The organism is Salinimicrobium flavum, assembly GCF_042684505.1.
GTDB classification, from domain to species: domain Bacteria; phylum Bacteroidota; class Bacteroidia; order Flavobacteriales; family Flavobacteriaceae; genus Salinimicrobium; species Salinimicrobium flavum.
Window position 1 is genome coordinate 115,344 of record NZ_JBHULT010000008.1, and the last position, 55,435, is coordinate 170,778.

62 protein-coding genes (2 of these 62 only partly in view) are annotated in these 55,435 nt (G+C 43.6%); 30 read left to right on the forward strand and 32 right to left on the reverse strand.

From position 1 onward, the window contains the following. From ACFSTG_RS08655 to ACFSTG_RS08665, 3 genes are all read left to right on the forward strand, one after another. On the forward strand, positions 1 to 501 hold the 3' end of the coding sequence (locus tag ACFSTG_RS08655; protein WP_380751172.1) for an ABC-F family ATP-binding cassette domain-containing protein. It extends 1,362 nt beyond the left edge of the window; the window shows 501 of its 1,863 coding nt (coding positions 1,363–1,863); its start codon lies off the left edge, out of view; it ends in the stop codon at positions 499 to 501. Between the two features lie 179 nt (positions 502 to 680). Further along, positions 681 to 1,283: a transposase gene (locus ACFSTG_RS08660; RefSeq protein WP_380751175.1), complete on the forward strand. Its 603-nt coding sequence runs from the start codon at positions 681 to 683 to the stop codon at positions 1,281 to 1,283. A gap of 15 nt (positions 1,284 to 1,298) precedes the next feature. Continuing rightward, positions 1,299 to 2,240, forward strand: coding sequence for an O-methyltransferase (locus ACFSTG_RS08665; protein ID WP_380751178.1), 942 nt, complete (start codon positions 1,299 to 1,301; stop codon positions 2,238 to 2,240). Positions 2,241 to 2,376: 136 nt separating this feature from the next. On the opposite strand, the gene ACFSTG_RS08670 is transcribed toward ACFSTG_RS08665, so the two are convergent. Next, positions 2,377 to 2,547, reverse strand: coding sequence for a hypothetical protein (locus ACFSTG_RS08670; RefSeq protein ID WP_380751181.1), 171 nt, complete (start codon positions 2,545 to 2,547; stop codon positions 2,377 to 2,379). Between the two features lie 117 nt (positions 2,548 to 2,664). Here ACFSTG_RS08670 and ACFSTG_RS08675 point away from each other — a divergent pair, with 117 nt between their 5' ends. From ACFSTG_RS08675 to ACFSTG_RS08725, 11 genes are all read left to right on the forward strand, one after another. Then, on the forward strand, positions 2,665 to 3,372 hold the full coding sequence (locus ACFSTG_RS08675; protein WP_380751184.1) for an ABC transporter ATP-binding protein: 708 nt from the start codon (positions 2,665 to 2,667) through the stop codon (positions 3,370 to 3,372). Between the two features lie 114 nt (positions 3,373 to 3,486). Next, entirely contained in the window at positions 3,487 to 3,645 is a 159-nt protein-coding gene (locus tag ACFSTG_RS08680; RefSeq protein WP_380751187.1) for a hypothetical protein, read from the forward strand. A gap of 83 nt (positions 3,646 to 3,728) precedes the next feature. After that, entirely contained in the window at positions 3,729 to 3,899 is a 171-nt protein-coding gene (locus ACFSTG_RS08685) for a hypothetical protein (protein WP_380751189.1), read from the forward strand. 118 nt (positions 3,900 to 4,017) lie between these two features. Beyond that, a complete protein-coding gene (locus ACFSTG_RS08690; RefSeq protein ID WP_380751192.1) occupies positions 4,018 to 4,593 on the forward strand; it encodes a cob(I)yrinic acid a,c-diamide adenosyltransferase in 576 nt (191 codons plus the stop codon). 139 nt (positions 4,594 to 4,732) lie between these two features. Beyond that, positions 4,733 to 4,954, forward strand: a complete 222-nt coding sequence (locus ACFSTG_RS08695) for a DUF2795 domain-containing protein (RefSeq protein ID WP_008272287.1) — start codon at positions 4,733 to 4,735, stop codon at positions 4,952 to 4,954. Between the two features lie 86 nt (positions 4,955 to 5,040). Further along, positions 5,041 to 8,397, forward strand: coding sequence for a preprotein translocase subunit SecA (secA, locus tag ACFSTG_RS08700; protein WP_380751195.1), 3,357 nt, complete (start codon positions 5,041 to 5,043; stop codon positions 8,395 to 8,397). A gap of 156 nt (positions 8,398 to 8,553) precedes the next feature. Further along, positions 8,554 to 9,072 (forward strand): DUF4199 domain-containing protein, encoded by a 519-nt coding sequence (locus tag ACFSTG_RS08705; protein WP_380751198.1) that lies wholly within the window; start codon positions 8,554 to 8,556, stop codon positions 9,070 to 9,072. Positions 9,073 to 9,273: 201 nt separating this feature from the next. Then, positions 9,274 to 9,804, forward strand: coding sequence for an iron transporter (locus ACFSTG_RS08710; protein WP_380751201.1), 531 nt, complete (start codon positions 9,274 to 9,276; stop codon positions 9,802 to 9,804). A 22-nt stretch (positions 9,805 to 9,826) separates the two neighbouring features. Next, positions 9,827 to 10,555 (forward strand): VIT1/CCC1 transporter family protein, encoded by a 729-nt coding sequence (locus ACFSTG_RS08715; protein ID WP_380751204.1) that lies wholly within the window; start codon positions 9,827 to 9,829, stop codon positions 10,553 to 10,555. 105 nt (positions 10,556 to 10,660) lie between these two features. Next, positions 10,661 to 11,203 carry a DUF2383 domain-containing protein gene (locus ACFSTG_RS08720; RefSeq protein WP_380751207.1) on the forward strand — a complete coding sequence of 181 codons (543 nt, stop codon included), beginning with the start codon at positions 10,661 to 10,663 and terminating at the stop codon, positions 11,201 to 11,203. 158 nt (positions 11,204 to 11,361) lie between these two features. Then, positions 11,362 to 11,946 carry a DUF2911 domain-containing protein gene (locus tag ACFSTG_RS08725; RefSeq protein ID WP_380751210.1) on the forward strand — a complete coding sequence of 195 codons (585 nt, stop codon included), beginning with the start codon at positions 11,362 to 11,364 and terminating at the stop codon, positions 11,944 to 11,946. On the opposite strand, the gene ACFSTG_RS08730 is transcribed toward ACFSTG_RS08725, so the two are convergent. From ACFSTG_RS08730 to ACFSTG_RS08750, 5 genes are all read right to left on the reverse strand, one after another. Further along, positions 11,939 to 12,643, reverse strand: coding sequence for a peptidoglycan DD-metalloendopeptidase family protein (locus tag ACFSTG_RS08730; protein WP_380751213.1), 705 nt, complete (start codon positions 12,641 to 12,643; stop codon positions 11,939 to 11,941). The two genes, ACFSTG_RS08725 and ACFSTG_RS08730, sit on opposite strands and share 8 nt — an antisense overlap. Before the next feature lie 31 nt (positions 12,644 to 12,674). Beyond that, entirely contained in the window at positions 12,675 to 14,063 is a 1,389-nt protein-coding gene (locus tag ACFSTG_RS08735) for a hypothetical protein (RefSeq protein WP_380751216.1), read from the reverse strand. After that, on the reverse strand, positions 14,044 to 14,652 hold the full coding sequence (locus tag ACFSTG_RS08740; protein ID WP_380751219.1) for a hypothetical protein: 609 nt from the start codon (positions 14,650 to 14,652) through the stop codon (positions 14,044 to 14,046). Before ACFSTG_RS08740 ends, ACFSTG_RS08735 begins: the two co-directional genes overlap by 20 nt. Then, complete coding sequence (locus ACFSTG_RS08745) at positions 14,636 to 15,181, reverse strand: RNA polymerase sigma factor (RefSeq protein WP_380751222.1); 546 nt, start codon at positions 15,179 to 15,181, stop codon at positions 14,636 to 14,638. The genes ACFSTG_RS08740 and ACFSTG_RS08745 overlap by 17 nt, the downstream gene beginning before the upstream one ends. A gap of 235 nt (positions 15,182 to 15,416) precedes the next feature. Beyond that, complete coding sequence (locus ACFSTG_RS08750; protein ID WP_380751225.1) at positions 15,417 to 15,827, reverse strand: Ohr family peroxiredoxin; 411 nt, start codon at positions 15,825 to 15,827, stop codon at positions 15,417 to 15,419. Positions 15,828 to 15,893: 66 nt separating this feature from the next. Here ACFSTG_RS08750 and meaB point away from each other — a divergent pair, with 66 nt between their 5' ends. After that, on the forward strand, positions 15,894 to 16,976 hold the full coding sequence (meaB, locus tag ACFSTG_RS08755) for a methylmalonyl Co-A mutase-associated GTPase MeaB (protein ID WP_380751824.1): 1,083 nt from the start codon (positions 15,894 to 15,896) through the stop codon (positions 16,974 to 16,976). Here the strand turns inward: meaB and ACFSTG_RS08760 are convergent. After that, positions 16,971 to 17,912: an NAD-dependent epimerase/dehydratase family protein gene (locus tag ACFSTG_RS08760; RefSeq protein WP_380751228.1), complete on the reverse strand. Its 942-nt coding sequence runs from the start codon at positions 17,910 to 17,912 to the stop codon at positions 16,971 to 16,973. The two genes, meaB and ACFSTG_RS08760, sit on opposite strands and share 6 nt — an antisense overlap. Before the next feature lie 135 nt (positions 17,913 to 18,047). On the opposite strand from ACFSTG_RS08760, the gene ACFSTG_RS08765 reads away from it, so the two are divergent. The 3 genes from ACFSTG_RS08765 to ACFSTG_RS08775 are packed head-to-tail and all read left to right on the forward strand — an operon-like array spanning position 18,048 to position 20,995. Then, on the forward strand, positions 18,048 to 18,764 hold the full coding sequence (locus tag ACFSTG_RS08765; RefSeq protein ID WP_380751231.1) for a glycosyltransferase family 2 protein: 717 nt from the start codon (positions 18,048 to 18,050) through the stop codon (positions 18,762 to 18,764). Beyond that, the gene (locus ACFSTG_RS08770; protein ID WP_380751234.1) at positions 18,757 to 19,380 is read left to right on the forward strand and encodes a lipid-A-disaccharide synthase N-terminal domain-containing protein; all 624 of its coding nucleotides are present in this window, start codon (positions 18,757 to 18,759) and stop codon (positions 19,378 to 19,380) included. The genes ACFSTG_RS08765 and ACFSTG_RS08770 overlap by 8 nt, the downstream gene beginning before the upstream one ends. After that, on the forward strand, positions 19,373 to 20,995 hold the full coding sequence (locus ACFSTG_RS08775; protein WP_380751237.1) for an ArnT family glycosyltransferase: 1,623 nt from the start codon (positions 19,373 to 19,375) through the stop codon (positions 20,993 to 20,995). The genes ACFSTG_RS08770 and ACFSTG_RS08775 overlap by 8 nt, the downstream gene beginning before the upstream one ends. On the opposite strand, the gene ACFSTG_RS08780 is transcribed toward ACFSTG_RS08775, so the two are convergent. The 4 genes from ACFSTG_RS08780 to ACFSTG_RS08795 form a co-directional block, all read right to left on the reverse strand. After that, positions 20,961 to 21,554 (reverse strand): phosphatase PAP2 family protein, encoded by a 594-nt coding sequence (locus tag ACFSTG_RS08780; protein WP_380751240.1) that lies wholly within the window; start codon positions 21,552 to 21,554, stop codon positions 20,961 to 20,963. The two genes, ACFSTG_RS08775 and ACFSTG_RS08780, sit on opposite strands and share 35 nt — an antisense overlap. Before the next feature lie 6 nt (positions 21,555 to 21,560). Further along, entirely contained in the window at positions 21,561 to 21,788 is a 228-nt protein-coding gene (locus tag ACFSTG_RS08785) for a hypothetical protein (protein WP_380751243.1), read from the reverse strand. Positions 21,789 to 21,813: 25 nt separating this feature from the next. Next, positions 21,814 to 23,184 (reverse strand): MATE family efflux transporter, encoded by a 1,371-nt coding sequence (locus ACFSTG_RS08790; protein ID WP_380751246.1) that lies wholly within the window; start codon positions 23,182 to 23,184, stop codon positions 21,814 to 21,816. Positions 23,185 to 23,253: 69 nt separating this feature from the next. Then, positions 23,254 to 24,672 carry a M20/M25/M40 family metallo-hydrolase gene (locus ACFSTG_RS08795; RefSeq protein WP_380751249.1) on the reverse strand — a complete coding sequence of 473 codons (1,419 nt, stop codon included), beginning with the start codon at positions 24,670 to 24,672 and terminating at the stop codon, positions 23,254 to 23,256. Positions 24,673 to 24,845: 173 nt separating this feature from the next. Here ACFSTG_RS08795 and ACFSTG_RS08800 point away from each other — a divergent pair, with 173 nt between their 5' ends. After that, positions 24,846 to 25,436: a hypothetical protein gene (locus ACFSTG_RS08800; RefSeq protein ID WP_380751252.1), complete on the forward strand. Its 591-nt coding sequence runs from the start codon at positions 24,846 to 24,848 to the stop codon at positions 25,434 to 25,436. 1 nt (position 25,437) lies between these two features. Here the strand turns inward: ACFSTG_RS08800 and ACFSTG_RS08805 are convergent, their stop codons facing one another. From ACFSTG_RS08805 to ACFSTG_RS08835, 7 genes are all read right to left on the reverse strand, one after another. After that, positions 25,438 to 26,601 (reverse strand): sigma-54-dependent transcriptional regulator, encoded by a 1,164-nt coding sequence (locus ACFSTG_RS08805; protein WP_380751255.1) that lies wholly within the window; start codon positions 26,599 to 26,601, stop codon positions 25,438 to 25,440. Between the two features lie 4 nt (positions 26,602 to 26,605). Beyond that, positions 26,606 to 27,508, reverse strand: coding sequence for a DUF6268 family outer membrane beta-barrel protein (locus tag ACFSTG_RS08810; RefSeq protein WP_380751258.1), 903 nt, complete (start codon positions 27,506 to 27,508; stop codon positions 26,606 to 26,608). Then, positions 27,498 to 28,403: a mechanosensitive ion channel family protein gene (locus ACFSTG_RS08815; protein ID WP_380751261.1), complete on the reverse strand. Its 906-nt coding sequence runs from the start codon at positions 28,401 to 28,403 to the stop codon at positions 27,498 to 27,500. Before ACFSTG_RS08815 ends, ACFSTG_RS08810 begins: the two co-directional genes overlap by 11 nt. A gap of 2 nt (positions 28,404 to 28,405) precedes the next feature. Further along, on the reverse strand, positions 28,406 to 29,698 hold the full coding sequence (locus tag ACFSTG_RS08820) for an ABC transporter permease (RefSeq protein WP_380751264.1): 1,293 nt from the start codon (positions 29,696 to 29,698) through the stop codon (positions 28,406 to 28,408). Next, positions 29,691 to 30,620, reverse strand: a complete 930-nt coding sequence (locus tag ACFSTG_RS08825) for an ABC transporter ATP-binding protein (RefSeq protein ID WP_380751268.1) — start codon at positions 30,618 to 30,620, stop codon at positions 29,691 to 29,693. Before ACFSTG_RS08825 ends, ACFSTG_RS08820 begins: the two co-directional genes overlap by 8 nt. 232 nt (positions 30,621 to 30,852) lie before the next feature. Next, positions 30,853 to 31,974, reverse strand: coding sequence for a molecular chaperone DnaJ (gene dnaJ, locus ACFSTG_RS08830; RefSeq protein ID WP_380751271.1), 1,122 nt, complete (start codon positions 31,972 to 31,974; stop codon positions 30,853 to 30,855). Positions 31,975 to 32,008: 34 nt separating this feature from the next. Then, complete coding sequence (locus tag ACFSTG_RS08835; RefSeq protein WP_380751274.1) at positions 32,009 to 32,596, reverse strand: nucleotide exchange factor GrpE; 588 nt, start codon at positions 32,594 to 32,596, stop codon at positions 32,009 to 32,011. A 155-nt stretch (positions 32,597 to 32,751) separates the two neighbouring features. Between ACFSTG_RS08835 and ACFSTG_RS08840 the strand changes: the two genes are divergently transcribed. Further along, positions 32,752 to 33,426 carry a YceI family protein gene (locus ACFSTG_RS08840; protein WP_380751277.1) on the forward strand — a complete coding sequence of 225 codons (675 nt, stop codon included), beginning with the start codon at positions 32,752 to 32,754 and terminating at the stop codon, positions 33,424 to 33,426. A gap of 38 nt (positions 33,427 to 33,464) precedes the next feature. Here the strand turns inward: ACFSTG_RS08840 and ACFSTG_RS08845 are convergent, their stop codons facing one another. The 3 genes from ACFSTG_RS08845 to ACFSTG_RS08855 form a co-directional block, all read right to left on the reverse strand. Beyond that, positions 33,465 to 34,382 (reverse strand): TIGR01777 family oxidoreductase, encoded by a 918-nt coding sequence (locus ACFSTG_RS08845; RefSeq protein ID WP_380751280.1) that lies wholly within the window; start codon positions 34,380 to 34,382, stop codon positions 33,465 to 33,467. 68 nt (positions 34,383 to 34,450) lie between these two features. Next, positions 34,451 to 35,131: a tRNA (5-methylaminomethyl-2-thiouridine)(34)-methyltransferase MnmD gene (gene mnmD, locus ACFSTG_RS08850; protein WP_380751283.1), complete on the reverse strand. Its 681-nt coding sequence runs from the start codon at positions 35,129 to 35,131 to the stop codon at positions 34,451 to 34,453. Positions 35,132 to 35,133: 2 nt separating this feature from the next. Then, positions 35,134 to 35,622, reverse strand: a complete 489-nt coding sequence (locus ACFSTG_RS08855) for a DUF4920 domain-containing protein (RefSeq protein WP_380751286.1) — start codon at positions 35,620 to 35,622, stop codon at positions 35,134 to 35,136. 106 nt (positions 35,623 to 35,728) lie between these two features. On the opposite strand from ACFSTG_RS08855, the gene ACFSTG_RS08860 reads away from it, so the two are divergent. Beyond that, positions 35,729 to 36,805, forward strand: coding sequence for a branched-chain amino acid aminotransferase (locus ACFSTG_RS08860; RefSeq protein WP_380751289.1), 1,077 nt, complete (start codon positions 35,729 to 35,731; stop codon positions 36,803 to 36,805). 17 nt (positions 36,806 to 36,822) lie between these two features. Here ACFSTG_RS08860 and ACFSTG_RS08865 read toward each other — a convergent pair whose 3' ends face one another. Together ACFSTG_RS08865 and ACFSTG_RS08870 are read right to left on the reverse strand one after the other, a co-directional pair. Further along, positions 36,823 to 37,845, reverse strand: coding sequence for a Gmad2 immunoglobulin-like domain-containing protein (locus ACFSTG_RS08865; RefSeq protein WP_380751292.1), 1,023 nt, complete (start codon positions 37,843 to 37,845; stop codon positions 36,823 to 36,825). A gap of 69 nt (positions 37,846 to 37,914) precedes the next feature. Continuing rightward, positions 37,915 to 38,301 carry a pyrophosphohydrolase domain-containing protein gene (locus ACFSTG_RS08870; protein ID WP_380751295.1) on the reverse strand — a complete coding sequence of 129 codons (387 nt, stop codon included), beginning with the start codon at positions 38,299 to 38,301 and terminating at the stop codon, positions 37,915 to 37,917. Between the two features lie 33 nt (positions 38,302 to 38,334). Between ACFSTG_RS08870 and ACFSTG_RS08875 the strand changes: the two genes are divergently transcribed. Beyond that, a complete protein-coding gene (locus ACFSTG_RS08875) occupies positions 38,335 to 38,523 on the forward strand; it encodes a hypothetical protein (protein WP_380751298.1) in 189 nt (62 codons plus the stop codon). Positions 38,524 to 38,596: 73 nt separating this feature from the next. Here ACFSTG_RS08875 and ACFSTG_RS08880 read toward each other — a convergent pair whose 3' ends face one another. Beyond that, the gene (locus ACFSTG_RS08880) at positions 38,597 to 40,633 is read right to left on the reverse strand and encodes a dipeptidyl-peptidase 3 family protein (RefSeq protein ID WP_449329205.1); all 2,037 of its coding nucleotides are present in this window, start codon (positions 40,631 to 40,633) and stop codon (positions 38,597 to 38,599) included. Between the two features lie 166 nt (positions 40,634 to 40,799). Here ACFSTG_RS08880 and ACFSTG_RS08885 point away from each other — a divergent pair, with 166 nt between their 5' ends. After that, positions 40,800 to 41,828 (forward strand): GyrI-like domain-containing protein, encoded by a 1,029-nt coding sequence (locus ACFSTG_RS08885; protein WP_380751301.1) that lies wholly within the window; start codon positions 40,800 to 40,802, stop codon positions 41,826 to 41,828. A gap of 2 nt (positions 41,829 to 41,830) precedes the next feature. After that, complete coding sequence (gene crcB, locus ACFSTG_RS08890; RefSeq protein WP_380751304.1) at positions 41,831 to 42,199, forward strand: fluoride efflux transporter CrcB; 369 nt, start codon at positions 41,831 to 41,833, stop codon at positions 42,197 to 42,199. A gap of 3 nt (positions 42,200 to 42,202) precedes the next feature. Here crcB and ACFSTG_RS08895 read toward each other — a convergent pair whose 3' ends face one another. The 4 genes from ACFSTG_RS08895 to ACFSTG_RS08910 form a co-directional block, all read right to left on the reverse strand. Next, positions 42,203 to 42,808: a DUF1684 domain-containing protein gene (locus ACFSTG_RS08895; protein ID WP_380751307.1), complete on the reverse strand. Its 606-nt coding sequence runs from the start codon at positions 42,806 to 42,808 to the stop codon at positions 42,203 to 42,205. Continuing rightward, positions 42,805 to 44,229, reverse strand: a complete 1,425-nt coding sequence (locus ACFSTG_RS08900) for a hypothetical protein (protein ID WP_380751310.1) — start codon at positions 44,227 to 44,229, stop codon at positions 42,805 to 42,807. Before ACFSTG_RS08900 ends, ACFSTG_RS08895 begins: the two co-directional genes overlap by 4 nt. 126 nt (positions 44,230 to 44,355) lie before the next feature. After that, positions 44,356 to 44,547, reverse strand: a complete 192-nt coding sequence (locus ACFSTG_RS08905) for a cold-shock protein (RefSeq protein WP_380751313.1) — start codon at positions 44,545 to 44,547, stop codon at positions 44,356 to 44,358. Positions 44,548 to 44,636: 89 nt separating this feature from the next. After that, positions 44,637 to 45,251, reverse strand: a complete 615-nt coding sequence (locus tag ACFSTG_RS08910) for a MarC family protein (RefSeq protein WP_380751316.1) — start codon at positions 45,249 to 45,251, stop codon at positions 44,637 to 44,639. Between the two features lie 183 nt (positions 45,252 to 45,434). Here ACFSTG_RS08910 and ACFSTG_RS08915 point away from each other — a divergent pair, with 183 nt between their 5' ends. The 4 genes from ACFSTG_RS08915 to ACFSTG_RS08930 are packed head-to-tail and all read left to right on the forward strand — an operon-like array spanning position 45,435 to position 47,804. Then, positions 45,435 to 46,031, forward strand: coding sequence for a DNA polymerase ligase N-terminal domain-containing protein (locus ACFSTG_RS08915; protein WP_380751319.1), 597 nt, complete (start codon positions 45,435 to 45,437; stop codon positions 46,029 to 46,031). Between the two features lie 13 nt (positions 46,032 to 46,044). Next, positions 46,045 to 46,866, forward strand: a complete 822-nt coding sequence (ligD, locus tag ACFSTG_RS08920) for a non-homologous end-joining DNA ligase (protein ID WP_380751322.1) — start codon at positions 46,045 to 46,047, stop codon at positions 46,864 to 46,866. Positions 46,867 to 46,877: 11 nt separating this feature from the next. Next, positions 46,878 to 47,285, forward strand: coding sequence for a YkvA family protein (locus ACFSTG_RS08925; protein WP_380751325.1), 408 nt, complete (start codon positions 46,878 to 46,880; stop codon positions 47,283 to 47,285). Between the two features lie 39 nt (positions 47,286 to 47,324). Beyond that, positions 47,325 to 47,804 carry a hypothetical protein gene (locus ACFSTG_RS08930; RefSeq protein ID WP_380751329.1) on the forward strand — a complete coding sequence of 160 codons (480 nt, stop codon included), beginning with the start codon at positions 47,325 to 47,327 and terminating at the stop codon, positions 47,802 to 47,804. 295 nt (positions 47,805 to 48,099) lie between these two features. On the opposite strand, the gene ACFSTG_RS08935 is transcribed toward ACFSTG_RS08930, so the two are convergent. Continuing rightward, entirely contained in the window at positions 48,100 to 51,531 is a 3,432-nt protein-coding gene (locus ACFSTG_RS08935) for a methylmalonyl-CoA mutase family protein (protein ID WP_380751331.1), read from the reverse strand. Between the two features lie 184 nt (positions 51,532 to 51,715). On the opposite strand from ACFSTG_RS08935, the gene ACFSTG_RS08940 reads away from it, so the two are divergent. Both ACFSTG_RS08940 and ACFSTG_RS08945 read left to right on the forward strand, forming a co-directional pair. Beyond that, positions 51,716 to 52,420: a DUF4197 domain-containing protein gene (locus tag ACFSTG_RS08940; RefSeq protein ID WP_380751334.1), complete on the forward strand. Its 705-nt coding sequence runs from the start codon at positions 51,716 to 51,718 to the stop codon at positions 52,418 to 52,420. 213 nt (positions 52,421 to 52,633) lie between these two features. Next, positions 52,634 to 52,834 (forward strand): Lacal_2735 family protein, encoded by a 201-nt coding sequence (locus ACFSTG_RS08945; RefSeq protein ID WP_380751337.1) that lies wholly within the window; start codon positions 52,634 to 52,636, stop codon positions 52,832 to 52,834. On the opposite strand, the gene ACFSTG_RS08950 is transcribed toward ACFSTG_RS08945, so the two are convergent. The 3 genes from ACFSTG_RS08950 to prfA form a co-directional block, all read right to left on the reverse strand. Beyond that, a complete protein-coding gene (locus ACFSTG_RS08950; RefSeq protein ID WP_380751340.1) occupies positions 52,801 to 53,601 on the reverse strand; it encodes an ABC transporter substrate-binding protein in 801 nt (266 codons plus the stop codon). The genes ACFSTG_RS08945 and ACFSTG_RS08950 overlap by 34 nt on opposite strands. An 82-nt stretch (positions 53,602 to 53,683) precedes the next feature. Then, positions 53,684 to 54,493, reverse strand: a complete 810-nt coding sequence (gene pyrF / locus ACFSTG_RS08955; RefSeq protein ID WP_380751343.1) for an orotidine-5'-phosphate decarboxylase — start codon at positions 54,491 to 54,493, stop codon at positions 53,684 to 53,686. 54 nt (positions 54,494 to 54,547) lie between these two features. Further along, positions 54,548 to 55,435, reverse strand: the 3' portion of a protein-coding gene (gene prfA / locus ACFSTG_RS08960) for a peptide chain release factor 1 (protein ID WP_380751830.1). Its footprint extends 189 nt past the window's final position; 888 of the gene's 1,077 nt are visible here — the last part of the coding sequence; its start codon lies beyond the right edge, outside the window — the gene reads right to left on this strand; its stop codon occupies positions 54,548 to 54,550.

Genomic DNA, 55,435 nt, shown 5'->3' on the forward strand with positions numbered 1-55,435 from the left:
TTCCTCATCCTGGATGAGCCTACCAACGACCTGGACATCGTGACCCTGAACGTTCTGGAAAACTTCCTTTTAGATTTTCCGGGCTGCCTCATCGTGGTTTCCCATGACCGGTATTTTATGGACAAGATCGTAGATCACCTGTTCGTGTTTAAAGGCAATACTGAAATTGTGGATTTCCCCGGAAATTATACCGATTACCGGGAGTATGAATCCAGCAAGGAACCTGAGCCTGCAGCCAAACCTGAAACGCCAACCGACAAAAAGGAATGGAAGAAAGAAACTCCTTCTGCCGGACTTACCTATAACGAGCAGAAGGAATACCAGAAGCTGGAGCGGGAGATCCATAACCTCGAGAAAAAGAAAGAAGAGATTCAGCAGAAATTCCTGCAGGAGTTAAATCCCGATGAGATCGCCAAAACTTCGATGTCCCTCAAAAAGACCGAAGATGAGATCGAGAAGAAAACGGAGAGGTGGTTTGAGTTGGGAGCGAAGATGGAGTAGTTACAACCCTTTCAGCGGTTTTTAACCCTGAAAGCGGTTGATTACACCTAACCCTCTTTCGGGGCTCCAAGCCGCCGAAAGGGGTGACCGATTACCCAACCCTTTCAGCGGGTTTTTACCCTGAAAGTGGTTGGTTTAATGAAATTTTATATTTAATTTCTTTCCTCAAAATAAAAAAATTGCAGATCGAACCTATAGAACCGGGAAACTTCTACCATATCTACAACCGTGGGAACAACGGTTCAAACATCTTTTTTGAGGAGGATAATTATCAACATTTCCTGCGACTCTATAAGAAATACATGTATGCTGTAGCCGATACCTTTGCCTGGTGCCTAATGCAGAATCATTTTCATGTACTTATTTATCTCAAAACTGACAGTGAAATTAAGAAGGAGGACTATTTATTTTCTCCGGGGAAAGAACCGAAGAAACCTGATGCCTCCAGACAGCTCGGTCATTTATTTAATGCATATGTTCAGGCAATTAATAAGAAATACGGAAGAACAGGAAGTCTTCTGGAAAAACCCTTTGAACGTAAGAGAATAACTTCTGAAGATTATTTGAGAAAATTGATATTCTACATCCATAACAATCCTGTTCATCATTCAGTTGCTGAAAACATTTCTTCTTATCAATGGAGTTCTTATCATGAATTTATAAAAGAAGAAGCTATAGTTAAGAAAAAGGAAGTTTTTGAATTGTTTGGTGATTTGGAAAACTTTAAAATATACCATCAAAAAGAATATACGAACGAACCCTTTCAGGGTTTGGAACCCTGAAAGGGTTGAAGTACGATGCACATTATTTTTGCTTACATAAAGTTCCTCCTTCGCTCCACGAACCAACATGGGGTACACTCGCCGTTTGTATTCAATCTGGTCACGAAATGCTTTTATGACAAAAAGGAATATCCCGCTTACGCGATCCTGAAGCAATACCGAAGAGCGCTGCGGAAGGATAAAAGAATTATTAAAATAAAAGACTTCGGCGCCGGAAGCAGAACATTCAGATCTGATGAACGCAGGGTTTCCGAAATAGCAAAAAACGCCGGAATTTCCACGAAGCGCGCCCGACTCCTAAACAGGCTGGTACGTTACCTCAAGGTGGACCGGGCACTGGAACTCGGCACCTCCCTGGGGCTGGGAACTTCGGCTATGGCAGCAGGAAATGAAGTAAAGATTACCACGATAGAAGGATGTCTTGAAACAGCTGCTATAGCAAAGGAGCAGTTCGATAGGTTTAACTTTTCAGGAATTGAGCCTAAGGTTGGGAAATTTGAAGCTTTTCTGGAGGACAGTGGGCAGAGGGCAGAGGACATAAATTCCAAATCTCAAATCTTTACCCGCCGAAGCCCTGGCGAAGGCGGGCCAAATTCCAATTTTTCCACTACCGACAACCCACAACCGACAACTTACAACCGACGAACAGATGGCGCAGATTTGCAATCCGTGCCGGGTAAACCCAACTCCATACTCAATACTCAATACTCACTACTATATATAGACGGCAATCACCGGAAAGAAGCGACTTTACGTTATTTTGAAAAATTGCTTCCCACTGTACATAACGATACGGTCATGATCTTCGATGATATTCACTGGTCGGCAGGGATGGAAGAAGCATGGGAAGAGATCAAAAAACATCCGTCTGTGACCGTTACCATAGATACCTTTTTCTGGGGTTTGGTTTTCTTCCGGCAGGAACAGGAAAAAGAGCATTTTGTGATCAGGGTGTAATTTAGGTTTTTTCCTCTTTGCAAACCTGTCTGCCGTGGTGGGGCGGGGGTGTGGGATGAGAATCATAAAATAGGTCACCAATGCCACACCTGCCGGCAGGCGGGCTTTAGGGCCGGGGCAAAGAAGCGCGGTGACATCACAACGGGAGATTGCCGCGGTCGGTTGCCCCCCTCGCAAAGACGGTAACAATGAAAAATCTCATCCTCTCCCCACCCTCTTCAGAGGAGAGGGAGTAATTCATGTAGCTCCTCTCCCTCAGGGAGAGCCTGCCCGCCGAGGTGAGGAGGGGGTGTGGGATGAGGATCAAATACCGAATAATTAAATCGATTCTGCTAATTGTTCATTGATAATTGATAACTGATAATTGATCGAATGTAACATTATCCTCTTCCCTGCGTCTAACCTTTTGAATTCAATTTTGCTTATGAGCAGCGTAATAAAGATCAGGAATATTACCCGGGATTTCTCCCTGGGGCAGGAAATTGTAAAAGTTTTAAAAGGCATCGACCTCGACATTGATAAGGGCGAGTATGTGGCCTTTATGGGTCCGTCAGGTTCCGGGAAATCTACTTTAATGAACATCCTGGGATGTCTGGACACGCCCACTTCGGGCCAATACATCCTCAACGGAAACGATGTTAGCCAGATGAGCGACAATGACCTTGCCGAGATAAGGAACAAGGAGATAGGATTCGTTTTCCAAACTTTCAACCTCCTGCCCCGCACCACTGCCCTTGACAACGTGGCGTTACCCATGATCTACGCCGGGGCTACAAGAACCGAACGCAAGGAAAGGGCCGAAAAGGTCCTTACCGATGTAGGCCTGGCCGACAGGATGGACCATAAACCCAACCAGCTTTCGGGAGGACAACGACAGCGGGTGGCCGTGGGAAGAGCTTTAGTGAACAAACCTTCTATTATCCTCGCCGATGAGCCTACCGGAAACCTCGATTCCAAAACTTCCGTAGAGATCATGAACCTGTTTGATGACATACATGCAGCAGGAAATACCGTGATCCTCGTAACCCACGAGGAAGAGATCGCCAGGCATGCACACAGGATCATAAGGCTACGCGACGGTATGGTGGAAAGCGACGAGAGAAAGGAAATGAATCTTGAAGTACGGGGGTAAAAGTAGGAAGTACGAAGTAAAATTTCGGTTTTCTAAAAATATCGTATTTTCGGTATGATCAGCATCAGTGGAAACCGGAACAGGAACAAACCACCTTCTAAATTCTAAGTTTTAATGTCTTTTCTCGATAGCGATACTCTCCTGTACCTTGTCATTATTGTGGTCTTCCTGGCTTTTTTTCTTTGGAACCGAAACCGGGCAAAGAAAAACAGGGAGAATAAGAAGAACCGCAGTTTCCGCAAGAGATACCACGAGCGACGCAGGAACCGATAGCTGAAAAATTCCTAAAAGTCTGGTTAAAATTTTAAGCCTTCCGCAGGGATTTGGTATATTTATGAAGTACCAAACCTATTGCTATGACCGATTTCCTGACCAACGAACTATTCCTTTACCTTGCGCTGGGGTGTGTTGTGGTGGCTTTCGCTTTGTATATAAGAAGCCGCAGAAGAAGAAAAAAGATTCTTGAAAGACGCAGGTTGCTCAACCAGGAAACCCCTAATGCTAAAGAGAGTAATAAGATCGTATAAGAACCCTTCTGGTCACGGTACCCAAATAATGCCGCGTATTTTTTACAACCCCTGCATTTTTCCTTATTTTAGGCGTCCTTCCACACTTACATGTGACAGGCCATAAAACAAAAATCAAATGAAGATCTATACCAAAACGGGAGATAAAGGCACAACCGCCCTTTTCGGAGGTACCCGCGTTCCCAAACATCATATTCGTATTGAAAGTTACGGCACTGTGGATGAACTGAATTCCCATATAGGACTACTAAGGGATCACGAGGTAGATAAGCACAGTCACGAGATCCTGTTGAGGATTCAGGACCGGCTGTTGACCATAGGTTCCATCCTCGCCACAGATCCCGCCAGGGCTACCTTAAAAAGCGGAAAAGCAAGGCTCAACATCCCAAAGATCTCTGCGGAAGATATCCAGCTTCTGGAGAAAGAAATGGATTGCATGAATGAAGAATTACCTGAAATGACACATTTTGTACTTCCCGGCGGACACAAAGCCGTGTCAGTTTGTCACATTACCCGCTGTGTATGCCGCCGCGCTGAACGTTTAGCGACTGCTTTACATGAGTTGGAACCCTTTGAAGAAGAAGTTTTGCAGTATTTGAACCGCCTTAGCGATTACCTGTTTGTGCTGGCACGAAAGTTGACTCAGGATCTAAAGACCAACGAAATTCAATGGATCCCGCAGAAAGACAGCTAATTTCACACTTTTGAACGGCCGTTTTTGCCTGGAAACATTCACGGTCACACGTTCTTAAAATTAATGATAAATAAATGATTTTTTTCTTGACTTTCTCGTCAAAAAAATTATTTTTGCAAAAATTAAAACCGATTAACCAATGTATTGGACATTAGAATTAGCATCCTACCTAAGTGATGCACCATGGCCCGCAACAAAAGATGAGTTAATTGATTACGCCATCAGGACGGGTGCCCCGCTGGAGGTTGTTGAAAACCTGCAGGCGATAGAGGATGAAGGAGATTCTTATGATTCGATCGAGGAGATCTGGCCAGATTATCCTACCGATGAAGATTATCTCTGGAATGAGGATGAGTATTAGAAGCACACAAAATAAATAGAAGAAAAAAGTCTCAAAATTGAGGCTTTTTTTATTCGTACATTTGACATAATAAAACAATAAAAACTATGAGTTTTTTAGATTCAGTATTGAAAGTTTTTGTTGGCGACAAGTCTAAAAAGGACATTAGGGAAATTCAACCCGTTGTTTCGAAGATTAAAGAGCTGGAAAAAGAGTTTGAAGCCCTTTCTTTAGATGAACTTCGCGCCAAAACCGCCACTTTCAAAAATAAGATACAGGAAGCCCTAAAAGAGGTAAACGAACAGATAACAAGCCTTAATGCCGAAGCTGACGCCTCTGAAGATATCACCCGAAAAGAAGAGATCTACGCTGAAATAGACAGTTTAAAGGAGAAATCCTATCAAACTTCTGAGGAGGTATTGAACGAGATACTTCCGGAAGCCTTTGCGACCGTAAAGGAAACTGCAAGAAGGTTTGCCCATAATACACAGCTGCAGGTAACTGCCTCTGCCTATGATCGTGAACTTTCCGCAGAAAAAGATTACGTAAACCTCGACGGCGACCACGCTATTTGGAGCAACTCCTGGGATGCAGCCGGTAAACCCATTACCTGGGATATGGTGCACTATGACGTGCAGCTTATTGGAGGTGTCGCTATGCACCAGGGAAAGATCGCAGAAATGCAGACCGGGGAAGGTAAAACCTTGGTAGCTACCCTGCCAATGTACCTCAACGCCCTTACGGGGAACGGAGTGCACCTGGTGACCGTGAACGATTACCTTGCCAAAAGGGACAGCGCCTGGATGGCACCCCTGTTCCAGTTTCACGGTTTGACTGTTGACTGTATTGACTATCACAGACCAAATTCGGCTGCAAGGCGTAAAGCCTATAATGCCGATATCACCTACGGAACAAATAACGAATTCGGGTTTGACTACCTGCGTGACAACATGTCCCATTCTCCCGATGACCTTGTGCAGCGCGTGCACAACTACGCGATCGTGGATGAGGTGGATTCTGTTCTGGTAGATGACGCCAGGACTCCGCTTATCATTTCAGGTCCAATCCCAAAAGGTGATGTACATGAATTCGATCAACTAAAGCCTGCTATTTCTAATATTGTGGAGGCCCAGCGTAAATATCTTACCGGAGTACTTGCCGAAGCCAAGAAACTTATTGCCTCAGGCAACACCGAAGATGGCGGTTTCCAGCTGCTGCGTGTGTACCGCGGGCTCCCAAAGAACAAAGCTTTGATCAAGTTCCTTAGTGAGGAAGGGATCAAAACTCTGCTCCAAAAGACCGAGAACAAGTATATGGCAGACAATAACCGGGAAATGCCGAAAGTTGATGCCGAGCTATACTTTGTTATTGAAGAGAAGAATAACCAGATCGACCTTACAGATAAAGGGATCGAATTCCTTTCAGGAAAAGATGACCCCGATTTCTTTGTGATGCCCGAAATTGGAATGGAGATCGCAGGCATCGAAAAACTAGGTCTTTCAAAAGAAGAAGAAGCTGAGAAAAAAGAAGAACTCTTCCGCGATTACAGCGTTAAGAGTGAACGTATTCATACCCTTCGACAGCTGTTGAAAGCCTACACCTTGTTCGAAAAGGATACCGAATATGTGGTGATGGACAATAAGGTGAAGATCGTTGATGAGCAAACAGGGCGTATCATGGAAGGGCGTCGTTACAGTGACGGGCTACACCAGGCAATTGAAGCCAAAGAGAACGTGAAGATCGAGGATGCAACCCAAACTTTCGCAACGGTCACGCTGCAGAATTACTTCAGGATGTATAGCAAATTATCGGGTATGACCGGTACTGCTGTTACAGAAGCCGGGGAATTATGGGAGATCTATAAACTTGATGTAGTGGAGATCCCAACTAACCGTCCTATTGCCAGAAAAGATAAAGAAGACCTCGTATTCAAAACGAAACGTGAGAAATATAATGCGGTAATTGAACACGTTACCGAACTTTCAAGGGCAGGAAGACCGGTGTTGATAGGTACCACTTCCGTAGAAATTTCTGAATTATTGAGCCGTATGCTTACCCTTCGGAAAGTTCCCCACAATGTACTGAACGCCAAACTACACAAGAAGGAGGCAGATATCGTTGCCGAAGCAGGTAATGCCGGGGTGGTGACCATTGCCACCAACATGGCCGGCCGGGGTACAGATATCAAACTAAGCCCTGAAGTGAAAGAAGCAGGAGGTCTTGCCATAGTAGGTACAGAACGTCACGATTCCAGACGGGTGGACAGGCAGCTGAGAGGTCGTGCAGGTCGCCAGGGGGACCCGGGAAGTTCCCAGTTCTATGTTTCACTGGAGGATAACCTCATGAGGTTGTTTGGATCTGAAAAGATCGCCAAACTTATGGACCGTATGGGTCTTGAGGAGGGTGAAGTGATTCAGCATTCCATGATCTCCAAATCAATAGAAAGGGCACAAAAGAAAGTGGAAGAGAATAACTTCGGGGTACGTAAGCGACTGCTGGAGTATGACGATGTGATGAACGCGCAACGGGAGGTGGTGTACAAACGCCGTTACCACGCCCTTTTTGGGGATAGATTGCGGGTGGATATTGCCAATATGATCTATGATACTTCTGAAGCGATCGCTGAAAGCAATAAGCTCGCGAACGACTTTAAGAATTTCGAATTTGAACTGATAAGATATTTCTCCATGAGCTCCCCAATTACGGAAGACGAGTTCGAGAAAATGGATTTCCTGAAGATTGCGCGTACGGTTTACAAATCTGCTTACGAGCACTACCAGGAAAAGATGAAGCACAGTGCTGCGGCCGCTTATCCCGTGATCAAACAGGTGTGGGAAGATAAGGGGAATAACTTTGAAAGGATCTCTGTACCCTTCACAGATGGGGTGAAAACACTTTCTGTGGTTACCAATCTGGAGAAAGCATACGAGTCTGAAGGAAAACAACTTATCCATGACTTTGAAAAGAACATAAGTTTAGCCATTATCGATGATGCGTGGAAAACGCACTTGAGAAAGATGGATGAACTAAAACAGAGTGTGCAGCTGGCTGTTCATGAGCAAAAAGATCCATTATTGATCTACAAGTTCGAAGCATTTGAATTGTTCAAGGTGATGCTGGACCAGGTGAACCGGGATGTGATCTCCTTCCTTTTCAAAGGGGAACTGCCTGCACCCAACCCAAGCCAGATCCATGAAGCCAGGCAGGTAAGAAGCCGTGAAAAGGTGGAGACCTCAAAAGAAGAGATCCCCAACATGGATGAACGTGCCTCACAAAGCCGGGCTGCCGGACAAACGCAGCGACGCCCGCAGGTTACCGAAACCATTACCAGGGAACGCCCAAAGATTGGACGTAACGACAAGGTCACCATTAAAAATGTGATGACCGGAGAGAATAAGAGCATGAAATTCAAACAGGCCATTCCTTTACTTGACAAAGGAGACTGGGTACTGGTAGATAAATAATCTTTTGAGCTTTATTTCTCCTCTATTTGTATAGAGAGATGTCCAAAGAACAGAATACTCATATGCCGAAGCACTCGCTTCGGCATTTTTTTTGCCCCAATTTCCAAACAGGTTTCTTTTTTTCCTATTTTTAAGGTACCAACCTTAACTATGGCTATGAGCAAATACCGCATCGAGATCAAATGGTCTGTTATTTTCTCTGTCGCTATGATCCTGTGGATGCTTGGTGAAAAATATTTTGGACTTCACGATGAATATATTGCCGAGCACTCTTTTTACACCAGCTTTTTTGGAATCGTCGCCATAGGGATCTATTTGCTTGCCCTGTACGACAAAAGAAAGAATTATCACAACGGATTTATGAGCTGGACAGATGGCTTTAAGACCGGAGCTATCCTCACGCTCGGCATTGTCATCCTCTCCCCTTTCGTGCAGCTGCTCATTATTGAATTTATTACCCCCAACTATTTCAGGAACATTACTGAATATTCGATTGAAGCAGGAGAAATGACCCGGGAAGAAGCAGAGGAATATTTCAATACAACCAACTATATCCTTCAGAGTGTGTTGTGGGCAGCTGTTTCAGGCTTGATAACCGCAGCCATTGCAGCACTTCTTCTCCGCCGTAAGCTGCGTGATCCCTACCAGGTGAAAGGAACCACTCCATACAGGTAAAATGGTAAAATTCGACATCCCCTTCCGTAGAAAAAATTCAAGCAAAACCCAAAACCGGATTTAATTTTTTGGAACTGCCTGAAGGACCTCCGGAAAACGCATATGAAAATACCATTTCCGATTCTCTTTTTAACAGGTCTTTAGCAGCAAAAGCAGGCCCTGATACTTATCTTAAAGAGACTAACCTTTAAGACCAAAAAAATGAAAATCGAAGACAACGAAAAAAAGATCAAACTGGCAGAAGACCAGGGGAAAGCATATACCGCGGCGCTGGATTACATGAAAGAGATGGACAACCACGCCGAAAAGGAAGTGGATGACTACATCATAAGCCTGGCTTCTGAAGAAGCTGAAGGCACTTACCAACTGCAGGAAGGAAAGCTGAAATGGAACACTCCTAAAGAGGGTTTTAATACGCACCTGGAGATCGTGGTGAGAGACAAAAAAGACAAACGTTTTATTCCGGGTTTAAAAATTCGCGGAAAAGTTCTCGATGAGGACGGAAAGCAGATCATAGAGACCGATTTTCCACTCCTTTGGCATCCATTCCTGCTCCATTATGGCGCATTCTTTAAAATTCCGAAGGAAGGAAAATATAAAGTCCAGCTGGAAATTCCGACACCCGAATTCCACAGGCACGACGAGATCAAGGGGAAAAGATTCGAGAAGGATGTGAAGGTGGAAATAGAGATCGACATGGAGACCGGAAGAGAACCTCATGGACCCGAATAACCTCATTTTCAAATAATGCCACATGCAGGAAAAAAAACTCCATTCCCAGGGAAAGATCCTCTTCTTCAATAAAGAATACATCGCCGAATTCGTTTACGGAGGGATAGACGGGGCTATCACAACATTTGCAGTAGTTGCCGGCGCTGAAGGTGCCAACCTTGGGATCTCTGTAGTGGTGATCCTGGGGCTGGCCAACCTTATTGCTGATGGTTTCTCAATGTCTGTAGGGAACTTCTTTTCCACTAAGGCAGAAAGGGATTCTTTTGAAAAACACCGGCAGGTGGAATACTGGGAAATTGAGAACCTGCGGGATAAAGAGATCGAAGAGATCAGGGAGATCTATGCCGCAAAAGGTTTTAAAGGAGAGCTCCTGGAACAGGTGATAGAAGTGATTATCTCAGACAAAGATGTGTGGGTAGATACCATGATGAAGGAGGAACTTGAAATGACTAAAAGTGATAAGGCCCCTTATAAGACTGCTGCCGTAACCTTCTTTAGCTTTTTAGCGGTGGGTTCTGTACCCTTACTATCATATTTCTTCGCAGGTGCTGATATGTCGATCGAAAAGCCCGAACTTTTTGTTTATTCCTGCATACTTACAGGTGTGGCCCTCGCTATAGTGGGCAGCTTTAAAAGTATAGTGGCTGAAAAGAATATTTTCATAGGCATTATGGAGACTCTTCTTTTGGGAGGACTCGCAGCCTTGCTCGCTTACTTTGTAGGTGACGTATTGGAACAGTTGTTCAGGTAAGAATTACCACACCAATTTTTTCTTAAGATTTTTTTATTTTTCTTAAAATTTACCGAATATTCTATTAAAAATCAGCGTTTTAACAATTGCTTGGCAGAGCAAAATATGATCTCCAAAGTATATTGGTCTTATAATCTAAAAAGGACTAATATGGAAGATCGTTACTCTAAATTTAAGAAGTTAAACTGGCTCCTGTCGGCAAGCTTTGAAGCTGAGCGAGTATACTATAATGCCGGGGAAGATGTTCAGCAGGTAGAACTAAAGCGGTTTTTCAATTTTGAAAGTGTGAACCGCAACAGGTTTAGCTATGAGATCTCAGAACAACTGGTTCAAGCCGGTGTTGAGCCTGAAAAAGAATGGATCCAGAAAGGTAACCTGGATCGTGACTGGAGGGAAGAGAAAAAAGCCCTTACCAGAAGCCGTCCCTTAAAACTGCTTAAAAAATGCAGGGAAAGGGATGAAGAGAACCTGCAGCTTTATGATGAGATCCTGGAGGAGGGGAAACTTCCCAAAGAAGTCCTTAAGATCCTTAAAAAACAAAGATCGTCTATCATCATGAGCCTGGAAAAGGCTGAGAGGTTCAGGACCGGGGAACAGGTACTTGATCCTTCCAGAAGAAGCAAGGTCGTCGCCCTTAAAGCAATGTAATTTATTGCTGCTGTTTTATATTAACTGTCCAGAGAAAGAAATTTTCGTTAATCTGCCAACCATTATATATGGGAACCCAGTCTAACCACCGCGAAAAAATACTTTTTTTGGACAGTCTTTTTATATAACTTCGGCCTAAACTTTGTTCCCTTGCTATTATGAGAAAAATCCTGGAGCGTAGCTTTATTGGAGTCATTGTTCTTATAATGGCCATTATGGTTTCGTATTTTATCTTTAAGATCAATACGAAATCCTATAGTCCCGAAGATACAGTCACCTATCAAAAGGACGGGCTTAGCCTGGAAGTATTTTACAATCGTCCTTATAAAAAGGACAGACAGATCTTCGGGGGACTCGTTCCTTTCGATCAAGTGTGGCGCACAGGAGCCAACGAAGCCACAACTTTTACCACTACCAAAGACATTCTTGTAGACGGCTCCCTTCTTCCCGAAGGAAAATATACCCTCTGGACCATCCCGATGGAAGATACCTGGAAGGTGATCTTTAATTCTGAAATGTATCCCTGGGGAATCACAGCAAATGAAGTCCCCTTCCGGGTAGCAGATTATGACGTATTAACCATTGAGGTTGACGTTACGCCCCTGGACGAGGTCGTCGAACAGTTCACCATTAGTTTTACCGAAGCTTATAATTTTGTAATGCTCAACCTGGCCTGGGATAAGACCATGATCAGTATTCCCATAAAAGATGCTGAAAAAGTACAGCGGGTAAGATCTAGATAGAAAACGGGATCTTTAGCAGGAGATTGGGATCGGGACAGTTTTGAAGATAATGCGACAACTCTTTTCTACACGCAACTCCGGGATAATCTCCTATCCTGTTTCCAGGGTCCTTTATGATCTGGAAATGTAAATGAGGTGCATATTCCCCATTTTCTAAGGGGCTGCCCAGGACAGCTATCTGCTGCCCCCTGTTTACCCTTACCCCAACCTTTAATTCCTGAAGAGATGCTCTGCTTAAATGGCCGTAAAGGGTATAGAATTTACGTTCTTCAAAATTATGTTCCAGGATTATGGTAGGGCCATAGTCTCCAAAATTGTCATTATCCCTGAAGCTATGGATTCTTCCATCAAGCACGGCCAATACGGGAGTTCCCGCAGGTGCCCAGATATCCATTCCCAGGTGAACATCTCTTACCAGGTCTTCATCAATGGCTTCAGAAAACAGACTGCTCCGCCTGTACAATCCGCGTTTTTCATTATACCCGCCCCACGCTATTTTCATACCCGTTCGGGAAAGGAAACCGTCGAGATATTTTGATAATCCTTCCGGAGTGGAAAGTGCGGTAGGGGTGAGTTCCTTATTTTCCGCAGAGAGATCAACAGGAATATATTCCTTAACAGAAAAGCCGGCATCAACAACGGGAGTGAATCCTTCTGTTAAGCCGGCAATGAAATCTAAAAATTCGTTTTCCTGCATTTACTTTTTTGACAAAAGTAATCCATGAAATTTACTTCAGCAATACATCACTAAAACTCGCACTTATAGAAACCGAAGCATTTGCATTCTTATTTTTACTGAACCCCTGCAATTTCTCAGTGTTATAGGATTTACTGGATTTTACCTTTAAACCTTCCGGGTAAGTCAGCTTACTTTTAGTCCCCGTGTAGGTGAAATTATAGGCAACATCTGGCAGGTCAAGTTTAAGGTCGCTGTTCTCGAGGATGATGTCAAGACTGTTGAACCCGGTTCCCAGCTTATCTATCACCAGCTCCCCGAAAGTCCCTTTAAAGATACCGTTGTTTTCCAGCTCCTTCACGGTCACCTCGCTTGAATTGGAGGTAAGTTTTATGCTTACCGCCTTATCAATATTAAGATCCTGCACGTAAGATGCATTCAACATCCCGTAATTCCACTGCTTCACCTTTACCGGGGTATAAGACACCTTAAGGTCGGTCTTTTCTCCCGAGATGGTATTGGCCGAGAACTTACTGTGGGAAATATTCCCTCTGAGGTTCTTTGTTTCCCCGTTAAGTTTCACATCCCCATGGCGAATGTTCATTTTCACCTGTCCGTTTCGGGGCATCCTGATCCTTATGGTTTTTTTAGCAGCATCACTGTCTTTCAGTACCACCACTTTTTTGTCACCATATCGGGATTCCATTTCTTTTCCTACCTGTTCTCCCCATTTTTCCATTTCCTTCCCGAAATTCTCTCCCCAGGCTTCCATACTTTTTCCAAACTCTTCTCCCCAGGCTTCCATTCTCTTTTCGAGTTCGGCGGTCTCTTTGGCGTTTCGTTTCCACATAGCCGAATCTTTTTCAAATCGCTCTGCCCATTCCTCCATGGATCTTTCAAAATCTTTCCCGAAGCCTTTTTCCATCTTCTTCTCCCACTTTTCAAGGTATTTATCTCCATCTTTCCGGTAGGCTTCGTAATCGAATTTCATCTCTGCCATATTATCGTAGAATTCCTGCGGAAGCGGGTTTCCTGAAATTCCTTCAAGCAAGGGCCCTATCATCTCCTGTAGCGGAGAGATAATTTCGGTTAGACTGGCCATTGGCCCTTCCAGGGCGGTCATATCGATATTTCCGTCCCAGGTTCCACCGCCTGCTGAATTTATATATACTTCAGAAGCATTTCCCCTGGTCTCGAGTTTCCATGCGTCCAGGTTCTTTTCAATATCCTTTTTCTCAGCGCCTTTCATTTCAAGGAGCGCCTCGATCTGCACCTCATTCTTATCCCAGTAGTCAATAATGACATTGGTGTACTTTGAGTCGATGTTCACAGTTACCCCGGAATTGGTCTTGTACGACTTGTCCAGTTTTTTGGTTTGCGCCATAAGCCCTGTACAACACAGCAGGCATATGATCATATAATTAAGCCTGAAAATTTTCATAGTCTTTATTTTTTGATTGATTGATTTCTTTGAGTTTCTCCTTTAACTTATACAGCAATTCCAGCCTGAGCTGCAAATTTGCGATCAAAGCCCCGACACTGCTTTCATTAAGCCCGGTCTCATTGATCTCTGCATTTAACCTGCTGTATTCTTTATCAAGTTCGGCCAGTTGTTCCATAAAGGAATCGACCAGGGCTTTGTTCTCATCGTTCACTTCGAGTTTGGCCAGTTCAATATTCAAACTTGCCATATAGTAATTCTCGATCTTCCTGAACTCGGGCGAGACGTCGCTCAACTGGTATTCTTTTGAAACGGGAATTACTTCCTCCTTCTCTTCTGTCACCGGATTTTCTACTACCTGCTGTCCGTTTATAAACTCATCAGGAGCCAAAAAGAAGTATCCAATTCCCAGTAACACGACCAGTACAGCCGCGATCTTGAGGAACATGAACCTATTCCCTGATTTATTTTTCTTCTGCGGAAAGGCTTTTTCAAGCCTGGCCTCAAATCTCTGCTGATGCCCTTTTTCCAATTTGTCGGAAACCAGAGGCTTATCCTCCTGAAGCATTTTTCTAATATCCTGTGCCATGTCGTAGGTCTTTTAATTCTTCCTGTAATTTTTTCTTTCCCCTGTGCACCAGCGTCCGTGATGCAATTTGTGTTATATTCAATATTTCAGATATCTCTTCGTGATCATAACCTTCCAGCAGATACAGCATAAGGGGATATTTATACTTTTCAGGAAGGTCTTCTATTTTCTGTTTCACTTCCCCTATTCCCACACCGTCATCAACACTCCAGTTATCTTCCTCTTCAACGCTTTCCAGGATTTGTTCGTTGATCGCGACGAGTTCCATTTTTTTGGCTTTCAGTTTATCCAGGCACTTGTTGATCACGATCCTCTTCAACCAGGCCCCGAAGGTCACTTCCCCGGTAAACTGATGCAATTTTTCAAAAGCCTTTATAAAGGACTCCTGCAAGGCATCTTCAGCTTCTGCAGAATCTTTCATGAAGCGTTTTGCCACATAGTACATCCCCTCACAGTACTTGTTGTACAGTTTAAGTTGTGCCCGGCGGTTGTTCTGCTTGCAAGCCTCAATTAACTGATGTTGTATCAAAATGACTTTGTTTGGTTGCTGTTCACTTTAAAGACGACAGGTTTATACTAATGTTGCAAAACCCTGAAAAATATTCTGTCTGTAGAGCTAAAAGTAAATATTTTACAGGAAAAGCTTCTATTGAACCCCCAGAGAAGCCTTAAAGTCAGACCTCTGCCCGAAGAATAGAACCAGATCAAAAAAAAAGAAGCACCCTAAAGTGCTTCTTCATGTTCAACAATTATAAAATCAACAACTATTCGTCTTCGTCCAACATCAAATTTAGGGTGATGTCAATGTTATCACGTGTGGCCCAGGAATAGGTACATATTTCATGGGCTTCATTGATCATTTCTTCCCCGGTTTCAATATCTACCCCGGGAATATAAACATCAAGGTTCACAGACATTTCCCGGTCGCCCTCTTCGGTCTCTCCCAGATCAACAGACGCGGTGACACTGGCATCTTCCATAGCTACTTTATGTTCCTTTGCGACCTCTTGAAGGGCATTGAAGAAACTGGCAGAATATCCCGCTGCAAATAGCTGTTCAGCGATTGTTTTTTCCTCTCCTTTATTCAGTTCAAGGTCCAGGACTCCGTCATCTGTTCGCACATTCCTATCGTGACCACCGGTGGTGGTGGCTGTTACCGTATACAATGTCTTCATGGTGATCTTTATTTTATTAATTTAGTACTTCAATATACGAATAAGATATTCACTTATAAACATAAAATCAGTTTGGATAAAAAATCGGCTTTACATGAATCTGAAGGTACCGCGCCTTCTTCGGGGGTAAACGCCGAAGTTGCCAAAAGGATAAAAGAGGCCAGGAAGAAGGAGATCAATGTTGAAGAGCTGTACCGTGAGATCCTAAGCGGGAACAAATCGGCTCTCAGCAAAGGAATAACCCTGATTGAGAATACCAACCCTGTATTTGAAGAAAAAGCTTCCCGGCTAATTGAACTTTGTTTGCCTCATGCCAACAAATCGATAAGGATAGGTATCACCGGAGTTCCCGGGGTTGGAAAAAGTACTTTTATTGAAGCTTTCGGAATCTACCTGGCAGACAACGGAAAGAAAGTAGCTGTCCTGGCTGTAGATCCTTCCAGTACGGTTTCCAAAGGAAGCATTTTGGGAGACAAGACCCGGATGGAAACCCTGGTAAACCATAAAAATGCTTTCATTCGTCCTTCCCCCTCCGGCGATTCTTTGGGCGGGGTTGCAAGGACTACCAGGGAAAGTATCATTTTGTGTGAGGCAGCAGGTTTTGACACCTTACTTATAGAAACAGTGGGCGTGGGACAGAGCGAGACGACCGTGCACAGTATGACCGACTTCTTTCTGTTGCTTAAACTTGCCGGTGCCGGTGATGAACTGCAGGGTATCAAACGCGGGATCATTGAAATGGCCGATGCTATTGTGATCAATAAAGCTGATGGAGAAAACCGGAAGCCTGCTGAAAAGGCCCGTGCAGAATTTCGCAGGGCACTGCACCTTTACCCGCCAAAGGACAGCGGTTGGGAACCTAAGGTGCTGCTGGCCAGTTCACTTAAAAAGGAAGGGATCACCGAGGTTTGGGACCTGATAAATGAATTTCAAACTCTTACTAAAAAGAATGGTGGTTTTGACCACAAGAGGCATGAACAGAACAAATACTGGCTTCTCCAGACCATAAATGACCACTTAAAAAGCCGTTTTTACCACCATCCCGTGATCAAAAAGAGCCTTAAAAAAGAGTTACTTGCCCTGGAAAAGAATGAGACTACCCCTTTTAAGGCCGCGGCTTACTTACTTGAAAAATACCGGAAATTATAAAAAATTCTCCTTGTACCAGTTGATCTGATGCTGCAGGCCTTCCTTTAGAGAAGTGGCAGGACGGTACCCCAGTAATTTTTTCGCTTTTTGAATGTTCGCGAGAGTACGGTGCTGATCTCCCGCCCTTTTGGGAACTGCCTCAAGGGCTATCTTTTTACCCAGCAGCTCTTCCACCAAATGTATGCCCTCACCTGTCTTATATTCCTCTTCTGCCCCAAGGTTAATGATCTCCCCGTCTAACAGCTCATGTTTTTTAACCGCCTGTAAGATTCCTTCCACAATATCCCCTACATAAGTAAAGCTTCTCAAATGTTTTTCACTGCCCTCAAATACGGGAAAAGCTTCTCCTTTTATTCCGCAGGCGATAAGCCTGGTGTACAATTTTTCAGGTCGCTCACGTGGCCCGTACACAGAGAAAAGCCTCAGGGAGGAAGCCTTTATTTTACCTGACCTGCTTTCGGCCAGTACCAGCTGTTCCCCCGCCAGTTTGGTCACTCCGTACCAGGAGGCAGGTCTTGGCGGCACCGTTTCAGGAAAAGTAGCTTCCAGGCCATAAACAGAGGAGGTGGAAATATTGATAAAATGCCTGAGTTTCCTGTTTCGGTGAGCAAAATTAAGCAGGTTTTGTGTAGCTATTACATTATTGGTCAAATACAGTTCGAAAGTACTAGCGGAGGAAATACCCGGCTGTGCCGCAAAATGAACGATAAATTCAAAATCTTCGGGCAGGGCCTTAAATTCTTCGGGGGACCGTAGGTCTATTTTTTTTACTTCTATTCCTGCCTTGGCAAGCGCCTTTGCATTAAGCTCCTTAAGGGAGACATCGTAATAGTCTGAAAAATTATCTATTCCTGTTACTTCGTATCCTTCCAGTTGCAAACGTTCCGCAGCATGCGAACCTATGAACCCGGCGGCCCCGGTGACCAGTACTTTCATGTATGTTATTTAATTCCGAAGAAAGTTTCGGTATTGGAAAGCAAAATTAACAATCTTTCCAGAATATCGGGCTTTTAACCCCCTCCTTAAAAATCCATAATTATTATTGATACATTTGTACCCACATAATTTTTCATGGAATACCAGTTTACGATCATCGTTCCCCTGTACAATGAAGAGGAAAACCTGCTGCGCGTGGAGCAGGAACTAAGTAAATATCTTGCCAAAGCACCCATAAACACCTGCGTTCTCTTTGTGAACGACGGCTCAACAGATAACAGCCTTGAGCTGGTGGAGCAAATCTGCACCCGCAACAAAGATTTTAAATTCATTTCTTTTGAAGAGAACCGCGGACTTAGTGCAGCCATTAAGGCAGGTTTTGATCATAGCACCACTCCTTTAACGGGTTATATAGATTCAGACCTGCAAACAGACCCCGAAGATTTTGATTTGCTCCTGGAACAAATAGGAGAGTATGATTTGGTCACCGGAGTTCGAACAGACCGGAAGGATTCTTTTAAGAAAAACCTTTCTTCACTCATAGCCAACAACATTCGTCGCAGTTTCACCCATGACGGTATGGATGACACAGGGTGCCCGCTTAAGGTGATCAAGACTGACTATGCAAAACGTATCCCTATGTTCAAAGGTTTGCATCGCTTCTTGCCCGCAATGATCCTGCTGCAAAACGGGAAGATCAAACAGGTACCTGTAAGACATTATCCGCGCATTGCGGGAAAGGCAAAATTCCACTTGATGAACCGGCTGGTAGGCCCTTTTATTGACTGTTTTGCCTATTTGTGGATGAAGAGGAACTATATAAACTACAAGGTGGTTCGAAAAAATGAATAGCTGGCTGGTATACACCATAGGTTTTACTGCACAGATCCTTTTCTCTGCCAGATTGCTTATTCAATGGATCTCTTCAGAAAAAGAAAAAAAGGTCCTCACTCCCTCCACTTTCTGGAAACTTTCACTGCTCGCTTCTTTTCTGCTGTTCGTTTACGGCTATCTAAGAAGTGATTTTGCTATCATGTTAGGACAGGGCCTCACCTACTTTATTTACATTCGCAACCTGCAATTGCAGGGAGAATGGAACAAACTACCCAAATGGTTCAGGATCTTTCTGTGGATCTTCCCGGTGATCCTGGCCATATATTCTTACAATAACAACTCCTACGATATCCAGAAGCTCTTCTTTAATGAAGACATTCCGCTTTGGTTGCTGGTACTGGGTTCTGGGGCACAGGTGGTTTTCACCTTCAGGTTCCTTTACCAGTGGATATATTCAGAAAAGATCAGAGAATCCATACTCCCGTTGGGGTTTTGGATTCTTAGCCTTACCGGCGCCAGCCTTATTCTTATCTATGCCGTGCTGCGGAAGGACCCCGTGTTATTGGCTGGGCACCTTATAGGCAGTATTATTTACACCCGTAATATTATCTTAAGCCGAAAAGAATATGCCTGAAGTTTCTAAAAAGTACCTGTGGATCCTGATGGCCGTGGGAGCTATGATCTTCCTTGCCAATCTTGACGTGATCTACGTGAACATCATGGAAGCCCGTAATTTCGTGACTGCCCGGGAAATGGTAAATGATGGCAACTGGTTACTCACAACCCTTAACGCCGAACCCCGATATGAGAAACCACCGTTGCCCACATGGCTTACAGCGATAAGCGCGATGATCTTTGGCTTTGACAGTCTGTTTGGGCTGCGCCTTCCGGCCGCTTTGATCACTCTCATGTTGCTGTATTTTTTCTACCGTTTCATCACCAAACTGGAGGTGCCTGAAAAATTGGCTTTTATCGCCTCCCTGGTTCTTTCCTCTTCCTTCTATATCATTTTTGCCGGCCGTAACGGGCAATGGGATATTTTTACCCACGGGTTTATGATGGGCTCGATTTATTTTTTGTGGAAGTTTTTCAGAACAAATGAAGGGGAGGTGAAAAATGCCCTTTTTGCCGCCCTGTTCTTTGGGTTCTCCTTTATGAGCAAAGGGCCGGTGTCGCTGTTTGCCTTACTGCTCCCCTTTATTATCGCTTATGGGGCGGTCTATAAGTTCAAAGGTTTTAAAAGAAAAGGCAAGGCCTTTCTCCTGTTTCTGATAGTGGCAGTTATATTGAGCGGCTGGTGGTTCCTTTATGTGCGCCTTAAAGATCCCATTGCCTTTATGGAGATCACCACCCGGGAAACCAGCAACTGGGCCGGTTATAATGTTCGACCTTTCTACTATTACTGGAGCTTTTTCACCCAGAGCGGTATTTGGACCATTCCGGCTTTTGTGGCCCTTCTTTACCCCTATCTCAAAAACAGGGTGATCAATCCAAAGGCTTACCGGTTCTCTTTTTGGTGGACCATGGCAGCCGTGCTGTTACTGTCTGTCATTCCCGAAAAGAAGTCGAGGTACCTTTTACCCGTCCTCATTCCTATGGCGCTTAACACTGCCTTTTACATTGAATATCTTTTCAGGAGGTTTAAACAACTCCCCAAAAATGAGAAATGGATCGTATATTTTAACCACGGACTTATCGCTCTGATAGGGATCGCCTTCCCGGTAGCAGGATACTTTGTGCTGAAACCTGACGGGTATTGGTTCTGGTTCATTGCGACTTCTGTCGTGCTGTTCTCAATTGGAGTAGGTATTCTCTATTTTTTAAAAAATCAGGAATATCCAAAAGTGTTCTATCTTACGGTAGCCTTTATCTGCGGAATTATGGTCTTCGGATTTCCGCTTTCCAATGCCTTTTTGGAAAACCCTGATTTCAGAAATTTCTCTGAACTTCGGAAAAAAGCCGATGCCGGGAACTTTAAGGTCTATGAATATAATGCCGGAAGTCCTGAAATTATATGGGAATACGGTAAACCCCTGGAAAATATACCCGAAAATTACGATCAACTTCCGCAGGAAAAAAAATACGGACTCCTGTTGCTTGAAAAGGATACCTTACTTCTGAAGGAATTACAGGCAGATTATGACATTCTTTCCGAAGAAAGGTATGACCTTAACTATGTGAATCCTGAGGCTTCAGGGTACAAGGACAGGTTGATCAGGAGGTTTTTCCTTCTTCAGGAGAAGGAATAGAAAAATACCTTTTCAGAATGTATTTCCACAGCTTATAGAAAAGAAGTCCCAGAAGTATCCCAAAGAACCATCCCGTAATGATATCCCCGGGATAATGCACTCCCACATAAATACGGCTATAGGAGACCAGAATTGCCCAAAAGACCAGAACTAAAAAGATCCCGCGCCAGTAAGGCCTTAGGATGAATCCGAGGAAAACGGTGAGTGCGGCAGAACTGGCGGCATGGGCAGAGAAATATCCGTAGCGCCCACAACGAACGGCAATATAACGGGCATACTCCATCACACCTTCCTGCCTGCATGGTCGGGGCCGTTCAAAACCGTGTTTAAAGATATTCGCAAGCTGGTCTGTGAAGGTGATGAGAAGGGCAACAAAAACCAGGGTTACCATTGTCTTTTTAATCCCAAAACTGCGATAAATAAGGTACAGTAGCAAAGCATAGAATGGGATGGAGGTAAGTTTATCTGTGACGAAGTTCCAGAAATTATCCCAGGGAGTACTACCAAGGTTGTTCAAAAACAGAAAAAGTTCCTGATCTATTTCTACCAACTGCTCCATAAAGAATTAATCTTCGTAACGGGATATTTCCCTATCGTAAAATTCGGTGGCCTGTTTGATTAGACCTTCGGTTTCTGAGGCCAGTTCTTTTTCATCTGAAGAATCAAAATCCTCCAGCCACTCCACTTCATCATTTTCCAGGTTCAGGATAAAGCGTGGAAATTCGGTGTGAATGATAAAAATAGCCGCGGGATAATCTGTATTATCACCCAGTAGAAATTTTGGAAAATCCATAATAAGAGAAATATTTATTTAGTTTTTAAGCGTTAACCTGTTGCCGGGCTTCAGATTCTACCAGCAGTTTTTTGCTCAAATAATTGAACCGAATATACAACATTAATGCGGAAGCAGACAGGCCGGCGAGCAACCCGTACCATATCCCCATGCTCCCCAGGGCATCTTTTTTACCCAGGAAAAAAGACACCGGAAAACCAATGATCCAATATGCAATAAAACATATTATTGTGGGCACCTTTACATCCTGAAGCCCACGTAAGGCTCCAAGGATCACCACCTGTAAACCATCACTTAGCTGGAAAAGAGCTGCTACAATCAATAGTTGCGCAGCCAGCAAAATAACGGCCGTGTTGTCTATATACAAAGTAGGTAACCAGTCTTTCAACAGGATAAAACCTACCGCGAATACCGCTTCAATCAAGAACACCAACAGGAAAGTAGAATAAGCGATCCTTCTCAGGTCCCTGAAATTAGCTTTACCTTTTTGATTTCCTACCCTTATGGTCGCCGTCACCCCTAGTCCCACCGCTACCATAAAGGTCATTGAGGCGAGGTTAAGTGCGATCTGGTTTGCAGCCTGCGGATTGGTGCCCAGGGTTCCCGCAAGGAAAACCGTAGCCGTAAAGATCGCCACCTCAAACAGCATTTGTAAGGCAGTAGGGAAGCCCAGAGAAAACAGCCTTTTAAAAATGTGCATTTTGAGCAGCTCTTTTCTTGACCAGGTAAAGTACTCCCTGAATTTCTTTTTTCGGCGCAGGATCTCCCAAATAAACCAGAGCATGAAGAACCTCGAAATGAGGGTGCCGGTAGCGGCTCCTTCCACTTCCAACCGGGGGAAGATCCAAACCCCGTAAATAAGTAAATAGTTGAAGACCACGTTCACTACATTGGCAATTAAGGTGGCGTACATGGCATATTTTGTCTGGGAAAGTCCGTCAGCAAATTGTTTATAGGCCTGGAACAGCATCAACGGGATCATGGAAAAAGCGACGATCTCGAGATAGGGAATCGCAAGATCAACTACTTCGGGCGGCTGGTCCAGATGATAAAGTATGGGTTTGGCCAGGAGCAGCAGCAGGAACAGGAATACCCCATTGATGCCACACATTATGATGCCGTGGTGAAAATAGCTTTTTCCGGTCTCAATATCCCCGGCACCGTCAGCTTCAGCAATAAGAGGAGTGATGGCAAATGAAAAACCAATTCCCAGGGAAAGAGCGATAAAGACAAGACTATTTCCAAGAGAAACCGCCGCCAGGGGGGCAGCTCCCAGCCGGCCTACCATAATATTATCTGCCAGGCCCACCATAACATGGCCCAACTGTCCCAGCATTACCGGGTAGGCGATATTAAGGTTCTTACTAAATTCTCTCGTATAGGCTGTAACAGGCACCCTCTGAAGTTTTGAGGGTGCAAAGATAATAAGTTTCCCAGCCTGCAGGTACTATTCCTGCTATTCTTTCTACTTAAGGATCTCTTTCTCCGGCACCTGTTCAAAGCCGTACGTGTCTACCAGGTACACGAGAGAAGCCATAGTTGCTGCTCCCAGTTCCAGTTCCCTCTTGTTAATCGCATCAAAGGTATCTGTTGCGGCATGGTGATAGTCAAAATACCGTTGGGAGTCTGGTCTTAATCCGGCCAGTACGGTGTTCCCTCCTTTAAGCGGACCAATATCTGCCCCACTGCCTCCTAATTCAAAGTAATGGATAAGATAAGGTTTGAAAAGCGATTGCCAGGACTGGATCTTTTTGAATTGGGAAGGAGATGCGTCAAACGAGAAACCGCGTGGGGTAAAACCTCCGGCATCACTCTCCAGGGCAAAAATGTGGTTTTCACGATTCTTTTTTGCGACCTCGGCATATTTGTTCCCACCGCGCAGGCCGTTCTCTTCATTCATGAACAATACTACCCTAATGGTCCTTTTTGGCCTGATCCCGCTCTCCTTGAACAAACGGAGTACTTCCATTGACTGTACTACGCCGGCACCATCATCATGAGCTCCGTCACCAATATCCCAGGAATCCAGATGTCCTCCAACCACAATGATCTCATCAGGAAACTGGCTGCCTTTGATCTCACCTATCACGTTATGGGATTCTACATCCTCATAATTGCGACAGCTCATTTTATAGTAAAAATCAAGATCGGGGTTCAGTCTAAGCATACTGCTGAGATATTCAGCATCTTTCGTGCTGATGGCCGCAGCCGGAATTCGCTTCTCGTCTGGGAGATCGCCATAGCTCATAGAGCCGGTGTGGGGATACTCATCTATCTTGTGACTAAGTGATCTAACGATCACTCCCGCAGCACCAAATTTTGCAGCTTCCTGTGCCCCGGCATACCGCTGGTCAACACATCCGCCATAAGCTTCAAAGGTATGAATGAGATCTGCACGCATAGGGCGGTTATAAAAAATGATCTTTCCTTCTATCTGCTCCCTGCCGTAATGGGCAAGATCTTCAAGCCCCTGCACTTCGATTACTTTAGCTCTTAAACCGGTTTCTGGAGTTGCTACAGAACCTCCCAGAGCGGTAATATTCACTGTCGTAGTGGGACTATCTGCAGATTGTATATAAGCATATTCTTTTGCCCCGCGTGTCCATTTGGGCACCATAACAGGCTGTAGCCATACGCTGTCCAGATCAAGTTTTTCCAGTTCTGTCTTTGTGTATTCCACCGCCTGAGCTGCATTCACAGATCCGGAAAGCCTTCCCCCGATTTTGTTGGAGAGGTGGTCCAGCCAGGCATAACTTTTTCCGTTTAGGAGTGACATATCATATAACTTCCTAAGATTAAGAGAGTCCTGTTCTTCAAAAGACATTTGAGCGACAGCGTTATAACTAAATGCGACAAGAAAAATTAATGACAGATACTTTTTCATATTCTTCAGAATAAAATGAGGTTAACAAAAATAGAAAACCAAAATAAACAGGTCCTGATTTTCAGGTAATATTAAATGTTTTTAACCTTTTCTATGAGGCACTACCTTTTTTCCTTTGGAGGTAGCCACTCTATTGAGGCTATTTTTTTATCTTTCGGCAAAAATCGGGCCTTGTGAACAAACAGCAAATTATAAAGAACGTTTCCACCCTGCTACAGGAGATTCCAACATCCATGGAGATCGTAAAGGATGATCATAAACGGGAAAAACGTTTCGATTACCTGGCGAAATATATGGTGGAAAAGGCCATTGAAAAGGATGCGCTCATTGTTTCTGATGACGGTAAAGGGATCGCTATCCTATTCCGGACCAATAGCAACGATAAAAACTTCTGGAAAGATACCATCCAGGACATCAAACTGGCGCTTAATGTGACCGGGATCAAAAAAGGGCTCAAAGCCATGAAGACCCAGTCTTACGTCAAGAGTCAGAGACCCAAAGAAGGGGATTATCTCTACTGCTGGTTTTGGGGTATTCTCTCTGACGCCCGTGGCAGTGATGATAGCAAAACGGCCTATAACATGAAGAACCAGTTCTATGCCAGGGCTCAGGAATTACAATTGCCCATCTATGCTGAGACCAGGATAAGACGCATTAGCATCGCCTATCAACGTTACGGCTTTAAGCAATTCAATGAATGGGATCACCCCAGCGGGGGTAAGATGTATTTTTTGAAATACTCCCCCCCTCCAAAGGAGAAATAGTTTATTTGCTCGCAAAAAGCTGCACATCTTCCTTACTTACCTCACTGCCGCCAAGGATAATAAGACGCTCCACCACATTTCTGAGCTCCCGTATGTTTCCGGTCCAGTTGTATTCCTTCAACAGCTTAAGAGCGTCTTCAGAAAAGGTCTTTTTGTTCATACCCTGTTCCTCACTTATCTTTTCGGCGAAATAACTTATCAGGAGTGGAATATCATCCCGGCGTTCATTTAACGGTGGTACTTTTATAAGTATGACCGCCAGCCTGTGATAAAGGTCTTCCCTGAATTTCTTCTCCTCGATCTCTCTTTTCAAATCCTTATTAGTAGCCGCGATCACCCGTACATCAACCTTGATATCCTTATCACTTCCTACCCTGGAGATCTTGCTCTCCTGCAAGGCCCTCAAAACCTTTGCCTGGGCAGAAAGACTCATATCCCCCACCTCATCAAGGAAGATCGTACCACCGTTGGCGGCCTCAAACTTCCCGGCCCTGTCTTTATTAGCCGAGGTGAAAGCACCTTTGACATGGCCAAATAATTCACTCTCGATAAGTTCTGAAGGGATCGCTGCACAGTTCACCTCGATCATAGGCCCTGCAGAACGTTCGCTCTTTTGATGCAGCCAGTGTGCAACAAGTTCTTTTCCCGTACCGTTAGGACCGGTAATAAGAACCCGTGCATCTGTAGGTGCCACTTTTTCAATGATATCCTTTATTCTTTGGATAGGTTCAGATTCCCCTATCATCTCAAAGTTCTTACTCACTTTTTTCTTGAGGCGGGTATTTTCTACCATCAGCTCCTTGCGGTCAAGGGCATTTCGCACAATATTAAGGAGCCGGTTAAGGTCAGGGGGTTTAGAGATGTAATCAAAAGCTCCCATTCTCATGGTTTGTACCGCTGTGTCGAGGTCACCGTGTCCCGAGATCATTACCATAGGGATCTCAGGCTTGAGCTTTTTAACCGCATCCAACACCTCTACCCCATCCATTTTAGGCATTTTGATATCACAAAGGACCAGGTCATATTCGTTTTCCCTTATTTTTTCTATCCCCTCAAGACCGTCTGCAGCTTCCTCCACTTCGTAGGTTCCATTCTCTTCTGTAAGGATCTTGGTCAAAACCCTTCTTATCGCAGCTTCGTCCTCAATTAATAATATTTTCGGCATGCTTTTATATTTTAAATTTCAACCCGCTTCGGGCATAAAAAGTATTTGAATTATTTACCGGAAAAACCTCGTCTTTACTACCATCACGCAAGCGAATATCGTTCATTAAGGTATGTCCGGCATACAGGTAATATACTAAATGTTTCGTAAAGTTATATTCATATCCCATCCCTGCCAGGACGATGGTCATCGAAATATTTTCGGCTATTTCACCCGTGCTCCTTAACCTTCTGTTATCCTGAATATTGGCAAAGAATCCGTCAAGGGTAGCAAATGCCTGCAAGTGATTTTTTTGATTAAAGGAATATTTTACATTGGTTTTAGGGATTCCCAGGGAATAAGACCAGTCAGGATGAAATTCCCGGTAATAATTGATCACCGGTAAGGGGAACGGGAAACCCGAAGTAGTGGAGTAATGTAATCCTGCAATAAGTCTCCAGGGGGTAGGGGCCTGGTCTTCTCCTGTCCTGTCTTTTATAAAGAAGAAGGCCCCGGTGTAAATGAGATCATCCTTAATAGGTTTTCCGGTCTCAAAATTGGAAGCAAACATGGTACCCGCCTTTGCGGCAAAGCGCCAGTCATTTTTCATTTTGAAAGTATACCCCAGGTTTAAACTGAAAGACTGGAACCTGTCAAGTTCCCCCTTTTTGTCAAACGGGGTATAATCTTTAAACTTGAAATTAATATTCTCATACTCTATTCCCGGTACCAGGTAACTTTCATTTTCACCCATCTTTATGGGGAAATTCACGTGCGTACGAAATCGCCGGAAGGAATTGTCTGAATTTGTCTGCGGGAAATAAGTATATTCAATTCGGGCGAGATCTGTAGATTGTGCCTTCCCAGCAATTCCCGATGTTGTGATCAATAATAACAAAAAGAATCTTTTGAAAAAGCTATTCATCATTTTCTTCTTTTAAATTCCCGTCCCTCCTGAAAACATGTATATCTCTTTGTGGGAATGGAATGGTTATGTTATTTTCTCTGAATTTCTGGTCTATCTTATATCGCACCTGACTCTTGATCTTGGGATCAACAAAACTGTCAGTAACAAAAAAGTTCACAGAAAAAACCAGGGCAGAATCCCCGAAATCCTCAAAAAGCACAAAGGGAGTGGGCTTGTCTGCAATACCCGCCTGTTCTTTTACACTATCAAGCATCAGGTTCTTCACCAGGGTGGTATCACTCCCATATGCTACCCCTACCCGTACCAGTTCCCGTGTAGTACGGTGGTTCTGGGTGAAATTCAGAATAATATCACTGGTAAATTTATGGTTGGGTATGATCATCACCTTATCATCCCGGGTAAGAAGCCTGGTAGTTCTTAGTTTGATGTCGATGACCCGGCCTACTTTGCCATCCATCTCAACCACATCCCCCACCAGCAACGACTTGTCCACGATAATGAAAAGTCCGCCAATAATGTCCTGAAAAAGTTCCTGCAGGGCAAACCCTAATCCTACGAAAAGAGCTGCAGATGCAGTAAGTAAAATGGTAATATCAATTCCTACAGAACTAAGCGTAATGATCACCACGATGACATAAACCAGATACCTGAAAAATTTAAATACGCTTATGAACTTTAGTTTGTCGGCCTCTCCAAGCTTTCGGGTAAAGAAGATCCTTATCCACCTCATTATGATGTTGGTAAGCAGGAACGCCAAAATGACCAGGAGCACCACACCCACCGTGATCCTCCCAAATTCCATTGGTATGAGCGTGAAATCCAGAAAACTGAGAATGCTTCCCCAGATGTCTTCCTCGATCACTTCCTTTACCTGTTCAACTCCGCTCTGTTGCATTTCTAATATTTAAGCCATTTATATAATTCCTTATAACTCGGTTTTTTGCCGTACATAAGTATGCCCACCCTGTAGATCTTGGCCGCAACCCAAACCGTGCCGGCAATGGTAAGGAACAGTATCAATACAGACACGATCAATTCCCACCAGGGCACCCCAAAAGGAATCCTCATGAGCATAACAATAGGGGAAGTCAACGGGATCATGGAAAAGACCGTAGATACCACACCATGCGGATTCTCTATGACAGAGAAGAACCCAACATAGATACCCAGCATAAGCGGCAGGATCAAGGGAAACATGAACTGTTGAGTATCAGTCTCGTTATCTACCGCCGCGCCAATAGCTGCATAAATAGAACTGTAAAGAAAATACCCGCCAATAAAATAAACCAGAAAACTAATAAGAAGGGTAAGCATAGGCAACCGCGCAATGTCTATTACCAGTTGCTGCAGGTCATTCTCTGAAAGCTGCTCCATTGCCTGTTGCTGCGGACTATTTATGGCGCTCACATCTACTCCCGCCATTGACGACATGATAGTGAGCATTACCCCGCCCAGGATCACCCAAATAAAGAATTGAGTAATTCCTGCAAAAGAAGTTCCCAAAATTTTGCCCAGCATTAAATGGATTGGCTTGACAGAAGAAATGATAATCTCGATGATGCGGTTGGTCTTTTCTTCGATCACGCTGCGCATCACCATGTTTCCGTAAATGATGATAAACATCATCAACAGGTATCCGGCAGCTCCTCCAAAGAACATCTTTACGTAATTAGACATTTTGGAGGTTCTTTCTCCGGAAAAATTCTGGATCTGTATATTAATCTTCGCCTCAGATTCTTCAATAAGCTTGACATCTATACCCCTCGCCTGAAGTTGCCTGTTGGTAAGCTTGTTCCCTATGATCTTTTCGATCTGGGTCAGGAATCCGAAGGCAGGAGCCTCTTTGGCGAAGAAGTCTACACCGGGAACAATATTTTCCTCGATTTCCGGAATATGCAGAAGGCCGTAATAATTCTTTTCCTTCACAAGGGTCTTGGCATCTTCCAGAGGCAATGAAGAAAGATCAATATACCTTACTTCTTCCGAAGTTATAAGCTCTGAAATGAACAATCCACTTTCATCATTTACTGCCACAAGACGCTGTTCGTCCTTATTAAGGCTTGCCAGGTAAGCAATTAAAAGGATCATACCCACCAGGAAAAGCGGGCTCAAAAAAGTCATAACAATAAAAGTCTTATTCTTTACTCTTGCGAGATATTCCCTTTTTATGATAAGCCTGAGGTTACGCATTAGTGGTGACGGTTTGAATGAATATATCATTTACTGAAGGGATAACCTCTACAAAATGGTTGATTTGTGCCTGTGAAGTGAGGTAGATCAACAGGTCATTGGGAGAGGCGTCTTCGCCAATCTGGATTCTCAACTTCAGGTCGTCGTCAATGCTCTTGAACTGCGCATCACTTATTTTGAATCGCTCATTCAGATCCTTTCTAAGCATCCCGGGGTTTTGCGTTATAATACCCACTTCATAGGTATTGGATTTATATTGTCTTTTTATCTCGTCTACTTTCCCATCCAGTAACTTGTTCCCTTTATGGATAAGGGCCATATGATCACAAAGTTCTTCGACACTCTCCATCCTATGGGTGGAAAACACAATAGTAGCACCTTCTTCTCTTAACTGAAGGATCTCATCCTTGATAAGGTTTGCATTCACGGGGTCGAACCCACTAAAGGGCTCATCAAATATAAGTAGTTTGGGACGGTGGAGAACAGTAACCACAAATTGTACTTTTTGAGCCATTCCTTTTGAAAGCTCCTGGATCTTTTTGTCCCACCAATCTTCTATTCCCAGTCTTTCAAACCAGTAATGCAGTCTCTTTTTGGCCTCTGCCTTTGACAGGCCTTTTAACTGGGCCAGATAAAGGGCCTGCTCCCCTACTTTCATCGATTTGTAAAGTCCCCTTTCTTCAGGAAGGTATCCAATATGTTTTATATCTGAAGGGTGCAAAGGATGCCCATCCAGGTACATTTGTCCGTTACTTGGCAGGATGATCTGGTTGATAATTCGAATAAAGGTTGTTTTTCCGGCACCGTTTGGGCCTAAGAGGCCAAAAATGCTACCCCTGGGAATAGAAAGGGAAACATTGTGTAGTGCAGTAAATTCTCCAAATGTCTTTGAAATATTTTCTGCTACCAGGAGGTTCTCCATAGATGTGGTTTGATGTAAATATATTGAAATGCTGAAAATGAAATTTTAAGATTAGGAAGATTTTAAGATACTGCAGCAGCTGAAATGGCAGCCCGTATACCCACCTTCAAAAAAACAAAACCCACCCTTAATCGCTCAAGGGTGGGAAAAAAATTGCTATGAAAAAGAAAAATTATCACTAATTGTGTGTAGTGATGCTCAAATATATGCAAAAAAAATTAACATTCACAAATTATGTAAACATATCTTTAACTTTTTCAAAGAAGGATTTATCTGATTTTTCTGGTCGCGGTTGAAAATGTTCGTCAGTGGCCATTCTTTCAAAGAAATCACGCTGCTCACGGCTCAGGGTCTTTGGCGTCCACACATTTACGTGTACCAACAAGTCTCCCCTGCCGTACCCGTTTATATTTGGTATACCTTTTCCGCGAAGGCGAAGGATCTTTCCTGACTGTACTCCTTCATCTATCTTGATACGCACTTTCCCGGTCACGGTATCTATCTCTCTTGAGGTTCCCAGGGTAGCTTCAGAGAAACTAATGTACAGGTCATAGTGTAAATTATCACCCTCACGCTGCAATACAGGATGTTCTTTTTCTTCAATGGCTACCAACAGGTCGCCGGGCACCCCGTTACCGGGAGCATCATTTCCTTTACTGGAAACCTTTAACTGCATTCCTTCAACCACCCCCGCAGGGATCTTGATGGATACAGTCTCTTCATGCATTATTAATCCATGAGCATCTGCTTCAGCAGGTTTGCTGTCAATGATCTGTCCGCTACCGCCACAAGAGGTACAAGGGGAAGCAGTTTGCATTCTTCCTAAAATGGTATTGGTAACCCGGGTAACCTGGCCACTACCGTGACAGGTAGGACAGGTCTTGTAAGTGGTTCCTTTAGCCTGGATCTTACGTTTGACCTTTATCTTCTTCTCCACCCCGTTAGCGATCTCTTCAAGGGTAAGGGAAACCCGAATCCTCAGGTTACTGCCTTTCACTCTTCGCTGACCACCGCCAAAGCCTCCGCCAAATCCGCCAAAACCTCCGCCGCCGCCAAAGGCACCGCCAAAGATATCCCCGAACTGGCTGAAGATATCATCCATATTCATGCCGCCGCCGCCAAAGCCGCCGCCTTCAAAAGCCTGATGGCCAAAGCGGTCATACCTGGCGCGCTTGTCTTCATTGCTGAGAACCTCGTATGCCTCGGCTGCTTTCTTGAACATATCTTCTGCCCTGGAATCTCCCGGATTTTTATCGGGATGAAATTCAATAGCTTTCTTGCGATATGCCTTTTTGATCTCTGCAGTAGTCGCGTTCTTACTTAAACCCAGTATTTCGTAATAATCCTGTTTCATTATAAAGTGCTGTTCTTGTTTTTCCTGTTATAAACTATTTACCGGTCACTACCTTTGGATAGCGAATAATACGGTCTCCCAGTTTATAACCTTTCTCTACTACGTCAACAATCCTGCCCTTTAATTTATCTGAAGGTGCAGGTATCTGTGTAATGGCTTCATGAACATCGGCATCAAAAAAGTCTCCCTCTTTTACTTCCATTTGCTCCAGCCCTTTGGCACGCAGTGTTTCTTTGAATTTATTATGAATAAGCTGCACCCCTTTAAGAAGGTCTTTATCCTTTGCTTTTGTTATTTCATTCAAGGCGCGGTCCAAATCATCAAGTACCGGTAACATAGAAGTAATGACATCCTGTCCCGCCGTCTTGAACATCTCGATACGCTCTTTGCTGGTTCGGCGTTTATAATTTTCAAACTCGGCAAATAATCTCAGGAATTTATCCTTTTCCTTTTCAAGGTCAGCTTTCAACTTATCTTTTTCAGATTTATAGTCTTCGTCCTGACCTGATTCAGAGCCTTTTCCTTCGGCTTCTCCGATAGCTTCATCAAGTATTTCCTCTACCTGATCTTTTAAACTTTCTTCTTCTGATATATTTTCTTCGTTACGTTCTTTTTCGCTCATTTCAATAAAGTTTATTTCAGTCTTTCATCAGACAAAAGTGCTGCCAATAACTGCAAAATGTCAAAATGTCACCAGAAAGATTTAGTAATAATTTAAGATTCTTTGCGGGTCAAAAATCTAATTTTACCCTTTAAATCAAAAATCAAATAATTAAAATGAATAAAAGAATTTTAAATCTAATGGTCATCGCCGGGGTTACCCTGGGATCTGTAGCTTGTAAAAATGATAAATCCAATGAAGTTGCCACCGGGGAAGCCAGGGAGGCAGCAGCAGCCACTGAGGAAGCTGTGACCTACAAAATAGATACTACTGCCTCTACCATTGAGTGGAGAGGAACCAAACCTACCGGGGAACACAAGGGTACGATCAATATTCAGTCTGGAGACATTTCTGCTACAACTGATGAGGTCACCAGCGGAAAGGTAACAATTGACATGAACAGCATTAAGGTTACAGACGAAGGGATGGCAGACAAAGACAGAGCAAGTCTTGAAAACCATTTGAAGGGAACTGTAGAAGGAAAAGAAACAGATTTTTTCAATGTTGAAAAATTTCCTACTGCTACCTTCGAGATCACCGGCATAACTGAAGAGAATGGCCAAAAAATGCTTCAGGGAAATCTTACTCTAAAAGATGAGACAAAAAATATTCAATTTCCTGTAGACACAGATATTGAAGATGATGAGTTAACCCTTGAAAGTGAAACTTTCACCATAAACAGAACAAACTGGAAGGTGAACTATGGTTCTAAATCTGTTTTTGATAACCTGGGGGATAACTTCATCAGTGATGATATGGAGCTAACCATCAAGGTGAAGGCTACAAAATAATTCAGTAAGACATATGTAAACTGCGGAAAAACCGGCGTTCAGCCGGTTTTTTTGTGCCATAGATCTTCAAAGGCTTTCTCCAGGTTCGTGTACCTGAAATCAAAGCCGGTATTCTCGATTTTTTTACTGCTCACCAATTGGCTGCTTAAAACAGCCGAAGACATTTCTCCCATTACCAGTTTTAGCATGAAGGAAGGTACTTTAGGAAGCCAGAGCTTCTTGTCCATTGTTTTCGCAAGCTGTTCAGTAAGATCTTCATTGGTTGCAGGATTGGGCGCAACCCCATTGTAAACCCCGGTTAATCCGTTCTCCAATATGTGCAGAAAGATACGTGCGAGATCTTCTATATGTATCCAGGATTGCCACTGTTGTCCACTGCCAAGCGATGTTCCCAAATTATAAGCAAGAGGCCGCTGCATTTGCGGTAGGGCGCCACCCTCATTAGACAACACCAACCCTATTCTCACCTTGGCCACACGCAGCCCCAGGTCTTTAAAAGGATCTACGGCCGCCTCCCATTTTTGTACTACTTTTCCCAGAAACGAATTATCTACAGCACTTTCATCTTCGTAATGCATTTTTTGATACGAACTTTCATAGATACCAATGGCGCTGGCAGAAATGATTTGCCCCACTTCATGCGGATTGTTTTTTAAGGTTTGGAACAAGAGGTTTAGGGAATCTACCCTGCTGTTAAGGATGTTTGCTTTGGCTTTTTTTGTCCAGGGCTGGAAAACACTGGCGCCTGCAAGATTGATAATGGCCCCGACTCCTTCCAGGCATCGAACATCAATTTCTCCGGAAGAAGGATTCCAGAAAAATCCCCGGTAATTCTCCTTTTCTTTGATCTTCTTTTTACTGGTTGTCAGGTAATTAACCCCAACTCCTTTTTCATGACAGATTTGTGTGATCTTTTTCCCAATTAAGCCTGTAGCTCCGGTAATAAGAATCCTCATTTTTGTTTTAAATTTATGGATTGTTAAACAAACCCTGCAAAGAATTATAAGGCCTTTAACAAAGCTTATTAATCATTAGGCTTGGTGGCTCGCAGCATTTCCCGCTTCCCTGGAGGACCCGGCAGTCGTTCCACCAGGAAGCCTACGGCTTGCATGGCCCTCCTCACACTCCCTTTTGCTGAATATGTAACCAAAACGCCCCGGTGCCGGAGAGCCCTGTACATCCTGGTAAAGATCTCCTCTGTCCAAAGATCGGGTTGAACCCGGGGTCCAAAAGCATCAAAAAATATCAGGTCACAGGCATTCTCTGCCTGTATATCTGAAAAGAACATTTGTTCCTTTTGAAGCGTGAAAAAGGGGGAGATTTCCTGCCTTTGTCCCCAACTACCTTCGTGCAATTTTAAAAATACTTCGGAGGCATTATCTTCCGACAGGGATTGTGCATATTCAAGGGCAGCTAATTCTTCATTAGAAACGGGATAAGCTTCCACCCCGGTATAATTGATCTCTATTCCGGCTCTTTCCGCAGCATAGTAGCTTATCAACGCATTGAGTCCGGTCCCAAATCCTATTTCAAAAATGTTCATTTTTTCAGGGTTATGTATCCTAAGATAATGTTGCAGGCCGGTATCTATAAAGACATGAAGGGCTTCCTGCAAAGCCCCGTGTTTTGAATGGTAATGTTCATTCCATTCAGGAATAAAAATGGTTGACGAGCCATCGGCTGTCTTTATGATCTCTCTTTTCAAAGCTATTCTTCTATAAGCACCCCGTCAGCAAGAAAGGACAAGGTAATTTCCGGTTCTACAATTGCTTCCACCTCTTTGATGGTTTTTCCGGCATCTTCGGCGTAATGGCGCTGCTCCTCAACCGAGACTTCTTCTACAAAGGCTTTACCATTAAGGATCACTTCCTTTTCCTCAATATCCTTAGGTACAAAAAAAGCATAATCCTTAAACTTCACCATGACCTCCCTGCCATCTTGTAGGTCAACTCTCATCCAACATCCTTTATTTTTGCATACCGAAGCTACATCGGCCTTGAAGGATATATTCAAGGTATCCCCGGGTTTAAGATCATTATATTTTTCCTGCATGTTAACAGCTGTAAAAACATGTTCCAGTTCAAACTTTTCCCCGACACCTGAATACCCGGCTGGCAGTTTTTGATCCTGGGCGTGCAGTAGGTCACCCGCATTTAAAAACAGCATAAAAAGTAAAAAAATAAGCGTTTTTTTCATGATCATATATATACAGGATTCAAAAATTTAAATTAAGATAAAATTAGTCAACGGGCATCTTTATTTACCGCATTTATTTAGGTAAATTTGCAAAAATATCTATAGCATGAAAAATGGTTTACCTCTCGCAATCGATGTAGTTGAAGCTCCCGCTTCAAAAATCGACGCGGTTGACTTTGAAAATTTAGTATTCGGGAATGTGTTCACTGACCATATGATGATGTGTGACTATGAGGACGGAGAGTGGCAAACACCCCGCATTCAACCTTACGGGCCCATTCAACTCGAACCTTCTGCCAAAGTCTTCCATTACGGGCAGGCCATTTTTGAAGGAATGAAGGCTTTCAAGGATGATGAAGACCAGGTTTGGCTTTTCAGACCGGAAGCAAATATCGATCGTTTCAATAGATCCTCAGTTCGTCTTGCAATTCCCGAATTTCCAAAAGAGGTATTCCTTGAGGGTTTGGAAACCTTGCTGAACCTTGACAGAGACTGGATCAAACAAGGGTTTGGAAGCTCTCTGTACATCAGGCCCTTTGTGATCGCAACAGAGCCGGGTGTATCAGCCTCCCCTTCAAAGAATTATAAATTCATGATCATTTGCTCTCCCGCCAAAGCATATTACAGTGGGGAAGTAAGAGTGGTATTTGCAGAGCAGTTTAGCCGCGCAGCAAACGGCGGAGTAGGATTCGCGAAAGCTGCCGGAAACTACGGTGCTCAGTTCTATCCTACCAACCTTGCAAAACAAGAAGGATTCCAGCAAATAGTCTGGACAGATGCCAGCACACACGAATATCTTGAAGAAGCAGGCACTATGAACATATTTTTCAGGGTAGGTGATAAATTATTGACAGCCCCAATTAGTGACAGAATCCTTGACGGGATAACACGAAAAAGTGTAATTGCCCTGGCCGAAGAATTCAAGGTGCCTGTAGAAGTAAGACGGGTTACGGTCAAGGAAATAGTGGAAGCCGCGGAAAAAGGTGAATTAAAGGAAATGTTTGGAGCCGGTACAGCTGCGACCATTAATCCTATTAAAGGATTTGGCTACCAGGGAAAAAGATACGAACTCCCAGAACAGGAAAACTCTTATGCGAGCTTTTTCAAGACCAAATTAATGGAGATCCAGTATAACAAGGCTGAAGACAAATTTGGCTGGAGATACCTGGTAAAAGAAAAATAATCCCGCCTATAGCACAATTAAAATACCACCGGAACGCGATATACCCTGTCGTGTTCCGGTCTTCCTGAAGCATTAGATCGCCTGAGGATCAAATACCCGTTTTGAGACTTTCCCGGTTCAAAGGAGATCTCTGCCTCAAAAGGCACAAAATCTTCGGTCATCCATTCCTCCGTGGCACGCACAGATCCTTCTGCAAGTTTATCATAATTTTCGTTGACCAGTACATAAGGAAATTCCCCTTCAAAATACCACATTCCCCGGGCTTCGCCTGTAAGTTTAAAAGGCGTGGTTACTTTGGAACCTGATGCCGGTTGATCAACCTTTATCAGATCATTCAATTTCCTTTGCTCCTTTTGAGGATCAAAGAAGTTGAAACTTTCCAACACCTGGTGTAACCGGCTTCTGCTCTCAGTGTCAACCTCCCCATAGAACTGCATGGCATCACCTTCAAGCGGATCACATTTTTCCATAGCCAAAGCTTCCCCGGTAGCCGCACTAAAACAGGTTGCACGAAAATCATTGACCTTATAGAACACATAGATCTGTCCATACTCGTTCCAGCCCGGAGGAGGAGTATGAAATGATAAACTTACTGCCCAGGGCTCCCCATTTTTGAGAAGGTATACAAAAGAACTTTCTCTATCAGGACTAAAAGGAAGAGGAAGATTTCCCTGCCATTCCCTGAGGGACTGGCGAGGCCCTCCGGGAGCATCAACTCCAAATCCCTGTGGAAGTATGGCTATGTAAGAAGTTGAAGTTTCATTATGAATCCCGAACGGAGGCTTTTCCTGACTGCTTTTTTCATAAAAATTGATCACCGGAGTTTCTCCGGGCAAAGTTCCTTCATAGACCTCAACACTCCCTGGATATGCTGCTGAAAAGTTCCATTCTTTGCTGCTGAATTCTTTTAACTCCACAGAATCAATTTCTGAATTATGGTCTTTTTCAGCTTTAACAGATTTCGAACCCTCCTGTTCAGCGCCGTTCTTACAGGAAAAAAGAGTCAGAGTACCGAGTAAAAGAAATATGATCTTTTGCATTTTTTCTTTTAATGTATGAAAACAGGAAAAAAAGTCTGGTATTTTTTTTTGAAAAATCTGGCCTGTGGCTTATTCCCGAAACAATTCTTCCAGAGCAGGCGAAAAATAACCAGGGCCCTTCAGGACCTTTCCGTCTTCGCGGTACACAGGATTTCCGTCTGTGCCCAGTTTACTCATATTGCTTTGGTGTATGGCTGCGAAAACCTCTTCAATTTTATGCTGCATTCCATGTTCGAGGATCGTTCCGCAGAGAATATAAAGCATATCCCCAAGCGCATCGGCGATTTCCACCTTGCTCCCTTTATTTGCCGCCGTAAGATATTCTTCATTTTCCTCTTTCATGAGTTCATACCTTAGCAGATGTTTTTCTTTTCCCAAACAAGCGACAGGCTGGTCCTGAACTGCCAGGCCAAAAGCCTCGTGAAACTCCCTCACTGCTTCTAATCTTTTTTTCATCTTAAAACTTTAACTTCGCGTAAATTTAAACAGATGTTTACTACCGGACAGTTAATCTTTGCAGCTATTTTCTTTGTGATCTTTGTTGCGGTAATAATTTTTAGTTACCGCAAGGACCTGAAGCTGCACAGAAAATACTATAAGGGTACCCTGTATATCCTTATTGGTTTTATCGCCTTCATTCTGATGCTTTTCGTGATCAAGTCATTTTTAAGATCCTGAAACGACGCGATTGAAAAAAACAAAACCGCCACTCCTGTAAGGAATGGCGGTTTTTTTAATTTTATAAAACCTACTAGTTTTCCATAGGAAGAACGTCGTACTTTTTAGAATAATCAAGCATTTGCTCTTCAAAAGATACAGGTTGAACCACTTTGATAGAAGTGATCTCTCCACTTTCATCAGTCTCTGGCACCAGAACAGGGTTTACAAATCCGCTGTATGGAGCAGAAGTAAATTGTTCATTTCTCTTAAGAACTTCGGTATGGATCTCCTGGTCAACTTTTACCCCATAATTTTCTACAAGGTTTTTAGCCGCTTCGTAATCTCCTTCAGATTTGATCCTTTGGGTCTCTCTCAACAAGTCTCCAAACAGTCCTCTTAAGGCATCATAATCCTTGATGTCAAAATAGGTTTTTCCGTCTTTTGAGACTTTTTCAATGATCCCTTCTTCCTGTCCTTTTTCGAAAACCCAGGCACTTACCCATTGACGGTTTCTCATGTGGGATTCTTCAATATCTGCACCCGGTTCAAGACGGATCAACTGAGTCATCAATCCGTTGCGAATGTAACCGTCATAAGCAGCCTTTCCAAGTTTCTGGTGATCATCTACCAAACCAAGTTCTTCCAGTTTAGGATCCATAAGGTAGTATAATCCTACAAGATCTGCACGTCCTTCTTCCAGAGTGGAAGCATAGCTCTTAAGCGTTTCTTTGGTTTCTCCTACTCCGGGATTCAATTGTCCTGAAGCATGTCCCACTACTTCGTGAAGTGCGGTATGTAATTTATCTGCAAGTTCCCCGTACTCCTCCTCAAGGGCTACCTCTTCTTCATCAAAGGCAAATTCCTGTAATCTTCCGGTGCTGCCTGCGTTGTTGTAAGCTTCAATAATATTCCCCAGGGAAACAGATTTACTTCCATATTCCTTCCTGATCCAGTTCGAGTTTGGCAGGTTAACTCCTATTGGAGTTGCCGGGGAAGCATCTCCTGCTTCTCCTGCTACGATCACGGTTTTGTAGGTTACCCCAACAACAGATTTCTTTTTATGCTCTTCCATAAGCGGTGCGTTATCTTCGAACCACTGTACATTCTCTTCAAGCACCTTCATTTTTTCGCTCATATCAAAATCCTTGATTTGTACGATGGTCTCATAAGAACCTCTGTACCCAAGAGGATCATTGTATACTTCGATAAAGCTGTTGATGTAATCTATATTTCCTTCGGTAGCCTGTACCCATGCGATGTTATATTCATCCCACGTCTGGAGGTCCCCGCTCTTATAGTATTCTATCAAAAGTCCCAGAGCATCAGCCTGTTTTTCATTTTCTGCAACTCCCTGTGCTTTTTCCAGCCAGGATACGATATTGTCTATCGCTTCTCCATACATTCCGCCGCTTTTCCAGACTTTCTCTGTAACAGTTCCATTCTCTTTTACCAGTTTGGAATTTAAACCAAAAGCAAGAGGTTTTTCAGGATCAGGTGATTTCTTGGTAGCATAATAGGCTTCCACATCTGCAGCCGTAACTCCCTCTCCGTAAAAATTAACCGCAGAACCTTCAATAAGGCCTTTGGATTCATCAAGGTTCACTTTTTTGCTATCCTTTTCATTGAAGATCACTTCATAGGGTTCTCCCGAAAGATCCGTATTGGTCTCGGCAAGAAGAGTATTGAAATACTCTTTGCTGAAAGACGGTTTGATCTTATCCATAGAATAGTGATGGTGGATACCGTTGGAGAACCAAACCCTCTTCAGGTAGGTTTCAAAGTCTTTCCAATCCTGCGAAGATTTGTCACCTTCATAGGTAGTGTAGATATTCTCCAGAGCTTCACGAATCTTCAGGTTGTGCCTGTAGTTCTGGTCCCAGATTATGTCTCTGCCGCTAAGACCGGCTTGAGTAAGGTAATACACAAGCTTTTGTTCCTTTAAGCTCAGGTCTTCCCATCCCGGGATCTGGTAACGCAGGATCTTAATATCGGCGAATTCATCTACCTTATAATCAAAATCACTGGTTTGAGTAACTTCTTCTGTTCCCGCCGGCTGGCTCACCGTGTCGGCACAAGACCAGAAAAATGTTGATGCCACTAAAAGCATCAAATAAAATCTAATTTTCATTTGTTAGGGTTTTAAAATAATAAAGAGTTTGAATGATCTCACAGCCACAAGTTCTCCGCAGAAAACCCGGTTTTTGCATCAGGATCATTTAATAACAAATGTAAGAATAAGCATCATGCAATTTAACTATATTAGCGTATTAATCTATTAAACCCGCCAAAGGACCATGAAAATTATAAAATATCTACTTTTTTTGATCCTGATCCTCTTTATTGCCGGATCTATTTATGTTGCCACCAAGGATGGCGACTACACGGTTCAATCCAGCCGAATCATGAATGCCCCTGCTCCCATGCTCTACAGGGAAATAGCAGATCTTTCAAACTGGCAGGAATGGCAGGCCTGGAATGCCCCGGAAGGGATGCGTACAGACCTGGGGGAAATTGCCTCGGGAGAAGGTGCAGAACTAAGCTGGCAGGCGGAGAATTTAAGGGATGGGCGAATAGTTACAACCTCAGCGATTCCCTTCAACAAAATAGAACAGGAGCTGGAAATGCAAACCAGTATGGGTACCGCAGAAGGGAAGGTAGTATGGGCTCTGGAAACCAACGAGGGGCAGACCAGGGTCACCTGGACCCTGACAGGCTCCCAAAGTTTCAAGGAAAAACTGGCCTTCACCCTTCAGGATAAAGATATGAGCGAGATCTTTCAGCCCATTTTTGAACAGAGTCTTGAAGATCTGGAAACCTCTGTCATTAGCAAAATGGAAAAATATTCCATCAATGTAGACGGAGTAACCGAGCATGGCGGAGGATATTATATGTATACCACCACTGCTTCCAAACTGGCAGAGGTGAATGTTCGTGCCGCAGATATGATCGAACAGGTAACGATCTACATGCAGGAGAATAATATTTCCATCAACGGAAAACCTTTGGTGATCTATAATCAAAGAGATGAAAGAAATGGCACAACGATCTTTTCGGCCGGGGTACCCACGCCGAACCAGGTGATTACTCCGTCAGGTAGCCCTGTACTCACCGGCTACCTTGAACCACAAAAAGCGGTTAAAACCACCCTGCGCGGCCATAACAAGAATGCAGCTGAAGCCTGGGAAGCAACCTATCGCTATATAGAGGAAAATGGTCTGCAGGTAGACCCCCAGGGACAGGCTTTTGAGATCTATATTACCAATCCTTCTGAAGTGGATAACCCTGCCCTCTGGGTAACAGAGATCTATATTCCCGTTCAATAGGCATGAAACAATTATTACTGGTATTTATGGGAGGGGGCGCAGGCAGCGCTCTGCGATTCCTTATTTCCAGAAGCCTGAATCAGGCGACAGTGCTGCCATTGGGAACACTGATGGTAAATGTGGTGGGGAGCCTGTTAATAGGATTCCTTCTGGGAATGGGGTACCGGCAGCAGGTACTTTCCACTAATGCCATGCTACTTTTGGCAACAGGATTTTGTGGCGGCTTTACTACCTTTTCAGCCTTTAGTTATGAGAACCAGGTCTTTTTAAAAGCCGGAGATTTCCTAAGCCTGGGCATTTACATTGTTTCCAGCCTTATCCTTGGAGTGGCAGCGGTTTTTGGAGGTATTTATTTTTCGCGTTTTTTCTAGACCCTATTTCAGCTTGTATGCCTTAACCCCTGCAGTGACAGCCAGGTCCATATGATTTTCCTCGGGAGGAATGGGACATGAATATTCCCCATTGTAAGCGCAGTAAGGGTTATAGGCTTGATTGAAATCTACAATAACCTTGTTAGACTTTGGGATCTTCATGTCTATATATCTCCCGCCGGAATAGGATGATTCCCCGTTGGTAAGATCTGTAAAAGGTAAAAACAGGTAGTCCTTATATTCAGCCTTTTTTGTCAATTGTTGATTCTGGTAAAGGTTGAGTTTATATTCCTTTCCCGAAAGGGTGAAAAATATTTCTCCATATTTCACATAGACCGGTTTTCTTTCTGTAGTTGTGGGCATTTCAAAGGGAGCTTCATAGGGGGTTCTTATAAACTCTGCCTCTACGGAAAAAGCGGTGTCGATCTCGAAGAAATCCAAAGCTTTAAAGGTCTTACGTTCGTTTGCAGGAATAGGGGTTTTTGCCGGATTCTTAAAATCCTGATTGATCTTTTTCTGGAATTTAAGCGCAGAAGTGATTTTTTGATTCTGCTGAGCAGTCATAACTCCGAAAAAGAGTAGCAGGCACAGCGTCAGGAATTTTTTCATTGTTTAGGAAATAAAGATTTCTCTTCAGGTTTGTCATAATACCTGGAAGAGCCCAGATATTTTTCAATAAGCAAATTATATTCGGGAGTTAGCCTCAAGCCAAGTGTGCCATCTATATTGTAAAGAGCCTCCTTATTGGTATAACCGTGTTTGAGCATTTCTTCAAGATAAAAAAGGGCTGTTCCAAAGTCATTATCCTGGGCACTTAAGGAAATAATATCCTTGTATGCAGAATAAGCCTGTGGGTCAAATATGGTTTGTATCATATCTGCCAGTAGTTTCTGTTCAAGGGAAGATCTCTGATTTTCCAACTCCTGGCGTTGGGTTTTTGCAAGTTCATTGATAAGACCTTTGATCCTGGTGGCCATCTTACCTTCTGCCCCACCCTTCCTGGCCAACGAATCGAGCTGGATCTTCTGGTAGTTCCACCAACCCAGGTTCTCGAAATTTACCGTACGTATATCTTCACTGAAATAATAAAGAAAATCTTCAACCAGCCTTCTTTCTTTAACGCGTACAGCTTCTAATTGCCGGCTTTGATCCATGTAGTTTCTGGAACGTTTTATTTGACGAATCCTGTTCTCAATTTCATCGAGATCCCAAAGTCTGGCATATTTATCTTTCATAAGTTCGAGAAGATCACTGGCCTCCACTACCTTGCTGTTGCTTAACCTGGCATTCACCAGGTTCATATCTGCCGTATAAAGTTCTTCAACCAGGGTGGGATCCTCGGGTCTTAACTTCTTGCGCATGGCATCAAGGGTAAGGGAGCCAAGTACACTTGAAACGATTTCGGGCCGGGGCCAGTCATCTCCCCCTTCATAACTGTATACCTGGGTAGGTAATTTCATTCCCCGCAGCAATTCTGCCGTAAATTTTACCCCTGCTGATGTAAATTGTTCATCCCCTGCCACGCCAATGAAAATGAAGCCATTCCTTTTTTCCAGAAGATCATAGTTCATCCATTGATCTCCAATGGCGATCACACCATGAATATTCTCAAGTAAAAAGGGAATGGAACTGGCAACCCTGGCCCCTTCCATAGAACCCGCGGTTGAAAGCTGTCTGAAATCAAGCGGAATGAGGGTTGAAACGCTCTGGATCATTCGGCTGGCAATTGTAACATTTTCCTTAAAATCTGCTTCGGGAGAAATATTATTGGAAGAGACCAGCACATATCCCTGTCGCTCTGCAGCATTTCGGAAAAGCATAGCTGCTGATTTTCCCCGGCCTTCTGAGTCAAAAATAAACAGAGTAGGCATGGCTGTACTATTCTGGAAATTCGTGGGCAGATAGATCGCGAAACTCTCGTCAATGGTATCTGAAACCTTAAGGGAGTCAATAACAATTCCTTTCTTTAAGGTCATTTCCTGGGCAGAAACCTGGGCTGCGATTAACAAAAAAAACAAGATTTTTCTCATGGAATTAAGGTAATAATTTTTTTAAAATTCCTGAGTCAAAGTTTTCTGAAGAAAAACTATAAAAATTAAGCATAAAAAAAGGCCTTACTAACGTAAGGCCTTGAAATTATAAATAAGATACGTGGACTATTGTTGTCTCACGTTTACTGCATTTACACCTTTTCTACCTTCTTCAAGGTCAAAAGTAACTTCGTCATCTTGTCTGATCTCATCAACCAATCCATTAGCATGTACGAAATACTCATCATTTGTTTCTTCGTCTTTAATGAATCCATAACCTTTTGATTCATTGAAAAACTTAACTGTACCTTTATTCATTATATAAAAATTAAATTGGAGACAAATGTACAGCTAATAATTTGATAACCTATTATAAATCAATAAATTATTTAAAAGAGCTGATTTTTTTATTCCAGGAAAGCTATATTGATCCCCTGTATCAGCATGTTAACCCCAATTATGGCAATGATAAGTCCCATGATCTTTTCGACGACCACGATCTTATTTGCCCCAATATATTTAACCAGATATTCACTGGAGAGAAATGCGAGGTAATTGAGCCACATTACCACAGCGAACATGACCAGGATTATACCCAGTTCCAGATAGGTTGCAGTGGTTGTGAAGTTCATTGCGGTCACGATAGTACCAGGACCTGCCAGGATAGGGATCCCCAGGGGGGAAATAGATATGCCTTCATTGAAATTGATCTCCTGCTGGTTATCAATACTGGAAACCTGCGCCCTTATCATCTCAAAACCAACGAAGAATACCAAAATACCACCCGTAATTTTAAAGGCCGGAATGGTGAGCCCGAAGAAATCAAAGATGTATTTTCCAAGGAAAATGAAGCCTGCCACGATCACAAAAGCAGTAAATGTTGCTTTTTTAGAGATCATTTTCCGGGTAGGACGGTCTGCCTGCCGGGTGAGACTAAGAAAGATAGGTACATTTCCCACAGGATTATTAATGGCAATGAAACCTGTAAAAACTGCGATGGCGAAAACTCCTATACTTTCCATTGTATGTAATTGAGAAAAAATATTTTAAGAGGGTAAAAGTAATCAGAATATCCTTCCTGCAAAATCTAAAAAACTTAAATCTCAGCTTTGTTTATCACATTAATGAGATGGATTTTGAGAATTATTTAACGCGGGGGAGACAGCATTTTTCGTACTTTTTCTTCTTATCATTTAATGAGCTACATGAAAACTTATAATGAGAAAAGAGATTTCAGTAAGACTAAAGAACCCAGGGAGGAACCTTTAAAAAAGAAAAATAAGAAACCCATTTTTGTGATCCAGAAACATGATGCTACCAATCTTCATTATGACCTAAGGCTCGAGATTGACAATACCTTAAAATCCTGGTCTGTTCCCAAAGGCCCCAGTACTGACCCGTCTGTCAAGAGAATGGCGATTCCCACAGAGGACCATCCTCTTAGATATGCAGATTTTGAAGGGACTATTCCCGAAGGTGAATACGGCGGGGGTACTGTTATGGTTTGGGATAAAGGCACCATTGAAAGCAACAAGAAAAATGAAGAGGGGAAGCTAATTTCTCTTGAAGACAGTTTTAAAGCCGGAAGTATCGAAGTCGTTCTTCATGGAAAAAAACTGAAGGGAGGTTATAACCTGGTGGAAATGAAGGGTGGCAGAATGAAAGGCAACTGGTTGTTAATGAAGCAGGATGACAAGGAAGCTGATGCCCGCAGAAATCCAGTGAGCACTCAGACAAAAAGTGTGGTGACCGGGCGCAGCATGAAGGAGATAGCTTCGGAAGACTCTGAAAATACTAACTAAAAAGAGGTGAGAAATGGAATTTTCAAATGTGGAAATATCGCATCCCGATAAGATCCTTTTTCCGGAGAAAAAAATTACCAAAGGTGATATGGCCGCCTATTACGACAAGATCGCTGACAAGATGCTGCCATACCTGAAGGATCGCCCGCTAACCCTTCAGCGGTTCCCATCAGGTATACAGGAAAGCGGATTCTACCAAAAAAGTATTTCAGATTACTTTCCAGATTTTATTAAGACAGTAGAGATTGAAACTGAAGAAGGAACCAATACGCAGATCATCTGTAACGATAAACAGAGCCTGATGTACCTGGTAAATCAGGGTACTATTTCGTTTCACATCTGGCTAAGCCGGAAAGATAAAGTGAGGCAGCCGGACAAGGTGGTCTTTGACCTTGACCCTCCTGAAAATGCTTTCGGGAAAGTTAAGGAGGCGGCAAAGGTGGTAAGGAATTACCTGAGAAAACAGAAAAAAGATCCCTTGCTAATGACCACAGGACAGAGCGGGCTCCATTTGTATTATGACATACGTAGGGGAAAAGATTTTGATGAGGTAAAAAAAGAAGCCCGTAAAGTAGCAGAGGAAGTCACCCGGTTAAGACCCGATCTGCTCACAACAAAAATCAGAAAAGAACAGCGGGAAGGAAAGATTTTTGTAGATTACCTTCGTAATGCATATGCCCAGACGGCTGTCTGCCCATACTCCTTGCGCGCCAATGAGGCTGCAGGAGTGGCTACACCAATTGAGTGGGAAGAACTGGCAAAACTGGAAAGTGCTTCTTATTACAATATCAATAATATTTTAAGGAGACTGGGACAATTGGAAAACACTAAATAAAATTGAAAAAAATGGATAATATAAGCCCCGAAAAGGCAAATGAGGTCCTCCAGGACCAGGCAGAAAAAGTAGAAGAAAAAGACCTTGAAAAAGTACTGAAAAAGCAGGAAAAGATCGAGGATAAATTCAGGAACAACAATTCAATGAGCGGGTACTTTGAAAAGGCAAAAAGCATGTTCTCCCTCATACGGGATTACTGGAGTGGAAACTACAGGCAGGTGCCCTGGAAAACCGTTGCTGCAGTGGCTGGTGCCCTTCTTTATGTGCTCATGCCCCTGGACCTAATACCCGATTTTATTCCCATCGCCGGATTTTTAGATGACGCCGGGGTCATTGCTGCCTGTCTCACCCTTGTCAATGATGACCTGGTGGAGTATGAGAAATGGAAGGTGCTTCAGGACCATTCAGAAGAAGCATAACCGGGAAATCCCAGTGCAGCCAAAAACCCAGCGATAAAAATGGATAGAGACAAACTGGAAAAAATGCCCCTTTACCTGAAGGCGCATGAGATCCTTAACATTGTGGAAAGACTGGTAGATCTCGTCGCCGAGGATGATACTTTTCTTTCCCATGTCGCAGACAATATGTATGCAGACGCATTGCAACTGGCACCCAAGATCGCCGGGGCCGAGGGAGTTGACCTTTACGACATTAAAATGGAAAATGCTGCAATAATCAGGAAATGCGCCCGGGATATTTACGTGGGTTGCAACGGATTCCTTATTGAAGATTTTCAGGATGTGGAATATCTTGACCTGCTGAGAGCTGAAGTCGAGGAATTCAGGATCCTGTTTGCAGAATGGGTCAAAACCTTTGACCAGTGGAATTACATTATAGACCGCTGGGGCCTTTTTAATCCCCCTGGGGTGAATTATGACGACAAGGATCCCGACGATGATATTCCTTTTGATAATCCTTTTGATGATACCGAAGAGTGAGGCTCTAAATCATTCAAAAATCTTATATTTTTAAACCCTTTCAGGGTTTGGAACCCTGAAAGGGTTGATGGTAGGTGAATTTCAAAAGAGGCAAAAAAACCTAACAGGTCTTCGAGACCTGTTAGGTTTGGTTTTTTATAAAATCCCGGTATCGCTTACGCTCATCGGGATAAGCAGCGTACCCCTTTCTCCTTAAACTTTTTCTGAAAAACAGATCCCGAGTCGGCTGCGCCTAACGGGATAAGCAGTCTGCTCCTTTTTCTCTGCCCTTCGGTTGAGAAAAAGGGCGATCTGCTTACATATTTCTTCTGTACTGTCCTCCTACTTCAAAAAGGGCGGTGGTGATCTGTCCGAGTGAACAAACTTTAGTGGCTTCCATAAGCACCTCAAAAATATTTTCGTTTTGAACAGCGGCTTTTTTCACCTTTTCAAGGGTCTCCTTCTCCAGTTCTTTCTTGGCTTCATGAAGGTTCACCAAAGTCTTGATCTGGTTCCGTTTTTCTTCTTCGGTAGCCCTGATCACCTCGCCCGGGGTAACTGTTGGTGAACCGGTAGAGCTTAGGAATGTATTTACTCCAATAATTGGGTAATCGCCATTGTGTTTCAGGGTTTCGTAATACAGGCTTTCTTCCTGTATCTTGCTGCGCTGGTACATGGTTTCCATAGCTCCCAGTACTCCTCCCCTTTCAGTGATCCTGTCAAATTCCAGTAATACGGCATCTTCCACAAGATCTGTCAATTCTTCGATGATGAAAGCCCCCTGGATAGGGTTCTCATTCTTCGCAAGTCCTAATTCCTTGTTGATGATAAGCTGAATAGCCATTGCCCTTCTAACAGAAGCCTCTGTGGGTGTAGTGATCGCCTCATCATAGGCATTGGTGTGCAGGGAATTACAGTTGTCATAAATGGCATAAAGCGCCTGTAATGTCGTCCTGATATCATTGAAGTCGATCTCCTGTGCATGCAGCGATCTTCCGGAGGTCTGAATATGATACTTCAGCATCTGTGCCCTTGGGTTCGCTCCGTATTTATACTTCATGGCCTTAGACCAGATCTTCCTGGCCACGCGACCAATAACCGCATACTCAGGATCAATTCCGTTGGAGAAGAAGAATGACAGGTTGGGACCGAATTTGTTGATATCCATTCCCCTGCTCAGGTAGTATTCCACATAAGTGAATCCGTTCGCCAGGGTAAGCGCCAATTGGGTAATGGGATTCGCTCCTGCTTCGGCAATATGGTAGCCTGAAATGGAAACTGAATAGAAGTTACGCACATTCTCCCTAATGAAATATTCCTGCACATCTCCCATTAACCTCAACGCAAATTCGGTAGAGAAGATACAGGTATTCTGGGCCTGGTCTTCCTTCAGGATATCGGCCTGTACTGTTCCGCGCACCTGGCTTAGCGTTCGTTTTTTAATATCAGCATAAACATCGGCAGGAAGTACCTGGTCTCCCGTCACCCCCAGAAGCATCAATCCCAGGCCATTATTTCCTTCCGGAAGTTCCCCGCGATAATTTGGCTGCTCCATGCCTTTATCGGCGTAGATATTTTTGATCTTTTCCTGCACCTCCCCTTCAAGACCGTGCTCTTTAATGTATTTCTCGCACTGCTGATCAATTGCCGCGTTCATGAAAAATCCGAGTAGCATCGGTGCCGGACCATTGATGGTCATACTTACCGAAGTCATAGGATCTGCAAGATCAAAGCCGGAATACAGCTTTTTAGCATCATCCAGACAGCAGATAGAAACCCCGGCGTTCCCGATCTTTCCGTAGATATCAGGTCGGTGATCAGGATCGTTACCATACAAAGTCACTGAATCAAATGCGGTAGAAAGCCTTTTTGCAGGCAAGCCCATACTCACATAATGGAAACGACGGTTGGTTCGCTCGGGTGAACCTTCCCCTGCAAACATACGGGTAGGGTCTTCCCCCTGTCTTTTGAAAGGATATAATCCCGCGGTATACGGGAATTCCCCTGGCACATTTTCCTGTAGACACCACAGGAGTATATCACCCCAGGCCTTATATTTAGGTAAAGCCACTTTCGGGATCTGCGAGTGTGAAAGGGATTCAGTATGTGTTTTTATTTTTATCTCCTTGTCGCGCACCTTAAAGCTGTAGATGGGTTGCCTGTATTTATTCACTTTTTCATCCCAGCCGGTGATGATCTCCCAGTTATAAGGGTCAAGGTCCATTTTTACCTTGTCGAATTCCTTTTTCAAAAGGTCAACCAGTTCTTTATTTTCTTCGGAAGTAGAATTCTGAAGGCTTTCCTCTTCAAAACCATATTGGTTAAGATCCACCTTAACCCCGGTAACAGATTCCACTGTTTTATAGATACCGTATAATTTTTGAGCGACCTCAGCCTGTGTGGTCGCCTTTTCATCATAAGCTCGGTTATTTTCAGAAATTTCGGAGAGATATCGCGTCCGGCTTGGTGGGATCACAAAGATCTTTTCACTCATCTCCTGCGTAATGTGGAATTTCGAATGGAATTTACTTCCAGTTTTCTCATCCAGCTTGTCCATGATCTGTCTGTACAGGGTGTTCATGCCGGGATCATTGAACTGCGAGGCAATAGTACCAAACACCGGAAGTTTTTCAACATCTGAATGCCACAGCCCGTGGTTTCGCTGGTATTGCTTTTTCACATCCCGCAAGGCATCAAGTGCCCCACGTTTATCGAATTTATTGATCGCAACAAGGTCGGCAAAGTCAAGCATATCGATCTTTTCCAGCTGGGTAGCCGCACCAAATTCCGGCGTCATTACGTAAAGAGAAACATCAGAATGTTCAAGGATCTCGGTATCTGACTGTCCGATCCCTGAAGTTTCCAGGATGATCAGGTCATAATTGGCTGCCTTGAGCACCTGGACGGCTTCAGCTACATATTTAGATAAAGCCAGGTTTGACTGCCGTGTTGCAAGTGAACGCATGTACACCCGTGGATTGTCAATTGCGTTCATACGGATACGATCTCCTAAAAGGGCTCCTCCGGTCTTTCTCTTTGACGGGTCAACAGAAACGATTCCTATGGTCTTTTCCGGAAAATCGACCAAAAATCTGCGAACGAGTTCGTCCACCAAAGATGATTTTCCGGCACCACCGGTTCCGGTAATTCCCAGTACCGGGATCTTTTTATCTTTATTTTCCTCGTGAATCCTGTCAAGGGTATCTTTTGCTATTTCAGGGAAATTTTCCGCAGCAGAGATCACACGGGCTATCGCTCCCGCGCGTTTTTCAGAAAGCTGATCCACTTCCCCATTTAGATTGTCTCCTAAAGGAAAATCTGACAGTTTGACCAGGTCATTGATCATTCCCTGCAGGCCAAGCTCCCTTCCATCATCTGGGGAATAGATACGGGTGATCCCGTAATCCTGCAGCTCTTTGATCTCCTCGGGAAGGATCACGCCGCCGCCGCCGCCAAAGATCTTTATTTGAGAGGCTCCTTTTTCCTGCAGGAGGTCATACATGTACTTGAAGTATTCGGTATGCCCGCCCTGGTAAGAGGTCATGGCAATAGAATTGGCATCTTCCTGGATCGCGCAATTCACCACCTCTTCCACGCTGCGATCATGCCCCAGGTGGATCACCTCGACCCCGGTGGACTGGATGATGCGACGCATGATATTGATCGCGGCATCATGCCCGTCAAAAAGGGAAGCTGCTGTAACTATTCTTACTTTATTCTTAGGTTTATAAGGAGCTTGTTGTTCCATTTTGTTTCCTGATATATTTAGTGGCCGCAATTTACGAATTTAGGCAGGAACATGCCATTTTTGAGAGAATATTAAAACTCAGGGGTTTACGAAAATCGCTTCTGAAATACTGCTGCTGGAAGGATAACGTTTGTTTATGATTTTCCTACTCCCCAATTCTATAACTTTGAGAAAAATCATAAATATGAAAAGAATTTTACTCCTGATCATCCTCCCTTTTTTTATGGGATGTGCAGAATTACAGCAAATAGCAGACAGTCTACCCGAGGAAGGTGGTTATATTTCAAATACCGAAGTTGCAGCCGGACTTAGACAAGCCCTCGATTTTGGAATAGAGAAACAGGTTACCAAACTTACCGAAGAAGACGGATTTTATCGCAACGAACTGGTGCGTATCACTCTGCCTTCTGAACTGCAGAAAGTAGATCGTACCCTGCGTGACCTGGGGATGGATGCCCTGGCAGATGAAGGACTGAAGGTACTTAACCGGGCCGCAGAAGATGCCGTTAAGGAAGCTACCCCTATTTTTGTGAATGCTGTCAAGGAGATCACATTTACCGATGCAAGAAATATCCTTACCGAAAATGATACGGCGGCTACCTTTTACCTGGAGAACAAAACCACCAATGATCTTTACGCCAAATTCAATCCCGTAATAACAACTTCACTGGATAAAGTGGGCGCAACCCAGGTATGGACAAACATTATCAACCGGTATAACCAGCTTCCAATGACCAATAATGTAAACCCAGATCTGGCCGATTATGTCACCAAAGAAGCTCTTGATGGAGTATTCACTATGATAGCAGTGGAGGAAAAGGAGATCAGGAATAATTTCGCGGCCCGTACCACTAAATTGCTGGAAAGGGTATTTGCCTTACAGGATTGATCTTTATGTAGGAATTTTTCCAACCCCAAAAAAGGGTTATTCACAATCTGTTTATTAGCTACAGGAATGACTATTACTGAATTATAAGGTCTTAAGCCTTAAGTTTTTAACAATTATCGACGGAAGGATTCTAATTTTTACAATAAAGTTAACTATAGGTTAGGAGTTCTTCGGAAAGCAGGTAAATATCTTTGTACTATAACGAAATGATATATGTTTAGACTATTCGAACCTCGTTCTACCCTGGAAAGGCTACAGGAAAAATATTGTTTCCTTATGCGCCGATCCTATGAACTGGCGGTCATCGACAAGCTTCGTAGCGATATGCTGAACGAAAAAGCTTGTAAGATCCTTCAGGAAATAAGACGTATGGAAAAGGGTCAGGTAGAAAGCACCTCTGACCGAAGTCGTTGAAAATACTCAAAAGCGGGTATCAACCTGGAGCCGTACCAGCTAAAAAATTCCCCGTCCACAATGTGGACGCAATCCTTCCCCACCCATCTTTTTATCTCATTCCTATGCTCTTCTTTAAAGGGGTAAGGTTCTGTCGACAAAAACACATGATCGATTTCGTCAGGTAGTTCCTTCAGAAATATCTCCGGATATCGCGACTTTTTATCTGAAAAAACATTTTCAAAATTGTTCAGGGAGAGGAGATGATCAATGAAGGTATCCTTTCCTGCTACCATCCAAGGATTTTTCCAGATCAAATATGCCACCTTCCTGGCAGGTTGCCCTGCAATGGACATTTCAAAAGCTTTTCTAAGGTCTATGATCTTCCCTACGATCTCTGAGGACTTTTGGCGGGTATTAAATATTTCCCCGTATTCCCTGATGAGTTCAAGGGAGTCATCTATGGTTTTAATATCAGAAACATGAACCGGTGCGATCTTCTCCAGATCTTTAACAATTTGTGGGGTGTTTTCCTCTTTGTTGCACAGGATAATATCTGGGGCAAGTTTTCTGATCTTGTCAATATTCACCTGTTTGGTGCCGCCCACCACCTGTTTCCTCTTCCTGAGATCTTCGGGATGTACGCAGAATTTCGTGACCCCAACCAAAGATTCTTCAAGACCGAGATCTACAAGTAATTCTGTTTGACTGGGTACCAGGGAAACGATACGCTTTGGTGGGTTACCCACCTCTACCTCCCTGTTTAACTGATCGTAGTAAGTAGCCATCACGAAAATTTTTAGCCAGAACAATTTACCAAGAAAAGCCTGAAAAATAAAATTTCGGGCGGTAAGGAATTTCCTTCAGGTTTTACAGGAATCCGGCCATTTGCACCTGCAATTCTTTCGCCTTCTCTGCTGCAGCTTCAGTAAAATCTTCTCCCTTTGATGCATAAATTATTCCGCGGGAAGAATTGACAAGCAGTCCAACCTTACGGTTCATACCATAATCACAAACCTCCTGCAGACTTCCGCCCTGGGCTCCCACCCCCGGTACCAGGAGAAAACTTTCAGGAATGATCTTCCTTATCTCTGTCAAATATTCAGCCTTTGTAGCTCCTACCACATACATTAGATTTTGACCGTTTTTCCACCCCTTGGAGACCTCAAGGACTTTCTTATATAATTCAACTCCTTCTACTTTTTGAGTCTGGAAGTCGTAGGCGCCGGCGTTAGAAGTTAGGGCCAGTAAAATGGTGTGTTTATTCTCATAAGCAAGAAAAGGTTCTATAGAATCCTTTCCCATATAAGGTGCAACCGTAACAGAGTCGAAATTGAGATCTTCAAAAAAGGCTTTTGCATACATGCCTGAAGTATTCCCTATGTCTCCCCTCTTGGCATCGGCAATGGTGAAAATTTCAGGATACTTTTCATTCAGGTAATCAATCGTCTTTCCCAAAGCCTGCAATCCCTTGATCCCGTATGCCTCATAAAAGGCCAGATTGGGTTTAAAGGCAACGGCCAGGTGATGGGTCGCATCAATGATGGCTTTATTAAAGGCAAAGACAGGATCTTCCTCCTTCAACAAATGCTGCGGGATCCTTGTAAGATCTACATCAAGTCCTATGCACAAAAATGATCTTTTGCGTCTTATTTCTTCTACTAGTTGATTGGTGGTCATGGTTGGTGAGATAAAAAAAGCTGCCGGAAAAACCGGCAGCTGTGCTTTTATTGTTTAAAAAACATCCGAATTCTGTTTTAATTTTTCGGTGTTCTCTACCAGTTGTAATTCATCAATTATCTTCTGAATATCCCCGTTAATGATATTCCCGAGATCATAAAGGGTCAAGCCTATCCTGTGATCGGTCACCCTTCCCTGGGCGTAATTGTAAGTACGGATCTTAGCACTCCTGTCCCCGCTGGAAACCATAGAGTTTCTTTTCGCAGAATCAGCTTCCATCTGCTTGGCCAGCTCCTGCTCATATAATCTGGATCTAAGTACCCTAAAGGCCTTTTCCTTGTTCTTATGCTGAGATTTCTGATCCTGGCACTGCGCTACCAGTCCGGTTGGGACGTGGGTTAAACGCACTGCGGAATAAGTCGTGTTCACCGACTGCCCTCCCGGTCCCGAGGAACAGAAGTAGTCGATACGAACATCTTTTGGGTCTATTTGCACATCAAACTCTTCAGCTTCCGGAAGTACCATGACTGTCGCCGCAGAAGTATGTACCCTTCCCTGGGTCTCGGTTTGAGGTACGCGTTGCACGCGGTGTACCCCGGCTTCAAATTTTAAGGTCCCATAGACATCTTCCCCGGTCACGTCAAAAATGATCTCCTTGAATCCGCCGCTGGTTCCTTCGCTAAAATCCACAATGTTGTGTTTCCAGCCTCTACTCTCAATATATTTGGTATACATTCGGTAAAGGTCTCCGGCAAAAATACTCGCCTCGTCCCCACCGGTACCGGCACGAATCTCCATCACCACGTTCTTCGCATCTTCAGGATCCTGAGGCACAAGCATCATACGTATCTTCTCCTCAAGCGCAGGCAGTTCCTCCTTCGCCTCTTCCATCTGCATCTTCGCCATTTCGGTCATCTCGGGATCACTGCCATCGGCAATGAT

Excerpts from the sequence above, each read along its gene's own strand:
- ACFSTG_RS08690 (WP_380751192.1), top strand. The coding sequence starts at position 4,018 with ATGAAGATCTATACCAAAACGGGAGATAAAGGCACAACCGCCCTTTTC.
- ACFSTG_RS08915 (WP_380751319.1), top strand. The coding sequence starts at position 45,435 with ATGAAAACTTATAATGAGAAAAGAGATTTCAGTAAGACTAAAGAACCC.
- ACFSTG_RS08930 (WP_380751329.1), top strand. The coding sequence starts at position 47,325 with ATGGATAGAGACAAACTGGAAAAAATGCCCCTTTACCTGAAGGCGCAT.
- ACFSTG_RS08810 (WP_380751258.1), bottom strand. The coding sequence starts at position 27,508 with ATGATGAATAGCTTTTTCAAAAGATTCTTTTTGTTATTATTGATCACA.
- ACFSTG_RS08765 (WP_380751231.1), top strand. The coding sequence starts at position 18,048 with ATGGAATACCAGTTTACGATCATCGTTCCCCTGTACAATGAAGAGGAA.
- ACFSTG_RS08815 (WP_380751261.1), bottom strand. The coding sequence starts at position 28,403 with ATGCAACAGAGCGGAGTTGAACAGGTAAAGGAAGTGATCGAGGAAGAC.
- ACFSTG_RS08695 (WP_008272287.1), top strand. The coding sequence starts at position 4,733 with ATGTATTGGACATTAGAATTAGCATCCTACCTAAGTGATGCACCATGG.
- ACFSTG_RS08715 (WP_380751204.1), top strand. The coding sequence starts at position 9,827 with ATGCAGGAAAAAAAACTCCATTCCCAGGGAAAGATCCTCTTCTTCAAT.
- ACFSTG_RS08825 (WP_380751268.1), bottom strand. The coding sequence starts at position 30,620 with ATGGAGAACCTCCTGGTAGCAGAAAATATTTCAAAGACATTTGGAGAA.
- ACFSTG_RS08780 (WP_380751240.1), bottom strand. The coding sequence starts at position 21,554 with ATGGAGCAGTTGGTAGAAATAGATCAGGAACTTTTTCTGTTTTTGAAC.
- ACFSTG_RS08785 (WP_380751243.1), bottom strand. The coding sequence starts at position 21,788 with ATGGATTTTCCAAAATTTCTACTGGGTGATAATACAGATTATCCCGCG.
- ACFSTG_RS08935 (WP_380751331.1), bottom strand. The coding sequence starts at position 51,531 with ATGGAACAACAAGCTCCTTATAAACCTAAGAATAAAGTAAGAATAGTT.
- ACFSTG_RS08855 (WP_380751286.1), bottom strand. The coding sequence starts at position 35,622 with ATGAAAAAAACGCTTATTTTTTTACTTTTTATGCTGTTTTTAAATGCG.
- ACFSTG_RS08820 (WP_380751264.1), bottom strand. The coding sequence starts at position 29,698 with ATGCGTAACCTCAGGCTTATCATAAAAAGGGAATATCTCGCAAGAGTA.
- ACFSTG_RS08760 (WP_380751228.1), bottom strand. The coding sequence starts at position 17,912 with ATGAAAGTACTGGTCACCGGGGCCGCCGGGTTCATAGGTTCGCATGCT.
- ACFSTG_RS08710 (WP_380751201.1), top strand. The coding sequence starts at position 9,274 with ATGAAAATCGAAGACAACGAAAAAAAGATCAAACTGGCAGAAGACCAG.
- secA (WP_380751195.1), top strand. The coding sequence starts at position 5,041 with ATGAGTTTTTTAGATTCAGTATTGAAAGTTTTTGTTGGCGACAAGTCT.
- ACFSTG_RS08775 (WP_380751237.1), top strand. The coding sequence starts at position 19,373 with ATGCCTGAAGTTTCTAAAAAGTACCTGTGGATCCTGATGGCCGTGGGA.
- ACFSTG_RS08725 (WP_380751210.1), top strand. The coding sequence starts at position 11,362 with ATGAGAAAAATCCTGGAGCGTAGCTTTATTGGAGTCATTGTTCTTATA.
- dnaJ (WP_380751271.1), bottom strand. The coding sequence starts at position 31,974 with ATGAAACAGGATTATTACGAAATACTGGGTTTAAGTAAGAACGCGACT.
- ACFSTG_RS08950 (WP_380751340.1), bottom strand. The coding sequence starts at position 53,601 with ATGGCTACTTACTACGATCAGTTAAACAGGGAGGTAGAGGTGGGTAAC.
- ACFSTG_RS08740 (WP_380751219.1), bottom strand. The coding sequence starts at position 14,652 with ATGGCACAGGATATTAGAAAAATGCTTCAGGAGGATAAGCCTCTGGTT.
- ACFSTG_RS08730 (WP_380751213.1), bottom strand. The coding sequence starts at position 12,643 with ATGCAGGAAAACGAATTTTTAGATTTCATTGCCGGCTTAACAGAAGGA.
- ACFSTG_RS08875 (WP_380751298.1), top strand. The coding sequence starts at position 38,335 with ATGTTTACTACCGGACAGTTAATCTTTGCAGCTATTTTCTTTGTGATC.
- ACFSTG_RS08675 (WP_380751184.1), top strand. The coding sequence starts at position 2,665 with ATGAGCAGCGTAATAAAGATCAGGAATATTACCCGGGATTTCTCCCTG.
- ACFSTG_RS08720 (WP_380751207.1), top strand. The coding sequence starts at position 10,661 with ATGATCTCCAAAGTATATTGGTCTTATAATCTAAAAAGGACTAATATG.
- ACFSTG_RS08680 (WP_380751187.1), top strand. The coding sequence starts at position 3,487 with ATGTCTTTTCTCGATAGCGATACTCTCCTGTACCTTGTCATTATTGTG.
- ACFSTG_RS08860 (WP_380751289.1), top strand. The coding sequence starts at position 35,729 with ATGAAAAATGGTTTACCTCTCGCAATCGATGTAGTTGAAGCTCCCGCT.
- ACFSTG_RS08705 (WP_380751198.1), top strand. The coding sequence starts at position 8,554 with ATGAGCAAATACCGCATCGAGATCAAATGGTCTGTTATTTTCTCTGTC.
- ACFSTG_RS08885 (WP_380751301.1), top strand. The coding sequence starts at position 40,800 with ATGAAAATTATAAAATATCTACTTTTTTTGATCCTGATCCTCTTTATT.
- ACFSTG_RS08685 (WP_380751189.1), top strand. The coding sequence starts at position 3,729 with ATGACCGATTTCCTGACCAACGAACTATTCCTTTACCTTGCGCTGGGG.
- ACFSTG_RS08770 (WP_380751234.1), top strand. The coding sequence starts at position 18,757 with ATGAATAGCTGGCTGGTATACACCATAGGTTTTACTGCACAGATCCTT.
- ACFSTG_RS08870 (WP_380751295.1), bottom strand. The coding sequence starts at position 38,301 with ATGAAAAAAAGATTAGAAGCAGTGAGGGAGTTTCACGAGGCTTTTGGC.
- ACFSTG_RS08735 (WP_380751216.1), bottom strand. The coding sequence starts at position 14,063 with ATGAAAATTTTCAGGCTTAATTATATGATCATATGCCTGCTGTGTTGT.
- pyrF (WP_380751343.1), bottom strand. The coding sequence starts at position 54,493 with ATGACCACCAATCAACTAGTAGAAGAAATAAGACGCAAAAGATCATTT.
- ACFSTG_RS08750 (WP_380751225.1), bottom strand. The coding sequence starts at position 15,827 with ATGAAGACATTGTATACGGTAACAGCCACCACCACCGGTGGTCACGAT.
- ACFSTG_RS08945 (WP_380751337.1), top strand. The coding sequence starts at position 52,634 with ATGTTTAGACTATTCGAACCTCGTTCTACCCTGGAAAGGCTACAGGAA.
- ligD (WP_380751322.1), top strand. The coding sequence starts at position 46,045 with ATGGAATTTTCAAATGTGGAAATATCGCATCCCGATAAGATCCTTTTT.
- ACFSTG_RS08880 (WP_449329205.1), bottom strand. The coding sequence starts at position 40,633 with ATGAAAATTAGATTTTATTTGATGCTTTTAGTGGCATCAACATTTTTC.
- ACFSTG_RS08835 (WP_380751274.1), bottom strand. The coding sequence starts at position 32,596 with ATGAGCGAAAAAGAACGTAACGAAGAAAATATATCAGAAGAAGAAAGT.
- ACFSTG_RS08845 (WP_380751280.1), bottom strand. The coding sequence starts at position 34,382 with ATGAGGATTCTTATTACCGGAGCTACAGGCTTAATTGGGAAAAAGATC.
- ACFSTG_RS08895 (WP_380751307.1), bottom strand. The coding sequence starts at position 42,808 with ATGAAAAAATTCCTGACGCTGTGCCTGCTACTCTTTTTCGGAGTTATG.
- ACFSTG_RS08805 (WP_380751255.1), bottom strand. The coding sequence starts at position 26,601 with ATGCCGAAAATATTATTAATTGAGGACGAAGCTGCGATAAGAAGGGTT.
- ACFSTG_RS08665 (WP_380751178.1), top strand. The coding sequence starts at position 1,299 with ATGCACATTATTTTTGCTTACATAAAGTTCCTCCTTCGCTCCACGAAC.
- ACFSTG_RS08905 (WP_380751313.1), bottom strand. The coding sequence starts at position 44,547 with ATGAATAAAGGTACAGTTAAGTTTTTCAATGAATCAAAAGGTTATGGA.
- ACFSTG_RS08840 (WP_380751277.1), top strand. The coding sequence starts at position 32,752 with ATGAATAAAAGAATTTTAAATCTAATGGTCATCGCCGGGGTTACCCTG.
- ACFSTG_RS08910 (WP_380751316.1), bottom strand. The coding sequence starts at position 45,251 with ATGGAAAGTATAGGAGTTTTCGCCATCGCAGTTTTTACAGGTTTCATT.
- ACFSTG_RS08795 (WP_380751249.1), bottom strand. The coding sequence starts at position 24,672 with ATGAAAAAGTATCTGTCATTAATTTTTCTTGTCGCATTTAGTTATAAC.
- ACFSTG_RS08940 (WP_380751334.1), top strand. The coding sequence starts at position 51,716 with ATGAAAAGAATTTTACTCCTGATCATCCTCCCTTTTTTTATGGGATGT.
- ACFSTG_RS08865 (WP_380751292.1), bottom strand. The coding sequence starts at position 37,845 with ATGCAAAAGATCATATTTCTTTTACTCGGTACTCTGACTCTTTTTTCC.
- crcB (WP_380751304.1), top strand. The coding sequence starts at position 41,831 with ATGAAACAATTATTACTGGTATTTATGGGAGGGGGCGCAGGCAGCGCT.
- ACFSTG_RS08900 (WP_380751310.1), bottom strand. The coding sequence starts at position 44,229 with ATGAGAAAAATCTTGTTTTTTTTGTTAATCGCAGCCCAGGTTTCTGCC.
- ACFSTG_RS08925 (WP_380751325.1), top strand. The coding sequence starts at position 46,878 with ATGGATAATATAAGCCCCGAAAAGGCAAATGAGGTCCTCCAGGACCAG.